The organism is Stutzerimonas stutzeri RCH2, from assembly GCF_000327065.1.
Lineage (GTDB): Bacteria > Pseudomonadota > Gammaproteobacteria > Pseudomonadales > Pseudomonadaceae > Stutzerimonas > Stutzerimonas stutzeri_AE.
Map to the genome: position 1 here is coordinate 509246 of NC_019936.1, position 57099 is coordinate 566344.

50 protein-coding genes, 1 pseudogene and 1 riboswitch (2 of these 52 only partly in view) are annotated in these 57099 nt (G+C 63.1%); of the genes and pseudogenes, 32 read left to right on the forward strand and 19 right to left on the reverse strand.

Features of this window, described 5'->3' with window-relative positions; translation table 11 throughout:
* The 4 genes from PSEST_RS22250 to PSEST_RS21630 all read left to right on the forward strand — a co-directional run.
* Positions 1-739, forward strand: partial view of a glycosyltransferase family 25 protein gene (locus tag PSEST_RS22250; RefSeq protein ID WP_015275453.1) — the end only. 1283 nt of this gene lie to the left of the window's left edge; only the last 739 of its 2022 coding nucleotides appear in the window; the start codon falls outside the window, past its left edge; the stop codon is at positions 737-739.
* The gene (locus PSEST_RS02270) at positions 739-1932 is read left to right on the forward strand and encodes an O-antigen ligase family protein (RefSeq protein WP_051035493.1); all 1194 of its coding nucleotides are present in this window, start codon (positions 739-741) and stop codon (positions 1930-1932) included. The genes PSEST_RS22250 and PSEST_RS02270 overlap by 1 nt, the downstream gene beginning before the upstream one ends.
* Before the next feature lie 606 nt (positions 1933-2538).
* A complete protein-coding gene (locus PSEST_RS02280; RefSeq protein WP_015275456.1) occupies positions 2539-3267 on the forward strand; it encodes a glycosyltransferase family 32 protein in 729 nt (242 codons plus the stop codon).
* Positions 3268-3650: 383 nt separating this feature from the next.
* Positions 3651-4352 carry a CatB-related O-acetyltransferase gene (locus tag PSEST_RS21630; protein WP_157372366.1) on the forward strand — a complete coding sequence of 234 codons (702 nt, stop codon included), beginning with the start codon at positions 3651-3653 and terminating at the stop codon, positions 4350-4352.
* Positions 4353-4423: 71 nt separating this feature from the next.
* Here the strand turns inward: PSEST_RS21630 and PSEST_RS02285 are convergent, their stop codons facing one another.
* Positions 4424-5056, reverse strand: coding sequence for a lipopolysaccharide kinase InaA family protein (locus PSEST_RS02285; RefSeq protein WP_015275458.1), 633 nt, complete (start codon positions 5054-5056; stop codon positions 4424-4426).
* Between the two features lie 34 nt (positions 5057-5090).
* Between PSEST_RS02285 and msbA the strand changes: the two genes are divergently transcribed.
* The 4 genes from msbA to hldE all read left to right on the forward strand — a co-directional run bounded on the left by msbA (position 5091) and on the right by hldE (position 10704).
* Positions 5091-6908 carry a lipid A export permease/ATP-binding protein MsbA gene (msbA, locus tag PSEST_RS02290; protein ID WP_015275459.1) on the forward strand — a complete coding sequence of 606 codons (1818 nt, stop codon included), beginning with the start codon at positions 5091-5093 and terminating at the stop codon, positions 6906-6908.
* Entirely contained in the window at positions 6908-7804 is an 897-nt protein-coding gene (locus tag PSEST_RS02295) for a GNAT family N-acetyltransferase (RefSeq protein ID WP_015275460.1), read from the forward strand. Before msbA ends, PSEST_RS02295 begins: the two co-directional genes overlap by 1 nt.
* A gap of 3 nt (positions 7805-7807) precedes the next feature.
* Entirely contained in the window at positions 7808-9202 is a 1395-nt protein-coding gene (locus PSEST_RS02300) for a PIG-L deacetylase family protein (RefSeq protein ID WP_015275461.1), read from the forward strand.
* A gap of 80 nt (positions 9203-9282) precedes the next feature.
* The gene (gene hldE / locus PSEST_RS02305; RefSeq protein WP_015275462.1) at positions 9283-10704 is read left to right on the forward strand and encodes a bifunctional D-glycero-beta-D-manno-heptose-7-phosphate kinase/D-glycero-beta-D-manno-heptose 1-phosphate adenylyltransferase HldE; all 1422 of its coding nucleotides are present in this window, start codon (positions 9283-9285) and stop codon (positions 10702-10704) included.
* Positions 10705-10738: 34 nt separating this feature from the next.
* Here the strand turns inward: hldE and PSEST_RS02310 are convergent, their stop codons facing one another.
* The 4 genes and pseudogenes from PSEST_RS02310 to PSEST_RS02325 form a co-directional block, all read right to left on the reverse strand.
* A complete protein-coding gene (locus PSEST_RS02310) occupies positions 10739-11626 on the reverse strand; it encodes a hypothetical protein (protein ID WP_015275463.1) in 888 nt (295 codons plus the stop codon).
* Positions 11627-11711: 85 nt separating this feature from the next.
* Positions 11712-12521, reverse strand: a complete 810-nt coding sequence (locus PSEST_RS02315; protein ID WP_015275464.1) for an aldo/keto reductase — start codon at positions 12519-12521, stop codon at positions 11712-11714.
* Positions 12518-13693 (reverse strand): NAD(P)/FAD-dependent oxidoreductase, encoded by a 1176-nt coding sequence (locus PSEST_RS02320; protein ID WP_015275465.1) that lies wholly within the window; start codon positions 13691-13693, stop codon positions 12518-12520. The genes PSEST_RS02315 and PSEST_RS02320 overlap by 4 nt, the downstream gene beginning before the upstream one ends.
* Positions 13694-13753: 60 nt before the next feature.
* Positions 13754-14084, reverse strand: a pseudogene (locus PSEST_RS02325) (DMT family transporter).
* A gap of 112 nt (positions 14085-14196) precedes the next feature.
* Between PSEST_RS02325 and waaA the strand changes: the two are divergent.
* Positions 14197-15465, forward strand: a complete 1269-nt coding sequence (gene waaA / locus PSEST_RS02330; RefSeq protein ID WP_015275467.1) for a lipid IV(A) 3-deoxy-D-manno-octulosonic acid transferase — start codon at positions 14197-14199, stop codon at positions 15463-15465.
* A 196-nt stretch (positions 15466-15661) separates the two neighbouring features.
* On the opposite strand, the gene PSEST_RS02335 is transcribed toward waaA, so the two are convergent.
* Positions 15662-17116 carry a TolC family outer membrane protein gene (locus tag PSEST_RS02335; RefSeq protein ID WP_015275468.1) on the reverse strand — a complete coding sequence of 485 codons (1455 nt, stop codon included), beginning with the start codon at positions 17114-17116 and terminating at the stop codon, positions 15662-15664.
* A 175-nt stretch (positions 17117-17291) separates the two neighbouring features.
* Positions 17292-17398, forward strand: a riboswitch (TPP riboswitch).
* 100 nt (positions 17399-17498) lie between these two features.
* On the opposite strand from PSEST_RS02335, the gene thiC reads away from it, so the two are divergent.
* A complete protein-coding gene (gene thiC, locus PSEST_RS02340; RefSeq protein WP_003285206.1) occupies positions 17499-19379 on the forward strand; it encodes a phosphomethylpyrimidine synthase ThiC in 1881 nt (626 codons plus the stop codon).
* Between the two features lie 57 nt (positions 19380-19436).
* Here thiC and PSEST_RS02345 read toward each other — a convergent pair whose 3' ends face one another.
* Positions 19437-20174, reverse strand: a complete 738-nt coding sequence (locus tag PSEST_RS02345) for an RsiV family protein (RefSeq protein ID WP_015275469.1) — start codon at positions 20172-20174, stop codon at positions 19437-19439.
* Between the two features lie 217 nt (positions 20175-20391).
* Here PSEST_RS02345 and PSEST_RS02350 point away from each other — a divergent pair, with 217 nt between their 5' ends.
* From PSEST_RS02350 to PSEST_RS02390, 9 genes are all read left to right on the forward strand, one after another.
* Positions 20392-21009: an NUDIX domain-containing protein gene (locus PSEST_RS02350; RefSeq protein ID WP_015275470.1), complete on the forward strand. Its 618-nt coding sequence runs from the start codon at positions 20392-20394 to the stop codon at positions 21007-21009.
* Positions 21006-21452: a DUF1249 domain-containing protein gene (locus tag PSEST_RS02355; RefSeq protein WP_015275471.1), complete on the forward strand. Its 447-nt coding sequence runs from the start codon at positions 21006-21008 to the stop codon at positions 21450-21452. The genes PSEST_RS02350 and PSEST_RS02355 overlap by 4 nt, the downstream gene beginning before the upstream one ends.
* 153 nt (positions 21453-21605) lie before the next feature.
* Positions 21606-22421, forward strand: coding sequence for a 3',5'-cyclic-AMP phosphodiesterase (gene cpdA / locus PSEST_RS02360; RefSeq protein ID WP_015275472.1), 816 nt, complete (start codon positions 21606-21608; stop codon positions 22419-22421).
* Positions 22422-22587: 166 nt separating this feature from the next.
* A complete protein-coding gene (locus tag PSEST_RS02365) occupies positions 22588-23193 on the forward strand; it encodes a YqiA/YcfP family alpha/beta fold hydrolase (RefSeq protein ID WP_015275473.1) in 606 nt (201 codons plus the stop codon).
* 156 nt (positions 23194-23349) lie between these two features.
* Positions 23350-25236: a DNA topoisomerase IV subunit B gene (gene parE / locus PSEST_RS02370; RefSeq protein WP_041756425.1), complete on the forward strand. Its 1887-nt coding sequence runs from the start codon at positions 23350-23352 to the stop codon at positions 25234-25236.
* Positions 25233-26216 (forward strand): esterase-like activity of phytase family protein, encoded by a 984-nt coding sequence (locus tag PSEST_RS02375; protein WP_015275475.1) that lies wholly within the window; start codon positions 25233-25235, stop codon positions 26214-26216. The genes parE and PSEST_RS02375 overlap by 4 nt, the downstream gene beginning before the upstream one ends.
* Entirely contained in the window at positions 26213-26740 is a 528-nt protein-coding gene (locus tag PSEST_RS02380; protein ID WP_015275476.1) for a retropepsin-like aspartic protease family protein, read from the forward strand. The genes PSEST_RS02375 and PSEST_RS02380 overlap by 4 nt, the downstream gene beginning before the upstream one ends.
* Positions 26737-28989 (forward strand): DNA topoisomerase IV subunit A, encoded by a 2253-nt coding sequence (gene parC / locus PSEST_RS02385; protein WP_015275477.1) that lies wholly within the window; start codon positions 26737-26739, stop codon positions 28987-28989. Before PSEST_RS02380 ends, parC begins: the two co-directional genes overlap by 4 nt.
* 183 nt (positions 28990-29172) lie before the next feature.
* Positions 29173-29880 (forward strand): PqiC family protein, encoded by a 708-nt coding sequence (locus tag PSEST_RS02390; protein ID WP_015275478.1) that lies wholly within the window; start codon positions 29173-29175, stop codon positions 29878-29880.
* A 104-nt stretch (positions 29881-29984) separates the two neighbouring features.
* Here PSEST_RS02390 and PSEST_RS02395 read toward each other — a convergent pair whose 3' ends face one another.
* The gene (locus PSEST_RS02395) at positions 29985-31517 is read right to left on the reverse strand and encodes an AhpA/YtjB family protein (RefSeq protein ID WP_015275479.1); all 1533 of its coding nucleotides are present in this window, start codon (positions 31515-31517) and stop codon (positions 29985-29987) included.
* 201 nt (positions 31518-31718) lie between these two features.
* Between PSEST_RS02395 and serB the strand changes: the two genes are divergently transcribed.
* Positions 31719-32933: a phosphoserine phosphatase SerB gene (serB, locus tag PSEST_RS02400; protein WP_015275480.1), complete on the forward strand. Its 1215-nt coding sequence runs from the start codon at positions 31719-31721 to the stop codon at positions 32931-32933.
* A gap of 108 nt (positions 32934-33041) precedes the next feature.
* Here the strand turns inward: serB and PSEST_RS02405 are convergent, their stop codons facing one another.
* The 6 genes from PSEST_RS02405 to PSEST_RS02430 all read right to left on the reverse strand — a co-directional run bounded on the left by PSEST_RS02405 (position 33042) and on the right by PSEST_RS02430 (position 41666).
* Entirely contained in the window at positions 33042-34115 is a 1074-nt protein-coding gene (locus PSEST_RS02405) for an NAD(P)-dependent alcohol dehydrogenase (RefSeq protein ID WP_015275481.1), read from the reverse strand.
* Between the two features lie 139 nt (positions 34116-34254).
* A complete protein-coding gene (locus PSEST_RS02410) occupies positions 34255-36321 on the reverse strand; it encodes an EAL domain-containing protein (protein ID WP_015275482.1) in 2067 nt (688 codons plus the stop codon).
* Between the two features lie 61 nt (positions 36322-36382).
* Positions 36383-38224, reverse strand: coding sequence for a hypothetical protein (locus PSEST_RS02415; RefSeq protein ID WP_015275483.1), 1842 nt, complete (start codon positions 38222-38224; stop codon positions 36383-36385).
* Positions 38225-38377: 153 nt separating this feature from the next.
* Positions 38378-39277, reverse strand: coding sequence for an archaetidylserine decarboxylase (asd, locus tag PSEST_RS02420; RefSeq protein WP_015275484.1), 900 nt, complete (start codon positions 39275-39277; stop codon positions 38378-38380).
* Between the two features lie 11 nt (positions 39278-39288).
* On the reverse strand, positions 39289-40104 hold the full coding sequence (locus PSEST_RS02425; RefSeq protein WP_015275485.1) for a rhodanese-like domain-containing protein: 816 nt from the start codon (positions 40102-40104) through the stop codon (positions 39289-39291).
* A 47-nt stretch (positions 40105-40151) separates the two neighbouring features.
* Positions 40152-41666, reverse strand: a complete 1515-nt coding sequence (locus PSEST_RS02430; RefSeq protein ID WP_015275486.1) for an HDOD domain-containing protein — start codon at positions 41664-41666, stop codon at positions 40152-40154.
* A gap of 164 nt (positions 41667-41830) precedes the next feature.
* Here PSEST_RS02430 and motA point away from each other — a divergent pair, with 164 nt between their 5' ends.
* Together motA and motB are read left to right on the forward strand one after the other, a co-directional pair.
* Complete coding sequence (gene motA, locus PSEST_RS02435; protein ID WP_015275487.1) at positions 41831-42682, forward strand: flagellar motor stator protein MotA; 852 nt, start codon at positions 41831-41833, stop codon at positions 42680-42682.
* A 9-nt stretch (positions 42683-42691) separates the two neighbouring features.
* Positions 42692-43672: a flagellar motor protein MotB gene (gene motB / locus PSEST_RS02440; protein WP_015275488.1), complete on the forward strand. Its 981-nt coding sequence runs from the start codon at positions 42692-42694 to the stop codon at positions 43670-43672.
* 9 nt (positions 43673-43681) lie between these two features.
* Here the strand turns inward: motB and rsgA are convergent, their stop codons facing one another.
* Positions 43682-44713, reverse strand: coding sequence for a small ribosomal subunit biogenesis GTPase RsgA (rsgA, locus tag PSEST_RS02445; protein ID WP_015275489.1), 1032 nt, complete (start codon positions 44711-44713; stop codon positions 43682-43684).
* A gap of 123 nt (positions 44714-44836) precedes the next feature.
* Between rsgA and PSEST_RS02450 the strand changes: the two genes are divergently transcribed.
* Positions 44837-45643 carry a class I SAM-dependent methyltransferase gene (locus tag PSEST_RS02450; RefSeq protein ID WP_015275490.1) on the forward strand — a complete coding sequence of 269 codons (807 nt, stop codon included), beginning with the start codon at positions 44837-44839 and terminating at the stop codon, positions 45641-45643.
* Positions 45644-45671: 28 nt separating this feature from the next.
* Positions 45672-46214, forward strand: coding sequence for an oligoribonuclease (gene orn, locus PSEST_RS02455; RefSeq protein WP_015275491.1), 543 nt, complete (start codon positions 45672-45674; stop codon positions 46212-46214).
* 186 nt (positions 46215-46400) lie between these two features.
* On the opposite strand, the gene PSEST_RS02460 is transcribed toward orn, so the two are convergent.
* From PSEST_RS02460 to PSEST_RS02470, 3 genes are all read right to left on the reverse strand, one after another.
* Positions 46401-47042, reverse strand: a complete 642-nt coding sequence (locus PSEST_RS02460; protein ID WP_015275492.1) for an oxidoreductase — start codon at positions 47040-47042, stop codon at positions 46401-46403.
* 19 nt (positions 47043-47061) lie between these two features.
* Entirely contained in the window at positions 47062-48735 is a 1674-nt protein-coding gene (locus tag PSEST_RS02465; protein ID WP_015275493.1) for a C13 family peptidase, read from the reverse strand.
* Positions 48736-48812: 77 nt separating this feature from the next.
* A complete protein-coding gene (locus PSEST_RS02470) occupies positions 48813-49268 on the reverse strand; it encodes a MaoC family dehydratase (RefSeq protein ID WP_015275494.1) in 456 nt (151 codons plus the stop codon).
* 225 nt (positions 49269-49493) lie between these two features.
* On the opposite strand from PSEST_RS02470, the gene PSEST_RS02475 reads away from it, so the two are divergent.
* The 3 genes from PSEST_RS02475 to PSEST_RS02485 are packed head-to-tail and all read left to right on the forward strand — an operon-like array spanning position 49494 to position 51167.
* Entirely contained in the window at positions 49494-49856 is a 363-nt protein-coding gene (locus PSEST_RS02475) for a CidA/LrgA family protein (protein ID WP_015275495.1), read from the forward strand.
* Positions 49853-50572: an LrgB family protein gene (locus PSEST_RS02480; protein ID WP_015275496.1), complete on the forward strand. Its 720-nt coding sequence runs from the start codon at positions 49853-49855 to the stop codon at positions 50570-50572. Before PSEST_RS02475 ends, PSEST_RS02480 begins: the two co-directional genes overlap by 4 nt.
* 10 nt (positions 50573-50582) lie before the next feature.
* Positions 50583-51167, forward strand: coding sequence for an LON peptidase substrate-binding domain-containing protein (locus PSEST_RS02485; protein WP_015275497.1), 585 nt, complete (start codon positions 50583-50585; stop codon positions 51165-51167).
* 27 nt (positions 51168-51194) lie between these two features.
* Here the strand turns inward: PSEST_RS02485 and PSEST_RS02490 are convergent, their stop codons facing one another.
* Entirely contained in the window at positions 51195-52514 is a 1320-nt protein-coding gene (locus PSEST_RS02490; protein ID WP_015275498.1) for a bifunctional DedA family/phosphatase PAP2 family protein, read from the reverse strand.
* A 216-nt stretch (positions 52515-52730) separates the two neighbouring features.
* On the opposite strand from PSEST_RS02490, the gene PSEST_RS02495 reads away from it, so the two are divergent.
* The 5 genes in view from PSEST_RS02495 to mrdA are tightly spaced (at most 15 nt apart) and all read left to right on the forward strand, a layout consistent with a single transcriptional unit that may run on beyond the window.
* Positions 52731-53996: a glutamate-5-semialdehyde dehydrogenase gene (locus tag PSEST_RS02495; protein ID WP_015275499.1), complete on the forward strand. Its 1266-nt coding sequence runs from the start codon at positions 52731-52733 to the stop codon at positions 53994-53996.
* On the forward strand, positions 53996-54655 hold the full coding sequence (gene nadD, locus PSEST_RS02500; protein WP_015275500.1) for a nicotinate-nucleotide adenylyltransferase: 660 nt from the start codon (positions 53996-53998) through the stop codon (positions 54653-54655). The genes PSEST_RS02495 and nadD overlap by 1 nt, the downstream gene beginning before the upstream one ends.
* A 15-nt stretch (positions 54656-54670) precedes the next feature.
* Positions 54671-55030 carry a ribosome silencing factor gene (rsfS, locus tag PSEST_RS02505; protein ID WP_015275501.1) on the forward strand — a complete coding sequence of 120 codons (360 nt, stop codon included), beginning with the start codon at positions 54671-54673 and terminating at the stop codon, positions 55028-55030.
* A 3-nt stretch (positions 55031-55033) separates the two neighbouring features.
* Positions 55034-55501 (forward strand): 23S rRNA (pseudouridine(1915)-N(3))-methyltransferase RlmH, encoded by a 468-nt coding sequence (rlmH, locus tag PSEST_RS02510; RefSeq protein WP_014818954.1) that lies wholly within the window; start codon positions 55034-55036, stop codon positions 55499-55501.
* 9 nt (positions 55502-55510) lie between these two features.
* Positions 55511-57099, forward strand: partial view of a penicillin-binding protein 2 gene (gene mrdA, locus PSEST_RS02515; protein WP_015275502.1) — the 5' portion only. It continues 301 nt past the right edge of the window; 1589 of the gene's 1890 nt are visible here — the first part of the coding sequence; its start codon is at positions 55511-55513; the stop codon falls past the right edge of the window.

A 57099-nucleotide genomic window follows, 5' to 3' on the forward strand; every position in this document is an offset into this window, starting at 1 on the left:
AAGTGGCATGGAAGGAAGCTGTTTTGAGCGCGCTTATGTGATCAACCTCGATCACCGGCAGGATCGCTGGCTTCAAACGGTGAAGAGCCTCCAAGCCGTGGGTATTGTGGCGGAGCGTTTTCCGGCCGTCGATGTTGCCAGATTGAAAGCCGAGGGGGATCAGCCCTCGCAGGCACTGCGTGAGTTTTTGGCACGAGTGGACGGCGCCAGTGATGCGGCTGAGCACAAACTGATGGCCACTTGGGCCTGCATGCGCAGCCACTTGGCTGTGATTCGTACGGCCAAGGCGCGTGGCCTGGATTCCGTGCTGATTCTCGAAGATGACTGCGATTTCGAGCCCTATTCGCATGCAGTATTGAAAGGTGTGGCTAAGCAGTTGTGCGGGCGCTCTTGGCAGATGTTGTATCTGGGGGGGACGCTTAAGAAAGGTAGCCAGTGTGTCGAGTTATCGGAGAACTTGATGAGCGTCAGTCGGGTCCGGCTGGCGCATGCCTATATGGTTCATCGCTCCCTCTATGATCGAATTCTGGAGGAAGCGCCTGCATCCGGGCTTCCGATGGACTGGTACTATTCCGAGCGTTTACAGGCGGATGTAAAGGTCTGCATGATCAAACCGGACCTTGCCTATCAGCGCCTGTTCGATATCAGTGATATCGAACAGGTGGAGCGCCGTCCCAAGTTGAAAACCCGAAGAGCGATCAAACGCTGGTTTGCCACACTCCGCTATGGTCGTGACTGATGTCGGGTTCTAAGCAGATTTCTTTCTCCGAACAGGAGCACTCTGTGTTGCCTGCCTGCCTGCCTGCCTGGCTGGCGCTGGGCTTCGCTTGGTTTCTATTGGGCATGATGTTTCTGCCGAGCAGCAAGTTGTATCACCAGGGCTTGATTCTGCTGTTCTGGCTGCCAGGCATGGCGGCCTGGCTGCCGGGTATCCGGGCGCGTTTGCACTGGGATCGCTGGCTGCTTGCCGGATTGTTGGCCTGCGTTGTCTGGGCCTTACTGTCCGTCAGTTGGGGGGGAGACTCGAAGCGTTTCAAAGAGATGTTCTATGTATTGCTGACCGCTCAGGCCTTCGTGGTGCTGGCAGGCTTGTATCGCGAACATATCTGGCGGCTTCTGGTTTGCTTGGCAATGATCGGCAGCCTCGGAGCACTGTGGTCGATCATTGATTTCTATCTGCTGCAGGGGCGTCCCCTAGGGAATCGACTGGTTGGCTCAGGCTTGCTCGACCATCCTATATTGGCCGCCCATCTCATGGGGGCGCTGAGTGTCCTTCTACTCGGCCTCCGCTCCCGTTTGCCGGAGGCCTTGCCGCGCTGGACCTGGTGGGTGGCTTGCCTGGCATATTTTGCATTCATAGTGCTGACACGCAGCAAGGGGCCGTTGTTGGCACTAATTGTGGCCTGCCTGATTATTCCCATCTGTGCCCCGAGCCGGGGGCGTATTCTGCTTGCCTTGCTGCTCCTAGGTGGCGCGATCATGGCGGTATGCCTATCGTCCGAAATTCTCCTTCGCGGAGGCCTTTCCTATCGTCCCGATCTGTTGCTTGGCGCCTGGGAACGGTTTCTCCTGCACCCTTGGCTAGGGCTGGGTGTGGGGGCTAGCTATGAGCTGGAGGTGGCTGCAATTGGCGCAACCTTCGAGCATGCTCACAATTTTTTTGCGCATCTTGCATTGCAGTTGGGGCTGCCGGGGCTAGTGCTGTGGCTATCGACTTTGCTGGTGGTGCTTTGGCGCGGATGGTCGAGCAGGGCGTCCGCCGCCGGCCTCGCACTCTGCGGTCTGCTTGGCTTTTCCGTGGTTGCGCTGATGACGGATGGCATCGGTCCCTGGGTAAAGCCGCGGGAAGAGTGGTTCACAGTCTGGTTGCCAATCTTTCTATGCCTCGCGCTTTTTGCGGGCAGGGCAGATGAGCGGAGCAGCCCTACATGATCAGGCTGTGCTATCCGCGTGGCAGCGACAATGTCGGTGACGAGCTGAATGCATGGCTCTGGCCTGCGTTGCTGGGTGACACTCGTAGTGACACAGATATCGAGCTGCTTGGTATAGGTACTCCGCTGAACGAGCCATTTTGTCGGCATTTGCACGCTGAGCTAAGCATTGCCGTACTGAGTGCGGGGACGGGCTATGGTGCGCCTCCGCAGTTGGATAGGCACATGATAGTCTACGCCCTGCGCAGAGCTCGCACGTTTGCAGCTCTAGAGCTTCTATGACCCCCGGTTATGCAGAGCACCAGTCCACAGGACTCAAGCAGATCATGAGCGGCTTGAAGGCAGCATGCGTTTCTAATGGATTTGGCAAGGTCAAATTGCGTCCAACTACACCCCCTAGCTGGCAGGCTGCAGGCGATACGGAGCGTCTGGCTATGGCCTCGCGCGTGTTGGCTGGTCGTGCTGGACAGCTGAGTGATGATCGGATCTTCCGGCATCGCGTGGCACAGCCGCTAAGTGCGGTTAATGCCTTGTGTACGGACCGTGGTGTTGCCCCGCAGCAAGGCCTGACCGGATTTGCTGGGGCTTTCTTTCGTGGAGGGCTGCAATGATCCCACGCAAGCTGCACTACTGCTGGTTCGGGGGGCGGTCGATGCCGTTGCAAGCCCAGCTGTGCATGGCGTCCTGGGCTTATAGACTGCCGGATTACGAGGTGGTGCGTTGGGACGAGCAGCGTTTCGATTCTGCGTCACACCCATTCACAGCGGCGGCATATGCAGCAGGGCGCTATGCTTTTGTCTCCGACTACGTGCGCATGCATGCCCTGTTGCACGAGGGTGGCATCTATCTGGATGTCGACGTTGAGGTTTTGGCATCGCTCGATGGGTGCTTGGACGATGATTTCTTTATTGGCCTTGAGGATCGTCAGCGGTTCGCAACATCCCTCATAGGTGCTCGGGCGGGTCATTGGTTGCCGCGTGATATGTTGGCGTACTACGACAGAACCGCGTTCGAGGTCAATCGCCTGTCTAACCTAGTCAATGTCAACGAGGTCAGCCGGCTGCTGTTGGCGCGCGGCTTTAGCGGTAGGGGAGCCGAAGAGCTGCGTGCCGGAGAGCGTGTCTATGCCATCGGTGCCTTTGGCGCGGCGCGCCCCGAACTCGCATGTGCACCACGGGTTTTTGCCAAGCATCTGTTCGCCGGTACCTGGCGGAGCAACCGTGATAAGAGCTGGCTCAGTCTGGGCTGGCGTCGTTTGCGCAAGCTACCCGAGACTTTTTTCATATTGGCACGCCTTGGCTGTTATCGGCTGCTGAGTCGTTTGAAAAAGAGTTAACGTGGGCACTTCTTGCCGCCTACATGCCGCCCAGTTTTCGAATCAAGTAGCGCATTTTTCGTCCTTCTGCGCGATGCTTGTATGACCCAGTAAACGCATACGCCGGATCATGCTACATAGGCGCTAGATGTATGCCGGAAATAAGCACGAATTCTTTGGGCGTAACTGGATCGTCTCTTAATTGAGCGAGCACGCCCTTATAGTCCGTCCTGATTGCGTACCGGCAAGTCCGTACGAGCTTGATGTTTCAAGATTTCGGAATCACGGGTATGTGGATGCCCGTCTAAGGTTTTGCAATATTTAACTAAGACGGTGTGGGATAAAGGTTTAGTGCGTGGGGCTCTTGTGAGTGGCTCTTTTGGCTCAATAAAAAGGTGCGAATGGTGATTGATTTTGTCCGCAGTTACTACTGGAAGCGCTGGCTAAGACGGCGCGATGTAAAGCTAGCAGCCGGCCTTGCCTCTCTAACAGCTTCGGCTCAAGTTGTTGTTGAGGAGAATGTTCGTCTTGGTGATGTGGCGATAAAAGCGCGCGACTTACGAATAGGTGCTTATACATATATCAGAAGCGGATTGCTCCAATCCGTTTCAGAGATAGGTAGGTTTTGTTCGATTGGTCAGGAAGTTCAAATTGGGTTATCCTCAGACGCTCATCCGCTGTATTGGCTAACCACTCATCCGGTTCATGATATTGCTGCAGGCCTTAAGTATGACACCCAGAAGGCTCATGCTCGAATAGGCCATGACGTATGGATAGGAGCAGGCGTAAAGATTCTTAGCGGTGTAACGGTCGGGGATGGCGCTGTTATTGCTACAGGGGCAGTTGTTACTAGGCACGTAGCACCGTACGAAATTGTTGGTGGTAATCCAGCCAAACACATTAAGTGGCGGTTTGAAGATTCAATCCTGCGCGATGAAATTCATAAAAGTGCATGGTGGAACTTGCAATTCGAGCAGTTGAAAGCTATGCCATTTGATAATCCTCCTGAGTGTTTAAGATATATTTCCGCGCTGGGCGGGAAAGCTGGTGGTGGCGCTAGTTATAGCAGTTATCGCATAAGGAAGAGCGGGTGTGCTGCGCTCTAGGGTGCACTGTTTATTATATTTGATCTGCGATCGCAGGAAGTGGCAAGTAGACAGCTAAAATGTCTGAGCTGTTATTCAGGTCTTGGTTTGATTAATGGTTTCTTGGCATGGTTGCAGTAGAGTTGTTCTAGTTTTTGGATGGGGAAGTTGGTGATTTTGCGTCGACGGAGATAGTTTTCTAAATGGCGAAAATTGCGGCGAACATGCCAGCGAGTCAAAGGTAGAGTTTTCTGGCGCAAGTCAAGGAAGTCGATCAGGCCAAAATGATTTTCATCTATTTTTATTATATTGCCAAGATGCAAAGAGCGAAAATACAACCGTTTGGAATGGAGCTCTGCGATGAATCTGGATAGCTTCGGTAGTAGCTGCTCGAGCAGCCGGGGGTCGTCTCGCAGTATCTGCTCCAGCGACTGCCCGGCCAAGGGTAGATAGAGACAGGCGCTCAGACCCTTTGATCGGTCGAGCCAGAATTTATCGGTGACTTGCGGTGCGGCGATGTCGTGACGGTGCAGTAGCTCGGCATTGCGGGCGAAGCGTTGTGCAGGCGGTATCAGGCGGGCAAGAGGCGCCGCCTTGCGGGTATGGAATATCTTGAGGAAGCGGCCGTCGCTCAGGCGCACCACCTTCGGGCCGCGAGCATCGCGCTCCAGTACCTGTCCGCCTGCTATCCAGCGCTGTAACTCTTCTGCTGATACACTCCGCATCTCTTTTTCCTGGCTGTTCCATGAGGCTCGCTGCATGGCCAATTCTACCCAGCAATCCAGCATGAAGGTGTATTTGCGGTTGCTGCGCTACGTGGTTCCCTATTGGGGGCTATTCACCATCAGTCTTGTGGGTTTTCTGATTTTTGCTTCTACCCAGCCGATGCTGGGTTACATGCTCAAGTTTTTCGTCGACGGGTTGAACAACCCCGAGTCCAGCTTCTTTGGCCAGGTCCCCTACTTGCAGGAGCACAGCTGGCTCGCCGAGCTCAAGCTATTGCAGGCCGTCCCGCTGCTGATCGTCTTCATCGCGCTCATGCAGGGCATCGGTTCGTTCCTCGGCAATTTTTTTCTTGCAAAGGTCTCGCTAGGGCTGGTGCATGACCTGCGGCTGGCACTGTTCAACAACATGTTGACCCTCCCCAACCGCTACTTCGACAGCCACAACTCCGGCCATCTGATCTCGCGGATCACGTACAACGTGACCATGGTCACTGGAGCGGCGACCGATGCGATCAAGGTCGTGGTACGCGAGGGTATGACGGTGATTTTCCTGTTCGCCACGCTGCTGTGGATGAACTGGAAGCTCACTCTGGTGATGCTGGCAATACTGCCAGTGATCGGCTTTATGGTGTCGAGCGCCAGCAAGAAATTCCGCAAGCAGAGCAAGAAGATCCAGCTTGCAATGGGTGATGTGACGCATGTGGCGTCGGAAACCATTCAGGGCTACCGCGTGGTGCGTAGCTTCGGGGGCGAACCCTACGAGCGGAATCGCTTCCTGACAGCAAGTTCGGAGAACACCGCCAAGCAGCTGCGGATGGTCAAAACCAACGCTGTTTACACGCCGAGCTTGCAGCTGGTTATTTACAGCGCGATGGCGGTGCTGATGTTTCTGGTGTTGCTGCTGCGTGGTGATGCGTCTGCTGGCGATCTGGTCGCCTACATCACGCTGGCCGGATTGCTGCCAAAACCGATCCGTCAGCTCTCGGAAGTCAGCTCCACTATTCAGAAGGGTGTGGCCGGGGCTGAGAGTATCTTCGAACAGCTCGACGAGGAGCCGGAAATCGATCAGGGTACGCTTGAGCGCGAAGCCGTCAGCGGCCATCTTGAGGTACGTAACCTCGACTTCGTCTATCCGGGTACCGACAAGCAGGTGCTGCGCGACATCAGTTTCACCATCGAACCGGGGCAGATGGTGGCGCTGGTCGGGCGTTCCGGCAGCGGCAAGTCGACACTGGCGAATCTGATCCCCCGGTTCTATCACCATGAGGCCGGCCAGATACTGCTCGACGGTGCAGATGTCGAGTCCTACACGTTGCGCAATCTGCGTCGGCACATTGCGCTGGTGACTCAGCAGGTGACGCTGTTCAACGATACGGTGGCCAACAATATCGCTTACGGCGATCTGGCCGGCGCGCCGCTGGACGACATCCGCCGTGCGGCCCGTGATGCATACGCCGACGAGTTCATCGAGCAGATGCCGGAGGGTTATCAGACCCTGGTCGGCGAAAACGGCGTGCTGCTGTCAGGCGGTCAGCGCCAGCGTCTGGCCATCGCCCGTGCCTTGTTGAAAAACTCGCCTGTGCTGATTCTGGACGAAGCCACTTCGGCGCTGGATACCGAGTCCGAGCGGCACATCCAAGGGGCGCTGGATCACGTCATGCAGGGCCGTACCACGCTGGTCATCGCGCACCGCCTGAGCACCATCGAGAAGGCTGACCAGATTCTGGTGATGGAGCAGGGGCGCATCGTCGAGCGCGGTACCCACGCCGAGTTGTTGGCCGTGAACGGCGCCTACGCCAGGCTCCACGCGACGCAGTTCAAGGACGAAGTGCCCGAAGAGCAGGAATCCTGATGTTGCAGTTCCTGCAGAGCTGGCGCGAGCGTGGCTGGCGCGTTATCGACGCATCGACGTATGCCGAGGTCTGGCAGCGCTACGGTGGCAGCGTTGCGACTCACCCTGACGTCATTGAACGCCTGGCCCGACTCGCCGATATACCGGTGCGCTATCTGGCTTGGGAGCAGCAGGGCGAGTTGATCGCAGCGGTTCCCTGCTGGGGCCGGCATCTGGCGCTTTCCAAGGATGTGCTGAAAAAGACCGGCAAACGCGGCCTGTTCGATATGGGCAACGCGGAGATCATTCTGCCGGTTGCCGAGCGGGCCGATGTGCCGGTACGCCAGCGTATGCGCTACGTGTCCGAGCTGAATGCTGCTGCGATCAGCACGTTGCGCGAGCAGCCTGAGGGTCTGGCGCTGGCGCGCGAGCCGGAGGCGTATTCGAAGAAATTCCGCTACAACCAGCGTCGTGAGCAGCGTTTGCTGGAAGAGGCCGGCGGTGTACTGCGCCCGCTGCTCGATTTCGCGCCGACCGAGCAAGCGGCAATGTACGCCGATCTGTTCCAGCGCCGATGGGGTTTTGAGGCGCCCGGTAAGGCGCATCTTCATGAAGTGTTCGAACTTTTGCGCGAATTCATGACCGGCTCGGTGGTCCTGCTCGACGAGCAGCCCATTGCCGTCCAGGTGCTTTACCGGGTCGAGGCACCGAAGTGGGTGTCCATCGAGTACATCAATGGCGGTGTCGATCCGCAGCAGCGGGATTTCAGCCCCGGCAGCGTCCTCAGCTTCGTCAACACCCAGACGGCCTGGGCCGAGGCACGGGCGCTGGGCAAACCGCTGCGTTATTCCTTCGGCCGTGCGGACCGCGAATATAAGGACCGCTGGTGCAACCGAGTTCCGGTCTATCAGGTGTGATCCATGAGTGCACGCAAGCAGCAATTGCTTAAACGCCACCGCAAGCACAAGCGCATTGCGTTGCTCATCGCGCTGGTTGTGCTGCTGCTGATTGGCACGCTGGTCGCCTGGTGGCCGGTGCCGCTGCTGGTGGTTCTGGGCTGGATCGCCCATGAGGCATGGTTTGCCGATCATCTGTTCTACCGGCCGCAGGACGACTACCGCTACGCCTTTCCTGAAGATGCCAAGCGCTATCCGGTGCGCATCGAGGATGGCCGTCTGGTGCTGGCGGACGACTTCGAGGCTGCAGATACGCTGATTCTCGAGGTCAATCTGAAGGGCAGCTGGCTAGGGCGCTGGCGCGACCCACAGGTATGGATCGGTGAGGACCGTCAGGATTTCGAGCGCGGTGTCGCGGGTCGGCGTTACCTCAACCTTTCCGGTCAGCACGAGCTGCTCGTCCAGGGTAGGCTGAGCGTTCGCGGGCGTTTCTGCCAGCTCTCGAATGATGCGACCCTCTATGCGATGCGCAATCCGGACTACGCCGAGCGCCGCATTCTTATCATCGCCCCCCACGCCGACGATGCCGAGCTGGCCGCTTTTGGCCTGTACAGCCGAGCGCGCGACGTCGCCATCGTTACCCTGACTCAGGGGGAGATCGAGGCGAAGAACTACCAACGCCTGGATTTGGACCAGGCCGCTGCGGCGCGCTTGAAGGGTCGTCTGCGCAGCTGGGACAGCCTTGCGATCCCGCTCTGGGGCGGCGTGCCGCAATCGCAATGCGTGCAGCTCGGCTATTACTGCCTGCAGTTGCCGGCCATGGCTGAGGAGCCGGAACGCGCCTTCGGTTCGCGGGAATCGGACGAGCAGGACATCCGCAGCGTACGCCAGCACAATCCTCTGGCTCTACCGGCGGATGGGGACGGCGTGCCGAGCTGGGACAACCTGCAGGCTGACCTGCGCGCGCTGCTGACGCACTTTCGCCCCGAGGTGGTGGTGACGCCGCATCCTGAACTCGATCCGCACTCCGATCACGTCGCAGCCACGCGAGCCCTCTGTCAGGCGATGGAAGAGGGTGATTGGTTACCAGAAACGCTACTGCTCTATGCCAACCATCTACATGATAACGACCGCTGGCCGATGGGCCCGGCTGACGGCGGCGTGGCCTTGCCTCCCGCCATCGAGCCGCTGCCGGTCGATCATGTATGGAGCCCGACGCTGGATGCGGACACGCGGCTGAACAAGGCCATGGCACTGGCCATGCAGCATGACCTGCAAGGACCTTTGCCGTTTAAGAGGCGCCTGCGTCGACTGATCCAGGCGGCACTAGCCGGTCGCCGCTGGCCGGCGAGTGGCGACGACGAGTTCTTCCGCAAGGCCGTGCGCCGCCACGAGCTGTTCTGGGTGCGCAAGTTGTAGCAGTCTTGCCGCGCTGGTCAGGCCGGGGTTGTCCACAGTGTTATTATCCCGCCGTTTTTCTCTTCCTCGCTGGAGCCCCCATGAAGCTGTCCATGCCCCGTTTTGACCAAGCCGCCGTTCTGGTGGTCGGTGACGTCATGCTCGATCGTTACTGGCATGGCGGCACGTCGCGGATCTCGCCTGAGGCGCCGGTGCCGGTGGTCAAGGTCGAGCAGATCGAGGATCGTCCCGGCGGCGCGGCCAACGTGGCGCTGAACATCGCGGCACTGGGTGCGCCGGCGGCACTGGTGGGGGTGACCGGTGAAGACGAGGCGCGCCAGAGCCTGGCCGACAGCCTAGCCGCGGCGGGTGTGAACGCGCATTTCCAGTGCATTGATGACCAGCCCACCATCGTCAAGCTGCGGGTGATGAGTCGTCATCAGCAATTGCTGCGCATGGATTTCGAGGAGCCGTTCAACACCGATCCGGCCGCGCTGCTGGCGGAGGTGGAAGGGCAGCTGACCGGCGTCAAGGTGCTGGTGCTGTCGGACTACGGCAAGGGCGCTTTGAAGAACCATCAGGCGCTTATCCAGGCCGCACGGCGCCGTGGCATTCCGGTCCTCGCCGACCCCAAGGGTAAGGACTTTGAAATCTACCGCGGCGCCACCTTGATCACGCCGAACCTAGGCGAGTTCGAGGCGATCGTCGGGCATTGTGCCGATGAGGCCGAACTTGTCGCCAAGGGCGCCGAGCTGATGAGTCGGCTCGATCTGGATGCGCTGCTGGTCACCCGCGGCGAGCACGGCATGACCCTTCTGCGCCCTGATCACGCGCCGCTGCACCTGCCGGCCCGTGCCCGCGAGGTGTTCGATGTCACCGGTGCCGGCGACACCGTCATCTCGACCTTGGCCGCTGCGATCGCTGCAGGCGAGGAGCTGCCGCAGGCCGTGGCACTGGCCAACCTGGCCGCCGGTATCGTGGTCGGCAAGCTGGGCACCGCCTGCATCAGCGCACCCGAGTTGCGCCGCGCGGTACAGCGCGAAGAGGGCTCCGAGCGCGGTGTAATGACCGTCGAACAACTGCTCACTGCGGTCGAGGATGCCCGTGCCGAGGGCGAGAAGATCGTCTTCACCAATGGCTGTTTCGACATCCTGCACGCCGGCCATGTGACCTATCTGGAACAGGCCCGCGCCCAAGGCGACCGGCTGGTGGTGGCGGTGAACGATGATAGTTCGGTGAGCCGCCTCAAAGGCCCGGGTCGGCCGATCAACTCGGTGGATCGCCGCATGGCGGTGCTGGCCGGTCTGGAAGCGGTGGACTGGGTGGTGTGCTTCTCCGAGGACACGCCGGAAAACCTGCTGGCCCAGGTGCGCCCCGATGTGCTGGTCAAGGGCGGTGATTATGGCGTCGATCAGGTGGTCGGTGCCGAGTTGGTCAAGGCCTACGGCGGCGTGGTGAAGGTGCTGGGGCTGGTGGAAAACAGCTCCACTACCGCCATCGTCGAGAAGATCCGCAGCCGCTGAGCCATAGCGACCAGGTGCCGCGCGGTCGGGCTTCTCAGCGCGCCGCGGCGGCCGGCCTGGCTGCCCACCAGTCCTTCCAGCGTACCCGCTCGTCGCGCACCACCCAGCCCTCCTGTGGTGCAAAGCTCTCCGACAGCCACAAGCCTCGTGTATTGACGGGGCTGAACTGGCCATCACGTAACTGCAGCAGTTGCTCCTGCGGCTGTCCCTGGTGCAGCGGGATCAGGTAGAGGTCGGGCCTGCTTCGCTGCAGACGCGCCACCAGCTTGTCGGCCTCCAGGCGTTCGTCGACGTGGAACAGACTGAGCTGGCGAACCTCTTTCGGCAGTTCCATACGCATGTCGTAGACCAGCTGCAGCGATGCCGTCGGCAGGTGCACGTAGGCGCGCGGGCGTTCCATCAGCACCATGTTGCCGCACTGCACCGGCCGCGTGGCGCCGGATTGCGAGGCGAGCTTGAAATGCACTGCCTCGCGGTAGTGCAGGCTGGTCTGATAGGGCGTGGGCAACCAGGTGTCGCCGAAACGCCCGGCCAGCCAGCCTTCGGGGGTCTCCAGCAGGCATTCTTCGGCGATTTCCTGGATGGCGGTGAGCAGTGGCAGGTTCAGCTCATGTGCCGGGATATAGCCGGAAATCAGCTTGAGCACCACGTCGCCGCGGTCCAGGCGCTGCTGACGGACCAGCACCCAATATTCCCGGCCCTGCCAGCAGAGGGTCAGGCGGACCGAAACGCCCAGATTGGCCAGCTCGATGGCGAAGCGGGCCGGATCAGCCACCTCAACCGGGCGCCGGCGCGCGATGACTTCGGCGAAATTCAGCGGCCGACCCAGGCTCTGGTAGCTCAGGCTGTCATGGCCAGCCTCGACGTAGAGGGGCAGGGTCTTGAATGCGGCAGGGCTCTTGCGTACCAGAACACTAGGCATCCGGGCTCTCCTTACGGCGAACGGGGCCGCGGCGCGGCACCGGTGGCTGCTGCCGCGCAGCGATTGGAACGCTGCGCCTCCGTGATCAATTGCCCGTCAGGACGGCGGCAGCAGTGGCTACGTTAGACGTCAAATGCTGCGGATTGATAGTGCCGATGATCGCGCCGCTGACACCTGGGTGACCGAACAGCAGCTCGAAACTGCGACGGACCGGGTCGTCGCCTGGCTTGAGGCAGGCATGTCCGCTGGCCAAGGCCTTCTTGATCAGGATGCCCTTGCCGTGGGCTGCAGCGTAGTCGAGGACCGGCCGTTCGGCCTGCTCGTTGAGGTTGTAGGTCACCATCGCGCAGTCGCCCTGCTGCAGTGCCAGCAGCCCGCCATCGACCGTCTTGCCGGACAGGCCGTAGCCGAGGATCTTGCCCTCGCGCTTGAGTTCGGCCAGGGTCTGGTAGACCTCGGCGTGCTGCAGGATGTCCAGATCGTTGCCATCGGAATGCACCAGCACCAGCTCGATGCGATCGGTGCGCAGACGCTTGAGGCTGCGTTCGACCGAAAAGCGCGTGTGCGCGGCGGAAAAGTCGAAGCGCGACTGGCCGTTCTCGAACTCCTCTCCGACCTTGCTGACGATCACCCACTCCTCGCGCTGGCCGGTCAGCAGCGGACCGAGCCGCTCTTCGCTGACGCCGTAGGCTGGGGCGGTATCGATCAGGTTGATGCCCAGCTCGCGGGCCAGAGCCAGAAGCTGGCGAGCCTGGGCGTCGTCGGGAATGGCGAAGCCGCTGGGGTATTTCACGCCTTGGTCGCGGCCCAGCTTCACCGTGCCCAGACCCAGCGGCGAAATGCGCAGGCCGGTGCTGCCCAGCGGGCGGTGCAGTTCGTGCAGCGTCGTGCTCATGGCAGCAGGCCTTCCCAGAAAGGCCCGGTCAGCGGCGGACGTGGCAGTTCAGGTAGTGTGGGATGCTGGCCGGGGCGAATGCCGTCGCGGGCGAGGGCGGCTTCGACGCGGTCGGAAAAGTCCGGTGACAACGCCAGCTTGGTCGGCCAGCCGACCAGCAGACGGCCCTGCTCGGCGAGAAAGGCGTTATCCGGACGGGCGAGCGCCGATTGCGCCGGCTCGGCGCGGTCGATACGCAGCGTGGCCCAGTGCGCGGCAGACAGATCGATCCAGGGCACCAGTTCGGCCAGTTCCTTTTTCGCCGCGGCGATCTGGCTGGCTTCGTCCCGCGCCACGCCGTCGGCTTCGGCCAGGTCGCCACCGAGATACCAGACCCACTCGCCATCCGCCGCCGGATGGCTGGTAACGGTGATGCGCGGCTTGGTGCCGCCGCCCAGACAGTGAGCGTACAGTGGCTTGAGCGTCGGCGCCTTGACGATGACCATGTGCAGCGGGCGGCGCTGCATGGCCGGTTGCTGCAGGCCGAGCGACGCGAGCAGCTCGGCAATTCCGCCACCTGCGCTAAACACGATGCGCTGGGCGCGGATCTCGCGGCCGTCGACGCGCAGGCCGACCAGCTCGCCACCGTCATGCAGCGGCTCGATCTGCTGACCAGCCAGCAGGCTGTCGCCGGCCAGCTCAGCCAGGCGGGCGATCAGGCTGGGCACATCGAGCACCAGTTCACTGAGGCGGTAGACCTTGCCTTTGAATTCCGGATGCTGCAGCGCGGGCGGCAGCTCTTCGCCCTTGACCTGACCAACCCGCGAGCGCACCGCCTTGCTGGCGAAGAAGCTGGTGAGGTTGCCGGCCAGGGTGCCCGGCGACCACAGATAGTGGGCATCGGACAACAGACGCACGCCGCTGAGGTCCAGCTCGCCCGTGCCTTCGAGGGCTTCGCGCCAGCGCCGCGGCATGTCCGCAATCGCCTCGGAGGCGCCGGTAAGGGCACCGCTCAGCGCGTACTTGGTGCCGCCATGAATGATGCCCTGGGACTTCACGCTCTGCCCGCCGCCAAGCGTTCCCTTGTCCACCAGCAACGTGGCAAAACCTTGTCTGCGCAGGCGCGCGTTGAGCCAGAGGCCGGCGACGCCGCCGCCAACGATCAGGACGTCGGTGCTGAGGGGTTCAGGCATGTGCAGACCTCATACGGGGAAACGGACGCGCAGTATAACTGCATGCAGTTCGCGGGGTGCTCAGTGGCCGGTGCTGCCGGAGAACAGCTGAATGACCACCACGCCAGCGATGATCAGGGCCATACCGAGTACTGCCGGCAGGTCCAGATACCGGCGATAGCACTGCTGCAGCGATGCTGACCAGCACGATGCCGAGCCCGGCCCAGATGGCATAGGCGATGCCCACCGGTATGGTTTTCACCACGAGAGCCAGCATCCAGAACGACAGGCTGTAGCCTGTGACCACCAGCAGCAGTGGCAGCGGGCGACTGAAGCCGGCCAGCGCCTTCATCGAAGTGGTGGCGACCACTTCGGCGCAGATGGCGATGGCCAGGTAAACGTAGCCGGACATGGCGAGATCCTGATTATGGGCGGGCAACTTCGTTCGGTTCCGACCTCGCCAACAAGTTCGCGGGCAGGGCGGTTATGGCTCGCGAGCAGGCGGCTTGCTAAGCTCCGCGCCCATGAATCGCACCCTCTATACCCTGCTGTTCCACCTCGGCCTGCCGCTGGTGTTCCTGCGCCTGCTGTGGCGCGCCTGGCGCGCCCCGGCCTACTCCCGTCGTATCGGCGAGCGTTTCGCCTTCGGTTTGCCGCGGCTGCGTCCGGGTGGCATCTGGGTGCATGCGGTCTCGGTGGGCGAAAGCATCGCCGCGGCACCGATGATCCGCCAGCTGATGGCGCGCTATCCGCAGCTGCCGATCACCGTCACCTGCATGACCCCGACTGGCTCGGAGCGCATCCAGGCACTGTTCGGCGACAGCGTGCAGCATTGCTACCTGCCCTATGACCTGCCCTGGGCGGCGGCGCGCTTTCTTGACCGCCTGCGGCCGAAGCTAGCGGTGGTGATGGAGACCGAACTCTGGCCCAACCATATTCATCAGTGTGCCCGCCGCGGCATTCCCGTGGCGCTGGCCAATGCGCGGCTGTCCGAACGTTCGGCCCGTGGCTATGCACGCTTCGCCCGCCTGACCGCGCCGATGCTCGCCGAGCTGAGCCTGATTGCCGTGCAGACAGAGGCTGAGGCCGAGCGATTCCGTCAGCTCGGCGCGCGCCGAGAGTGCGTCGAGGTGACCGGCTCGATCAAGTTCGACCTGACCATCGACCCGGCACTGCTGGTGCGGGCCAGCGAATTGCGCCAGCAGTGGGCGGCGCAGGAACGGCCATTGTGGATCGCCGCCAGCACTCATGCCGGCGAGGACGAAATCATCCTGGCCGCGCATCGGCGTTTGCTGGAGCGGCTTCCGCAGGCGTTGCTGCTGCTGGTGCCGCGGCATCCGGAACGCTTCGCGTCGGTGTTCGAGCTGTGCCGCAAGGAAGGTTTCGTCGCAGTTAGAAGATCGAAGGGCGAGGCGGTCAGCGCCGTGACCCAGGTGCTGGTCGGCGACACCATGGGCGAGCTGCTGTTTCTCTATGCCCTGGCCGACATCGCCTTCGTCGGCGGCAGTCTGGTGCCCAATGGCGGGCATAACCTGCTGGAACCTGCTGCCCTGGGCAAGCCGGTGCTCAGTGGCCCGCATCTGTTCAACTTTCTCGAAATCTCCGCGCAACTGCGCGATGCCGGCGCTCTGAGTGAAGTGCGGGATGCCGACCAGCTGGCTGATGCCGTCGATGAGCTCTGGCGCGATCCGGCTGCCGCGCAGCGGATGCAGGACGCCGGCCTAGGGGTGCTCAAGGCCAATCAGGGCGCGTTGCAGCGTTTGCTGACAGGATTGGCGAGGCTGCTCGGCTAGCAGTGTGGCGTCTGGTCTGGAAGGCAGGCCGGCGCGACTGACGGCGCTGCCCGCAGTGCGTGGTCCTGATGGCTGAAACCCACCCTAGGCCCGGTCGCGTTGCAGCCTGGTATCGCTAGTACTTCGTTTCGCCTGGTGGCGGTGGGCTGCAGGTAGGCTTCAGCCCACCGAGCCACCGCTCAAGCGAGCCCCCGCTTCAATAATCCACACGCACCGGCTGGCCGATGGTCTGCGGCAGGTCCGGCGGCAGGAAGTCGGTGTCCGGGTTGTAGTCGGGCTTCAGGTACGCCGCCAATTGCTGCAAGTCGTCCGGGTTGAGTGTGCCGGCGGCCTGTTTCAGACGCAGGTTGTCGAGAATGTAGTCGTAGCGGGCGTTGTTGTAGTCGCGCACGGCGCCGTAGAGACGGCGCTGGGTGTCGAGTACGTCGACGATGTTGCGCGTGCCGACCTGATAGCCAATTTCCGTTGCCTCCAGCGCGCTCTGGTTGGAAATGATCGACTGCCGGCGGGCTTCGACCTGCTCGATATCGGTGTTCACCGCCCGATGCAGATTGCGTGTGGATTCGACCACCTGGCGGCGCAGACTTTCGCGTTGCTGCTCGCTCTGGCTGAGTTGGTAATAGGCCTCGCGACTCTGCGAGGTGGTCAGGCCGCCACTGTAGAGCGGGATGTTCAGCTGCAGGCCGATGCTGCGTTGTTCGACATCACCGGTGTAGCGCGGCATGTCGAAGCCCGGGATGTTCTGGGAATTGCTGAAACCCAGCGAGTCGTTGTCGCCCTTGCGATAGGACGCCACCGCATCGAGCGTCGGTGCATGGCCGGAGCGGCGCTGGCGCAGGGTTTCCTCGGCCGCGGTCACCGCGTAATTGACCGCCAGCAGGTTGAGGTTCTGCCGCGTCGCGGTATCGACCCAGGCCTTGGCCTCGTTTGGCGCTGGGGCCAGCACCGGCAGGGTGTGGCGGATGCCTTCGAGGGCGATGTACTCGCGGTTGGTCAGGGTGAACAGAGCCTGGAAGGCATCGTCAACCTGGCGCTGGGCGATGGAGCGGTTGGCCCGCGCGGTATCGAACCCGGCCTGGGCTTCGAGCACGTCCGTCTTGTCGGAGAGGCCGACCTCGAAGCGCTCGTTGGCCTGGTCGAGCTGGCGCTTGAATGCTGCTTCCTCGGCTTTTACCGCGGCCAGGTTGTCCTGCGCGCGCAGCACGGCGAAGTAGGACTGGGCGCTCTGCAGGATCAGGTCCTGCTCGGCGATGGAGTATTCGATTGCGGCCTGCTCGCTGACGGCTTGCGCGGCCTTGAGCTGGAACCAGCGATCGGCGCGGAAGATCGGCTGGCTCAGCGTCGCCTGATAGGCGGTGCCGCTGCGCGACAGCGATGTCGAACCTCGGCTGGTGTCGACGTCCGTTTCGGTGTCGCTCAGCTCTGCGCCGGCGCTGAGATTGGGCAGCAATCCAGCACGTGCCTGCGGCACGATTTCCTGGCGAGCGCGGAACTGCGCGCGAGCTGCAGCCAGGTCGGCATTGTTGTTGACGGCTTGCTGATAGACGCTGACCAGGTCGGTCTTGCTGGCGAGCGGGACGGTTTCCTGTGCCCAGGCTGCTCCGGCGGTGAGGGAGGCCACGGCGAGAGCCAGCGGGAGTCTGCGCAGCATGTTGGGTCCATCCTGAATAGAGCTGATGGGCAAGGCTAAGCGGCAGCTGTCAGGGGGTCAAGGCGCGTGTGCGAAGCAGGGTCGGATGGCGAATGTGGCTGGCCGAAATGACCGAACGGTCGACTACTTTCGCCCTCGGCATGGCGTTCCTACGGGGTCTTGATTAGACTCGATGGCGTTCTTGTCGGGGTGCCTTGAAGCGAAGGCTGAGATCGGAAAGTTCCGGATCCCGTTGAACCTGATCAGGTTAAGGCCTGCGTAGGGAACAAGATGTGCTCGCCAGTCGTTCGGCCAGCGCTCTCGGCGCCAGTCCCGGCGCACCCGACGCCCTTGCCATCCGTGTTTTCAGGTTCGCTCCGACAATTCTCTAGGAGCCAGCCTGATGCGTGTAGAACAACAGAACCTGAGTGAATCCGCCCAGGTCGACCAGCAGTCGATCCAACCCTTCCCGCGCTCGCAGAAAATCTATGTGCAGGGTTCGCGCCCGGATATCCGCGTGCCGATGCGCGAGATCAGCCTGGACGTGACGCCGACCGACTTCGGTGGTGAGATCAACGCCCCGGTCACCGTCTACGACACCTCCGGTCCCTACACTGACCCGAATGTGCAAATCGATGTACGCAAGGGCCTCGCCGACGTGCGCAGTGCCTGGATCGAGGAGCGCGGTGATACCGAGAAGCTGCCGGGGCTGACTTCCGAATTCGGCCAGCGTCGCCTCAACGATGCCGAGCTGACCGCCATGCGTTTTGCTCATGTGCGTCATCCGCGGCGGGCCAAGGCCGGGCACAACGTCAGCCAGATGCACTACGCGCGCAAGGGCATCATCACCCCCGAGATGGAGTACGTTGCCATCCGCGAGAACATGAAGCTGACCGAAGCTCGCGAGGCCGGACTGCTCAAGGATCAACACGCCGGGCATAGCTTCGGTGCCTCGATTCCGAAGGAGATCACGCCGGAATTCGTGCGTGACGAAGTGGCCCGCGGCCGCGCCATCATCCCGGCCAACATCAACCACACCGAGCTCGAGCCGATGATCATCGGCCGCAACTTCCTGGTGAAGATCAACGGCAATATCGGCAATTCGGCGCTGGGCTCCTCGATCGAAGAAGAGGTCGCCAAGCTGACCTGGGGCATCCGCTGGGGCTCGGACACGGTGATGGACCTGTCCACCGGCAAGCACATCCATGAGACCCGCGAGTGGATCATTCGCAACTCGCCGGTGCCGATCGGCACAGTGCCGATCTACCAGGCGCTGGAAAAGGTCAACGGCGTTGCCGAAGACCTGACCTGGGAGCTGTTCCGCGACACGTTGATCGAACAGGCCGAGCAGGGCGTCGACTACTTCACCATCCACGCCGGCGTACTGCTGCGCTACGTGCCGCTGACTGCCAAGCGCGTCACCGGCATCGTCTCGCGCGGTGGCTCGATCATGGCCAAGTGGTGCCTGGCGCATCACAAGGAGAATTTCCTCTACACCAACTTCGAGGAAATCTGCGAAATCATGAAGGCCTACGACGTCAGCTTCTCGCTGGGCGATGGCCTGCGTCCGGGCTCGATCGCCGATGCCAACGACGCCGCGCAGTTCGGCGAGCTGGAGACCCTCGGCGAGCTGACCAAGATCGCCTGGAAGCACGACGTGCAGTGCATGATCGAAGGTCCGGGTCACGTGCCGATGCACATGATCAAGGAGAACATGGACAAGCAGCTGGAATGCTGCGACGAAGCGCCGTTCTACACCCTCGGCCCGCTGACCACCGACATCGCGCCCGGTTACGACCACATCACCAGCGGCATCGGCGCGGCGATGATCGGCTGGTTCGGTTGCGCCATGCTCTGCTACGTCACGCCGAAGGAGCACCTCGGCCTGCCGAACAAGGATGACGTCAAGACCGGCATCATCACCTACAAGATCGCCGCGCACGCTGCTGATCTTGCCAAGGGGCATCCGGGTGCGCAGATCCGCGACAACGCGCTGTCCAAGGCGCGCTTCGAGTTCCGCTGGGAGGACCAGTTCAACCTCGGCCTCGACCCGGACACCGCGCGTGCCTTCCACGACGAGACGCTGCCGAAGGAATCGGCCAAGGTGGCGCACTTCTGCTCCATGTGCGGACCGAAGTTCTGTTCGATGAAGATCACTCAGGAAGTGCGTGAGTACGCTGCCGAGCACGGCCTGACCGACGAGCAGAAGGCCATCGAGGCCGGCTTCGCCGAGCAGTCCTCGCGTTTCAAGGACGAGGGTTCGGTGATCTACAAGCAGGTGTAACCAGCTGCCTGCAGGTGAGCCGAAGCGGGCCGGCAGATGCCGGCCCGCTTCGTATCCTCAGAGATATTCCGGCTTCAGAATGCCTTTGAGCTGTTCATGGGGAATGAACAGCTCGGGGTGACCGCTCGAGTACGGCGCAATGCTGTACACGTCATATTTGAGCAACACGCTGTCCTTGAGCAGCGCAACGTTCGCGGTTTGCTGGAACGGCCAGAACTCGAGGAATGCGGCATCCTGATCGTGTTCGTTCTCCACCAGCCAGCGCTGATGCGCCTGGCGCGCCGCCCGCCAGAAGTTGCCTTCCTGACCGGGGATCAGCAGATCTTCCAGGCGCAGCTCGCGGTGCTTCTTGCTGTCGTAGTTGATGAAGCCGCGACCGGGCATGCCGTGGGCGCCACCGACATACAGATAGCTGGAAAGCTCGACGACCAGAATGTTGCGGTGCTGGTCACGCAGCTTGGCCTGCAGATAACTGCTCCAGCCTGGTTCTGCCGTACGCAGAAAGCCTTGTTGATAGCTCTGCAAGGATTCGGGTAACCGATCATCCGGACCGTTGATCGTCATCCGACGCAGGCGCGCGTCGATCAGGCGGTTCAGTTCCGGCTCGTCGGCAAATGTCAGGCTATCGATGTTTACCAGCGGGCAGTTTTCTCCCTCGCAGCCCTTGGGCCGCTGTTCGGTAACGGTCTGGCGGACCTCCACCGGGCGTTCCGAAGCAAAGTGCTGGCAGCCGCCAAGCAGCATCGCAAGGCTGCTCAGTGCGATGAAATTGCGAATGTATGCGGTTGGAATCATGGTTCGTCCAGACATGGCAGTGCGCTTTCGATTGCCGGTCACACCCGAAGTTCGTGAGTTCCGGCTGGTTGGGCCCTCTTCGGTTACGGTGGTCTGCAAAGGGCTGCACCGGAGGCACTGCCGCGCTAGGCTTTGACGACAAAGCCGCTCACGATGTGACGGTTGCAGTCGTTCGCTGCCGTGTCCGGCGCGGATCAAACCGATATGAGTGGTGCCCATGAGCGAGACCTTCAAACCCGGCCCGGATGATGTCCAGATCCTCCGACGAGAGCAATGCTTCAGCGGCTTCTACCGGCTGGATCGTCTGCACCTGCGCCATCGCCAGTTCAACGGTGACATGGGCGCTGAGCTGAGTCGCGAGCTATTCGTCCGCCACGATGCGGTATGCGTGCTGCCCTATGATCCGCTACTCGATCGCGTGGTGCTGATCGAGCAGTTCCGGGTCGGTGCGCTGGGCAAGGTCGATAACCCCTGGCTGATCGAGCTGGTGGCAGGTCTGATCGACAAGGATGAGGCACCCGAAGAGGTTGCACGGCGCGAAGCTATCGAAGAGGCTGGGCTGCACCTGGGCGAGCTCTGGCCCGTCAGCCAGTATTTCCCGTCCCCTGGCGGCAGCGATGAGCGGGTGTATCTGTATGTCGGTCGCTGCGACAGCGAGGGTGCCGATGGGGTGTTCGGCCTGGCCGAGGAAGGCGAAGATATCCGCGTGCACGTCTGGTCGCTACCGGAGGCACTCCGCGCCGTCAATGATGGTCGTATCGACAATGCCGCCAGCATCATTGCCTTGCAGTGGCTGGCCTTGAATCGCGAGCAGGTGCGGGGGGCGTGGACATGAGAAAGACGCGCGAGCGTTACCGAGTCGACCTGCTCGAACTGCAGTCGGCCTGCGAGGCCAATTACCTACGCTTGATGCGGCTACTGCCAGGCATGCGCAGTGCTTGCGACGCACGGCGCATCGCGATCAGTCAGGGCGACATGTTGCTCGGTGTGCTGGTGCTGGAAGTGCTGGAGAGCTGCCCCTACACCACGACCTTGCAGGTCAGTCAGGAGCATTGCCTGACCTGGCTGCCCGTGCCGAAGATGGAAGTGCGCGTCTATCACGATGCACGCATGGCCGAGGTCATTCGTGCCGAGAATGCCCGGCGTTTTCGCGGGATCTATCATTATCCCAACGCACAGATGCACCAGCCGGACGAGAAGAACCAACTCAACCTCTTCCTCGGCGAATGGTTGGGCCACTGCCTGGCCTGCGGTCACGAGCTCGAACCGGTGCTCTGATTTTCCTTCGCCACCAATGGCGGACGGCGGTCCGCAACCGATCTCCTGGCAGGTATGCCGCACGGTTCTGTGACCCAGGCCCACTTCCGAGGTTTACCCTCCTAGCGGGCTCCTACCATAATTCCGTTGCGATTTAGCTCAAGGAGAAGGGCCTTGCCTGGTGCGACCCTGACTGCTGTTGAAGATTCGGTTCTGCTGGTGCAGCTCACCGATAGCCATCTGTTTGCCGAAGCGGACGGCAAGCTGCTGGGCATGAATACGTGCGACAGCCTGGAGCGTGTAATCGAGCTGGCCATCGACGAGCAGCCGCGCATCGATCTGGTCCTGGCCACCGGCGATCTGTCGCAGGATGGCTCGGTGGCGTCATACCAGCGGTTTCGTCGGCTTGCCGAGCGCATCGAAGCCCCGGCGCGCTGGTGTCCGGGCAATCACGACGAGCTGGCGGCGATGCGCGAGGCCAGTCGCGGCAGCGCGCTGATGGAGCCTGTGCTGGAGATCGGCGGCTGGCGCGTGGTGATGCTCGATACCCTGGTGGCGGGCTCGGTATACGGCATGCTGCGCAGCGACCAACTCGATCTGCTCGATCAGGCGCTCAGCGAGGCCCCGGCCCACCATCATCTGATCTGTCTGCATCATCATCCAGTGTCCATCGGCAGTCGCTGGATGGATACCATCGGGCTGCGCAACCCGGATGCGCTGTTCGAGGTGCTGGACCGTCATAGCAACGTGCGGGCATTGCTCTGGGGGCACATCCATCAGGAGTTCGATCACTGGCGCAACGACTTGCGTTTGCTGGCGTCGCCTTCCACCGGCGTGCAGTTCACACCGCAGAGCGAGGATTTCCAGGTCGACAGCGCAGCGCCAGGCTATCGCTGGTTGCGGCTGTACGCTGATGGGCGATTGGACACCGAGGTTTCCCGGGTCAGCGGTATCGAATTCGAAATCGATTACAGTGTGAAGGGTTATTGAAGGCTTGCGGCTCCTGAGCTCGCGCGGTGGACCATGGCGTCGGACGCAGCGAACCGTTTCTGCTTGTTTCCTATCCATCTACTGCCTTGCGCATGCGCGTTGCCGGTCTGCTTGCAGATGACAGCGCGTGCCTTGTAGCCTTGCGGTTTTTCTACAGGCTGTATCGATGTCCAGTGATTCGCCTTCGATCCTTTATATACACGGCCTCAACAGCTCACCGCTTTCGCAGAAGGCGAGCCAACTGTCCGCTGCGTTGGAAAAACTGGGTTTGGCCGAGCGGCTGCGGGTTCCTGCGCTGCACCATCATCCTCGGCAGGCCATCGCCCAGCTTGAGGCATGCATCAGCGAGCTCGGGCGGCCGCTGCTGGTCGGCAGCTCGCTTGGCGGCTACTATGCGACGCACCTCGCCGAGCGGCATGGCCTGAAGGCCTTGCTGATCAACCCGGCCGTGACTCCGCATCGTCGCTTCGACGGTTACCTCGGGCCGCAGACGAACCTGTACAGCGGGGAGGTCTGGGAGCTGACCGAGGATCATGTCGCCGCGTTGGCTGAACTGGAGACCGCGCCACCGCAGGATGCCGAGCGTTATCAGGTCTGGTTGCAGACTGCCGACGAAACGCTGGATTACCGTGACGCTGCACAGTTCTATCGTGGCTGTGCGCTGCGTATTCAGGCCGGTGGTGACCATGGTTTTCAAGGCTTCAGCGAGCGCTTGCCGGCGCTGCTGGCCTTTGCCGGCGTCGCGCCGCAAATATGGCTGGAGCAGCTCTGACGGGCATGCGATTCGGAGCAACGCTGCCTGATCATGCGGCTAGCCGTCCGGGCGGTTTCACCCATGCGGCCCCGTCGTTTCATTCCGGTCGGTGTGCTGTTTTTTTCACAGTCCGCAAGGGCCAATTGTTCAGAACATAAGGACAGTGCCAGACAGATGTCTTATACCGCAGAAGCCATCGAGGTTCTTTCCGGCCTCGATCCGGTGCGCAAGCGCCCGGGCATGTACACCGACACCTCGCGGCCCAATCACCTGGCCCAGGAAGTCATCGACAACAGCGTCGACGAGGCCCTCGCCGGGCATGCCCGTTCGGTCCAGGTGATCCTGCATCAAGACAATTCGCTGGAAGTGATCGACGATGGCCGCGGCATGCCGGTCGACATCCATCCGGAAGAGGGCGTGCCGGGGGTCGAACTGATCCTCACCAAGCTGCATGCGGGTGGCAAGTTCTCCAACAAGAATTACCAGTTCTCCGGCGGCCTGCATGGCGTCGGTATTTCGGTGGTCAATGCCTTGTCCACGCGGGTCGAAGTGACGGTCAAGCGTGATGGCAGCGAGTACCGTATGAGCTTTGCCGACGGCTTCAAGGCAACCGATCTGGAAGTCATTGGCAGCGTTGGCAAACGCAATACCGGCACCAGTGTGCGTTTCTGGGCCGACCCGAAATACTTCGACTCCCCCAAGTTTTCCATCAGCCGGCTCAAGCATGTGCTCAAGGCCAAGGCCGTGCTCTGCCCGGGGCTGAGCGTCAGCTTCGAAGACAAGGGCAGCGGCGAGAAAGTCGAGTGGCACTATGAGGATGGCTTGCGCTCGTACCTGGTCGACTCGGTCAGCGATTACCTGCGTCTGCCCGATGAGCCCTTTGTCGGCACGCTGGCCGGCAACACCGAGGCGGTGGACTGGGCGCTGCTGTGGCTGCCGGAGGGCGGCGAAAGCGTTCAGGAAAGCTACGTCAACCTGATCCCGACGGCCCAGGGTGGCACCCACGTCAACGGCTTGCGCCAGGGCCTGCTGGACGCCATGCGCGAGTTCTGCGAGTTCCGCAACCTGCTGCCGCGTGGGCTGAAGCTGGCGCCGGAAGACATCTGGGAGCGCATTGCATTCGTTCTCTCGATGAAGATGCAGGAGCCGCAGTTCTCCGGTCAGACCAAAGAGCGCCTGTCGTCGCGCGAAGCCGCCGCGTTTGTTTCCGGTGTGGTCAAAGACGCCTTCAGCCTGTGGCTCAATGCGCACCCGGAGCTGGGCATGCAACTGGCCGAGCTGGCGATCAACAATGCCGGGCGCCGGCTCAAGGCCGGCAAGAAGGTCGAGCGCAAGAAGATCACCCAGGGCCCGGCTCTGCCCGGCAAGCTGGCCGACTGCGCAGGGCAGGACCCGATGCGTGCCGAGTTGTTCCTCGTCGAAGGTGACTCGGCAGGCGGCTCGGCTAAGCAGGCGCGGGACAAGGAATTCCAGGCGATCATGCCGTTGCGCGGCAAGATCCTGAATACCTGGGAAGTCGACGGCGGCGAAGTGCTTGCCAGTCAGGAGGTGCATGACATCGCCGTGGCGATTGGCGTCGACCCCGGCGCTGCCGACCTGGGCCAGCTGCGTTACGGCAAGATCTGCATCCTCGCAGACGCCGACTCCGACGGTCTGCATATCGCCACGCTGCTGTGTGCCTTGTTCGTTCAGCATTTCCGCCCGTTGGTGGAAGCCGGGCACGTCTATGTCGCCATGCCACCGCTGTATCGCATCGACCTGGGCAAGGACATTTTCTATGCGCTGGATGAGGCCGAGCGTGACGGCATCCTCGAGCGTCTGGTCGCCGAGAAGCGCCGCGGCAAGCCCCAGGTGACGCGATTCAAGGGCCTCGGTGAGATGAACCCGCCGCAGCTGCGCGAGACCACCATGGACCCCAATACCCGCCGTCTGGTGCAACTGACGCTGGACGACTTCGAAGGAACGCGCGAGATCATGGATATGTTGCTGGCCAAGAAGCGCGCCGGCGACCGCAAGAGCTGGCTCGAGTCCAAGGGCAACCTGGCGGAGGTGCTGGTTTGATCCGCCGCTGGCTGACCTTGCTCAGTCTGGTTTCGGCACCGCTCTGGGCCAATGAGCCGGCAGCAGAGCTGAAGTTGCTCAGCGAGCATCCGGTAGAGGGAATGGCAGGCGGCAACCTTTCCGGGATGGCCTGGTGCGGCGATGCCCTGTGGGCCGTTTCCGATCGCGTGGACGATGCCTTGTTTCGCCTGGATACCAGTGTCTCGCCCTGGCAGGCAGAGCCCGAGCGCTTCGAGGTTGGTCCGCCGCCGGACAGTGGCTTGCCCTGGGGCATGCGTATGCGCGCCTGGGTCAGTGGTCATGTGCGTGGCGGTCATCTGGACTTCGAGGGCTTGAGCTGCGACAGCGCTGGCAACCGTTACGTGGTCAGCGAGGCCGATGCCGCGGTGCTGCGGGTTAGCCCGGCAGGTACGGCGGAGTGGTTGCGGTTGCCCGATTCGCTGGTCCGCCAGGCGCGGGCGAGCGGCATGCTCTGGCATTTCAATGCGCTATTCGAAGGCATCGCCGTCGACCCAAAGGCCGAACGCATGTGGCTGGCGGCCGAGCGAGAGCGCCGCGGCCTGCTGGTGCTGCATCGCAAGCAGAGCAGCTGGCAATGCACCGGTGGCTGCGTACTCATGGCCCAGGGTGGCAATCAGCAGCCGCCCGCCGCGCTGGGCGATACGCCGTTGCCGCGCAGTTTCTCGGCACTGGCGTTCTTCGGCGACAAACTGTTCGTGCTGGAGCCCTCTGCCTATCGCGTGTGCCGACGCAGTCCGGCGAACGGAGCGGTCGAGCGCTGCTGGTCTTTCGCTGGCGAAGCGTTGACCGACGAGCGCCGCTACGGCGAGCCCTATGGCAATGCTGAAGCACTCTGGGTCGATGCCGAAGGGGCGTGGATCGGCGTTGATAACAATGGCAAGGCGCGTGGCGATGGCGAGAAACGTCCGATCGTCTGGCGCTTCGCTGCGCCGGAGGGCGGCTGGATGGCCCGGCCGTGAGCCAGACAGCCGGGCGTCGTGCCGGGCGCGTGATGCTGGTGCTGGCCTGGGGCGCTGGGCTGTTCCTGGCCACTCGCTTCTTCGCGGCTTGGGAAGAAGGCCGAATCAACCCCAACCGCGAACCTGTGTCGCTGGTGCAGGGTGAGCAGGTAGAAGTACAGCTGGCCGGCAATGCCCAAGGGCATTTCGTCGCCAGCGGACGTATCAATGGTGAGCCGGTGACCTTTCTGCTCGATACCGGCGCCACCGATGTCGCCATCCCCGCTGAGCTGGCCGAGCGTCTGGGCTTGCAACGTGGCGCAGCGGTAATGCTGCACACCGCCAATGGCCAGACCACCGGCTATCGAACCGTGCTGTCGAGCCTGGATCTCGGTGACATTCGCCTGCACGACGTGCGTGCCCTCGTCGCCCCCGGCTTTCGCAGCGAACAGGTGCTGCTCGGCATGAGTGCCCTGAAACAACTTGAATTCACCCAGCGCGCCGGCACCCTGGTGCTGCGCCAGCATGTAACGGATCGACCATGAGCGAATCCCTCGACCTGAGCCTGGACGGCGTGGAGCGTCGCTCCCTTGCCGATTTCACCGAGCAGGCGTACCTCAACTACTCCATGTACGTGATCATGGATCGCGCACTGCCGCATATCGGCGACGGCCTGAAGCCCGTGCAGCGACGGATCATCTATGCCATGAGCGAGCTCGGCCTGAACGCCGACGCCAAGCACAAGAAGTCCGCGCGTACCGTGGGTGACGTGCTCGGTAAATTCCACCCGCATGGTGACAGCGCCTGTTACGAAGCCATGGTGCTGATGGCTCAGCCGTTCAGCTATCGCTACACGCTGGTCGATGGCCAGGGTAACTGGGGCGCCCCGGACGATCCCAAGTCCTTCGCCGCGATGCGATACACCGAGGCGCGGCTGTCGCGTTACTCCGAGGTGCTGCTCAGCGAGTTGGGGCAGGGCACGGTGGAGTGGGTACCGAACTTCGATGGCACCCTCGACGAGCCGGCGACCCTACCGGCGCGGCTGCCCAACCTGCTGCTCAACGGTACCACCGGTATCGCCGTGGGCATGGCCACGGACGTACCGCCGCATAACCTGCGGGAAGTGGCAGCCGCCTGCGTGCGTTTGCTCGATGAGCCTAGTGCGAGCGTGGAGCAGCTCTGCGAGCACGTGCGGGGTCCGGACTTTCCGACCGAGGCGGAGATCATCACCCCGCGCGCCGACCTGCTGAAGATTTACGAGACCGGCCGTGGCTCGGTACGCATGCGTGCGGTCTACCGGGTCGAAGACGGCGACATCGTGGTCACCGCGCTGCCGCATCAGGTGTCCGGTTCGAAAGTGCTCGAGCAGATCGCCGGGCAGATGCAGGCCAAGAAGTTGCCGATGGTGGCTGACCTGCGCGATGAATCCGATCATGAGAACCCATGCCGCATCGTCATCATCCCGCGCTCCAACCGAGTCGATGTGGAAGGGCTGATGCAGCACCTGTTCGCCACTACCGATCTGGAGTCCAGCTACCGGGTCAACGCCAACGTCATCGGTCTCGACGGTCGTCCGCAGGTGAAGAACCTGCGTACCCTGCTCAGCGAGTGGCTGACCTACCGCATCGGCACCGTGCGGCGCCGTTTGCAGTTCCGCCTGGACAAGGTCGAGAAGCGCCTGCACCTGTTGGAAGGTTTGTTGGTGGCCTTCCTCAATCTCGACGAGGTGATTCATATCATCCGTACCGAGGATCAGCCCAAGCCGGTGCTGATGGCGCGCTTCGAGTTATCCGAGCTGCAGGCCGACTACATCCTCGACACGCGCCTGCGCCAACTGGCGCGCCTGGAAGAGATGAAGATCCGCGGCGAGCAGGACGAGCTGGCCAAGGAGCGCGAGAAGCTGCTGGCGCTGCTGGGCAGCGAGGCCAAGCTGAAAAAGCTGGTACGCAAGGAGCTGCTGGCAGACGCAGAAACCTATGGCGACGCGCGTCGCTCGCCGATTGTCGAGCGTGCCGAGGCGCGGGCGTTGTCGGAGAACGAGCTGCTCCCTTCCGAGCCAGTGACCGTGGTGATTTCCGAGAAGGGCTGGGCGCGTTGTGCCAAGGGCCACGATATCGACGCCACGGGGCTTTCCTACAAAGCCGGCGACGGTTTCAAGACCGCAGCGGCGGGGCGCTCGAATCAGTACGCGGTGTTCATCGATTCTACCGGGCGCAGCTACTCGCTGGCGGCGCACTCCCTGCCGTCCGCGCGCGGCCAGGGCGAGCCGCTCACTGGCCGACTGGCACCGCCGCCGGGGGCGAGCTTCGAATGCGTGTTGCTGCCCGAAGATGATGCGCTCTACGTGATCGCTTCGGATGCCGGCTACGGGTTCGTCGTCAAGGGTGAGGATCTGCAGGCCAAGAACAAGGCCGGCAAGGCTCTGCTCTCGCTACCCAAGGGTGCCAAGGTCGTTGCGCCTCGACCGCTGGCCAGTCGCGATGACGACTGGTTGGCCGCTGTGACCACCGAGGGTCGCCTGCTGGTGTTCCCGGTCCGTGACTTGCCGCAGCTGGGCAAGGGCAAGGGCAACAAGATCATCGGTATCCCCGGCGAGCGCGTCGCCAGTCGTGAGGAGTACCTGATCGACCTCGCCCTGTTGCCGGCTGGCGCCACTCTGGTGTTGCAGGCGGGCAAACGCACACTGTCGCTCAAGGCCGAGGATCTGGAACATTACAAAGGCGAGCGTGGCAGGCGCGGTAACAAGCTGCCGCGGGGCTTCCAGCGCGTCGAGGGCCTGCTGGTCGAAGTGTGACAATGTGCATTGGCGCTGGAATCGAAGGCCGCTTTCACGGAAGATAGCGGCCTTTCCAGCCTGTGGCATTTGGCCCGGTGCTTTCTTTCGCGTCGGCGGAGTCGATTGTTTGGTGCGCTTTGAGCGCAAGGCTTCGTTGGCTTACGAGTCAAGAGCGGCCTGAACTTTGGTGTTATGACGGTAATGAAGAACTTGCTGCGTGTTCCGACTGTTTTGTTGCTCGCCAGCATTGGCCTGACCGGCTGTGTTGGCCTGCAGCCGGCTCCGATGTATCGGCTGGACAGCGGTACGACCGAGATGCCGGAGCGCACCGACGGTGCCGCCGTGTTGTTGGCGCCGGTTACCCTGGCCGACTATCTGCAGCGCGACGCGCTGCTCCAGCGCCTGGCCGATGGCAGCTTGGCTGCCAACGATCAGCAGGCGCGTTGGGCGGGCAGCCTGCAGGCCGACATCGAGCAGCTGCTGCTACGCCAACTGGCCTGGCGCCTGGATACGCAAAGCCTGGTGCTCGGTCCGGCAGATGATGGGTTTGCACCGGAAGTGCAGATCGAGCTGTCCATCACCCGTCTCGATTCGGGGCCTGCATACCCGGCGGTGCTGGAGGCACAGTGGCGTCTGCGAGACAAGGAGGGCAAGCATCTGGGCAGCCGTCTGGTGCGTCTGCAGGAAGAGCATCAGGGTGGTGCGTCCGACCAGGTAAGAGCGCAGAGCGTACTGCTGCAGCGCTTGAGCGAGATGGTCGCTGGCGCCGTCGAACCCGCGTTGGTCGCCAAGAATCCACCGAAGCCCGCGCCGGTCAAGCCGCGGGTGAACCGATCAGCCGAGGCCCCTGCACCGCGCATTCCCGCGGCGGAGCCGATCCGGACCGACATGGAAGTGTTCCGCTTCTGAGCTGGACAGCGACGCATCTTCAATAAAAAAAGCCCGATCAGTCAGTCTGGTCGGGCTTTTTGCTTTCTGCTGACTCCCCGCGCTGGTCGCGGTCTCGAGGCCTGTCAGAGCGCGCGGCTGCGCAGCTCGTGCATGCGTGCGAGCTGGCGCTCGAGCAGCGAGGGATAGGGGTCGAGCAGGCGCTCGACGCAGCAGGCGCCTTCGGGACTGGCAATTGGGCGAATGCGCGCGCGCTGTTGGATAAGTCGATCATCGCTGATGCTGCGTTCGACCAGCAGCAGGTTGCGGCTATGCAGCGACATTTCCAGGGCAGCCTGCGCTGGCTCGCTGAGCAGCAGATCGCCCTGGCTCAGGTCGAACAGGTTGTCACCCTGGGTCAGGCCAAGCTGCAGTTGCAGGCTAATGCCGATGTCTGCGACGTCGATCTGCAGAGCATGGCCGAGGGCCCGCATCAACTCGCCGCAGCAGATCGCGTGGGTCAGGTAATTCTGCTCGTCGTCCTGACTGTGGAACAGCATCAGGCTGCTGCCATCATTGAGGGTGTGCAGTTCGGCCTGGTAAAGCGTGGCGGCCTGCTGCAGGCAGTCGCGATAGCGCTGCAGCAGCTCGGTCAGGCGAGGCCGCGGCAGGCGGCGCAGTTGCTCCTGTCCGCCGAGCTGGATAGCCAGGACTGCGCTGCGAGTCGGTTGCGCTGGTTTTGGTGCCGGTACAGCACTGCTCGACAGGGGCGAGGTGTCGAATGCAACCTCGTCGTCGAGCATTTCCAGATCGTCATCATCCGGGTTTGCCGAAAAGCGGGGCGGGCGCTGCGGCTGCTCGTCCAGCTCGATATCGAAGCGATCCGGCTGTTTCGCGAAGGATGGCTCGCTGCTGCCGCGATCGTCATCCTGTTCGAAATAGTCGTCTTCGAGAGCGTCGCTCAGATCCAGCTCCGGTTCAGGCTTCTCCGGCACCAGGCGAGCCTGCAGTTGCCGTGCAAGATCACCAATCTCGTCCTGGCGTCCAGCACCCGGGGCGGGGTCGTCCGGGTCGCGGAGCCACAGACGCAACTGCATCAGCGGCGTCGCCAGCTGCCGGCCCAGGCGCAGGCTGAGGATCAGCGTCAACGCCAGCAGAATCAGGCTGAGCAAGCCCATGCTTTGCAGGCTGATGGTCATCGGTTGCTGGAACTGCTGCATGTCGAGGCTGACGCGCAGGTGCCCGGCAATCACCTCCTGAAAGCTGATCGGAGTCGAATACAGGCCGGAGTCGTCACCGAGCAGGCCTTGTTGAGGACGCGTGCCGGATTCGGCAAGCACGCGGTTATCGACGCTATAGATTGCCGCATGGGCGACCAGCGGGTTCTTTACCAGATTACTGAGCAGCACGTTGAGGCTGAGAATGTCGTTGGCCACCAGCAGGTCGGTGGCCGAGGCGGCCGTCTGGGTGATCAGGCTCTGGCCGAGAGCGTCGGCCTGTTGCTCCATGGCGTGCTTGAACTGCATGCCGATCACCCACGCGTAGATGACCAGCGCCAGCGCCACCAGTAGCAGCGTGTGGGCGGCAATACGCAATACCAGCGGCACACGGTGCTGGCGCGCTGCGCGATAGAGCATCAGGAAGAAATTGTCTGGCTTTACGGATGCGGGCCGGTTCACAGAGCGCGGCTCTTCTCGTCGGGAAATTGCCGAGCAGTATACGTAAAGCGCAGGAGGCGCTGAAGGTCTGCGCCTGCAAGCTGACGAATTGCGTTGAAACCGGCACTAACCTGCCTGATTGTGCTGGCGCACCGCCTGCCCAGTGTTCGGGTCAGCTGAGGTAGAATGCCGGCCTTCATTGCCTGTCATGGGAGCTGCGCCTTGCGCGAAATTGTCCTGATCAATATCACCGGTGAAGACCGCCCGGGCCTGACCGCGGCCATTACCGGCGTGCTCGCCCAGGGTGGCGTGAACATCCTCGACATCGGCCAGGCAGTGATCCATGACACCCTGTCGTTCGGCATCCTCATCGAGATTCCGGATAACGAGCGCGCCTCGTCGGTGCTAAAGGACGTGCTGTTCATGGGCTACAAGCACGATCAGCAGGTGCGCTTCACGCCTGTCGCAGAGGCCGACTATCAGCATTGGGTGGCCGGGCAGGGCAAGCCTCGGCACATTGTCACGCTGCTGACGCGCAAGGTCACTGCCGAGCAGCTGCAGCGGGTAAGTTCGATCACCGCCAAATACGGCCTCAATATCGACCATATCGATCGGCTGTCCGGACGCATGCCGCTGGACATGCCGGAAGAACTGGGCAAGGGCTGCATCGAGTTCTCGGTGCGCGGCGAGCCGGCTGATACTGCGGCCCTGCGCGCCGAGTTCCTCAGTGTGGCGCAAGAGCTCAACGTCGATATCGCCTTCCAGCGCGATTCGGTCTACCGGCGCAACCGTCGTCTGGCCGTATTCGACATGGACTCGACCCTGATCGAGGCCGAGGTCATCGACGAGCTGGCCAAGGCGGCCGGGGTTGGCGAGCAGGTTTCCGAGATCACCGAGCGTGCGATGCGTGGCGAACTGGATTTCCGTGCCAGCTTCAAGGAGCGTCTGGCGTTGCTGGAGGGACTGTCGGAGGACGTGCTCGCCGATATCGGTGCCAGCCTGCGCCTGACCGAGGGCGCCGAAGTACTGTTCGCCGAGCTCAAGCGTCTGGGTTACAAGACGGCGATTCTGTCCGGCGGCTTCAGCTACTTCGCCAAGCAGCTGCAGGCAAAGCTCGGCATCGATTACGTGTTCGCCAACGAACTGCAGATCGAGAACGGCAAGGTCACCGGCGTGGCGGTGGAGCCAATCGTCGATGCGCAGCGCAAGGCTGACCTGCTGCGCCAGCTGGCCGAGCAGGAAGGTTTGTGTCTGGAGCAGACCATTGCTGTAGGGGATGGCGCCAACGACCTGCCGATGCTCGGCCTGGCCGGGCTGGGCGTCGCCTTCCGCGCCAAGCCGCTGGTCAAGCAGTCGGCCAAGCAGGCGATTTCCACCCTCGGCCTGGACGGCATCCTCTATCTGCTGGGCTTTCGAGACCGCGAAGGCTCGGAGTAAAAGCGGGCGCAGGCTTCAAGCGAAAAGCGCCAAGAGCAACGAAGCCCTGAGTCGATGCCGATTCAGGGCTTTCTATTTGTCGTCCGCTGCTTGTGGGATTTCCTTGCCTCAGGGTTTGATCGCCACTTTCAGCACACCGTCGCGCTGATTGGCAAACAGGTCGTAGGCGTCGGTGATGTTGTCCAGCGCATATTTATGCGTCACCAGCAGGCCCAGATCGACGCGTCCGGACGCGACCACATTGAGCAGCCGCCGCATACGCTCCTTGCCGCCCGGACACAGCGAGGTGACGATCTTGTTGTCACCCAGGCCGGCATGGAAGGCGCCTAGCGGAATGGTCAGATCGCTGGAGTAGACGCCCAGGCTGGACAAGGTGCCGCCCGGCTTGAGCACGCGCAGGGCGCTCTCGAAGGTCGATTGCAGGCCCAGCGCTTCGATCGAAGCGTCGGCACCGCGTCCGCTGGTCAGCTTGAGCACCTCGTCCACTACATCGACGTTGCGGAAATTGAGCGTCACATCGGCGCCCATCTTGCGCGCGATATCCAGGCGCGCATCGACACCGTCGACGGCGATGATGGTACTGGCGCCGCGCAGCTTGGCCCCGGCGGTGGCGCACAGACCGATAGGCCCCTGGGCGAAGATCACCACGATGTCGCCGATCTTGATGTTGGCGGCCTCGGCGCCGGCGAAGCCGGTGGACATGATGTCGGGGCACATCAGCACCTGCTCGTCGGTCAGACCGTCCGGCACCGGTGCCAGGTTGGCCTGGGCATCGGGCACCAGCACGTACTCGGCCTGGGTGCCGTCGATGGTGTTGCCGAAGCGCCAGCCGCCCATGGGCTTGTAGCCGTGGCACGAGCAGCCGCCATCCTGCGAGGGAAGGCCGTCCTGGCAGGCGTAGGAGGTGAAACTCGGGCAGATCGCGCCGGCGATCACCCGCTGGCCTTCCTGATAGCCCTTGACGTTGCTGCCCAGTTTTTCGATGACGCCCACCGGTTCATGACCGATGGTCAGCCCAGCGGCTACTGGATATTCCCCTTTGAGGATGTGCACATCGGTGCCACAGATGGTGGTCGTGGTGATGCGCAGCAGGGCGTCGTTGGGTCCGATTTCGGGGATGGGCTTGTCCTGCAGCTCGATACGGCCCGGTTCTACGAACACGGCGGCTTTCATCATGGCCATGGTGGGACTCCTTTTGGATTCGAAGGCGTCCAAACACTCTAGCCCAGCGGCACGTCCGGCGGATGACCGCGGTCAAGCCGCGCTCGATTGGGCGGGGCGCACATGCCGGGGGCTGAACCATGTCAGCCCCGCATCGGAGTTACTCTTCGTCGGAGGAGAAGTCGTAGTCCATCGACTGGCTAGGGCCTTGCAGGTAGTGGCCCTGGATGTAGCTGACGCCGGCTTGCCAAAGCGTGGCGAGCACGGTGGCGCTTTCGACGAAGGGTACGATGCTCTGCTTCTGCTGCTCGTGCAGATCGGCAAGCAGCGTCTTCAGCGCTTCCTGGTTTTCCTGGCGGGTGAGGTCCTGGGTGTAGGAACCGTCGACCTTGATGAAGCCGGCGTCGAGGTGCTTGAGCGTATTGAACGGGTTGAGCACGCAGCCGAACTGGGCCAGTCCGATATGGCAGCCGAGCCCCCTCAGTCCCTGAGCCAACGCCTTGGCAGGCTTCAGATAAGCCACGGCATCGGCTTCACCGAACTCGAACACCAGTGAGTCGCCTGGAAGACGCGATGCTTTCAATACCACGCCAAGCCATGGCAGCAGGCTGGGGTCCTGCAGACTGGCGGCGCAAAGGTGCAGGAACAGCCGCGTGCGATGCCCTTTGGCGCGATGCTCGGCCAACAGCTTGATGGAATTGAGGATTACCCAGCGATCAATCTTGGCGGACAGCCCGACATCGGCAGCGGTGCTGAGAAACTCGTTCGGCGGAACCTCTGCTCCCTGCGGGTCGAGCAGGCGCAGGAGAACTTCGTAATGCTCGAAGCTGTCGCCACGCAGGCTGATGATCGGCTGGAACAGCAAACGAAAACTGTTGTTTTCCAGCGCTTGCCTGAGCATCGCGGCGATGTCGCCACGGTTGGCTGCAGCGGCCAGCTCGTCTGCCGGATCGTAGATCTTCAGCGCATTGCCGTCGCTCAGTTCGTCAGCGCAGCGATGGGCGCGCTCGATCGCGTCCTGCGCCTTGGCGGTTTTTTCGTCCAGCCCGGCGACGCCGATGCTCAAGGTTGTCTGCACCGTACGCCCGCCAACATCGAGCAGATGGCCTTCGACCTTGCTCAGCAACTTGCGCAGCTCCGGCTCGGCCAGCTGCGGAATGACCCCCGGCTGCAGTACGGTAAAGACGTCGTCGGCGAAGCGAGCCAGCTGGGTTTCGGCGGGGAAGTGGCCGCGTAGCAGAATGGCCAGCTGGTTGAGCAGCTGGTCGGAATCGGTCAGGCCTATTTCGGCCTGCAATGCAGCGAAGCGATCGATCCGGATATAGGCGAGGCTGGCGGTCTGGCCGGCATTGACGGCGCGCTCGACGGCGGCATCCATCACCTCGAGAAAACTGTTGCGGTTGAGCAGGCCGGTGACCGGGTCCTGGCTGCTGATCTCGCGCAGTTTCTGCAGTTCGGCGCTGTCGTTCTCGGCGCGGATGACCACCTGAATGCAGGGTTCGCCGTCATACGCCGCTGGCGAGAAATGCATGCGCGTCTTGAGCGTTTCACCATCGGCACGAACGCCGCCGCAGGCGAGTTCGGCACTGCCTTCGAGGGTCTGGTAGTTCTTCAGGAATGCCTTGAAGGTGCTCTGATCGCTGCCGCTGATCAGGTCGATCATCGGCATGCCTTCGAGGTCTTCCACGTCGGCGTAGCCGAACAGCTCCAGGTAGGCGCGGTTGGCGTAGATATGCATACCGTCATGGACGTAGGCGATGGCGTCCACGGAGCTGTCGAGCAGCAATTGGCAGCGTTTTTCCGCTTCGCGCAGGGCGACCTCGGCCGAGCGGCGCGCGCGGCGCTCCTCGAGGTTGGCCAGCTCACGATTGGCCACCAGCAGCAGCCATTCATCCTCACCTTGCGGCAGCGCATCCTGCGCACCGAGCATGAGTGCATCGGTGATCGCTTCGGCATCGTTGCCAGCGGTCAGCTGGATGATCGGGATGTCCTTGGCCTGCCGGCGGATGGCGGCTATCGCTTCGCTGGGGTCGAGATTTTCGCTCTGCGGTGCGTTGATCAGCAGGTCCCAGGTCTGTTTCAGGGCTTCAGCCAGATCGTCGCTGGAGGTGAGACGATGCACTCGGGTCGCCTGTCCGGCATTGCGGAAGAGACTGACCAGTCGCTCGGCTTCGTTCTGCGAGTCTTCGAGGATCAGCAGACGGATGGTTTTCTTTTGCAGGGCCATGGCAACAGCTTAAGTGCGCGCCGAGAGGGCGCGGGCAGGCAAGAATGCGAGAGTCGGCAATCTACAGCGACTTCCAGAGTGAGTCAAAATCTTCATCCCCGCTCGTCGTGTGGCCTTTCCAGCCTGTGACGGGGGTCTCTCGCCCTGAAGAGGCCTGTCCGATGGTGCGGTATTCGAACTGGTTGTAGTTGCCCGTGCTGGCCCGGCGGCGGTCCAGTACGGCGCGCTGTTCCTCACCGTTACGGTTGATCTGCACCTTGTGACCTTCCTGGAACGGCAGGCGCGGGGCGATCAGCATCGCCGGCTGGGATATCGCTGCGATCTCCGGCAACAGCAGGGCCCGGAGGTATTCGCTGCCCTGATCCACCTTGCGCAGCAGGCGCAGGCCGCATGGCTGGGCGTGGGGAGCGATCAGCTGGACGCCCATCTGGGTGCTGCCGCCGCGGACCTGACGAATCCAGCGCACCACGGCAATGCTCCAGCTCTGCGCGGCGCCTTCGCGCAACCCCAGTAGCTCGCCGGCCTGTAACTGGCTCGGTACTTCCCCCTCCCAGGCCAGGCAGTAGCCGCCGGGGCTGTGGTCCACGAGCTGGATTTGGTAGATGGGATAGCTCTCGGTTGTGGTAGAGCGCTGAGATGCTGCGCTAGCGGCTGCCTTTGCGCGGGTTGCAGGCGCTGGGCGAGGAAGGTCGGGTCTGACGAACTCGATGTGGTCATGCATCGGCAGCAGCTCGGCGCTACTGCTTTGCGCATCGAAAGCATTGGCCCAGACGTCCGCCGCGCCATTGTGCAGCTTGAAGACTGCGCAATTGGAGCTGTGCGGCAGCTCGAGCACCTCGTTGAACGGCCGTTGACCGGCAAGCTCGTAGTGCAGTGCAGTCATGCCGATACACAGGGTCATCGTGCCTTGAGCCGGAATGCGCTGGAAGGTGCGCTCGGAAATGGCACCCCAGGCCGAGCTCAGATGGCGCAGCAGGTCGTCATCCAGCCCGGTTGCCGCGGGAAGACGCGTCAGCTGACGGTTGTCGGCGGCCAGTCGCAGATGCTCGTCGATGACCTCGACCAGCATCGAGGTATCGATACCGAGCAGGTTCTGCTGATCGCGGTCGGGAAACAGTGACCGGTAGCGCGGCGCTCCATCGACTACTGGCGAGAACAGGAACAGGCTGCTCGGCACGCTGGCAACCTGAACACTGGCCATTGCGCTCCACGCCTCTAGCGCAGCAGCGAGTTTGACGATGCTCTGCTGGCGCATCTGGTTGCAGCGGGCACAGCCGAGCAGCAGCGAAGCCAGGTAGATCTGCTCCGCGCTCAGTCCCTGGGCATGGCGCGCCAGCGGATCGCGGATGAGAAGGCGCTCGGTTCCCTGCTCGACTGCCAGCTGGTAAAGCTGATGCAGTTCGAGCCACAGGCCGGGAGCGGCCGGACCATAGAGTTGCGTGGAGCGGATCAGTAGAGCGCCCAAGCTGTGTATGGCGCGCTGCAGGGCAACCGAAAGCAGCTGCTGGCGGTCCCGCTCGGGTTGCGCGACCACGCGCACGACGATCAGCTTGTAACCGACGGCAAGGTGGTTCTGCAGCGCCTGGCAGAGCCCCGCAACCTTGCGTGGTCGCTCACTGAGGACGATAGGCTGGTTGACGTAGTGCTTTTCCAGCTGTGTGCAGACGAAATGAACGTCCGGCCGCAGCAGCTCGAGCAACTGCAGGCGCGTTTCCGAGGCGATGCGTAACTGGTTGAGCTCGATCAGCGCCTGATAGAGCTGTCGCGCGGTTTCGCCGATGTTGGCCTTGGGCAACCCGGCAAGCCAGCCTGCCACCCCGCGAACGCTGGCGTCGCAGAAGGACAGGCTCTGCCGAGTCGGTGCGGGTGCGCGCAACAGCAGATGGTGGCTCTGTCTATCCAAAACGGGAGGGCTCCGCGGCGGCTCAGGGCATAGGTAAATGTGAACTCTATCAATATCTGCCGCGCAGGGCAGGACTAAATGATGGCTCAGTGATATTACCCGACATTCGGCACCCGTCGACTACCGAATTGTCGCGCCAGCCCGCTGGCTGGGTTAGCTCAGCTCCGTTGGTTCGATCAGCGCGCTGGTCGAAATGGCCTCGGCCTGTCCCAGCGCTTCGCCCATGCAGACCGGGCTCAGCGGGCCCAGCTGTTCGGCCCAGCGCACCTGGTCCGGGCCGAACAGCAGAATGACGGTGGAGCCCAGCTTGAAGCGGCCCATCTCCGCACCCTTCTCCAAGTGAATGGGCGCGCGCGCCGCTTCGTCGTAGCGGACGGTCTTCAAGGTGCGCTTGGGCGGCGTGACCAGGCCGGCCCAGACGGTTTCGATACTGGCGACGATCATGGCGCCGACCAGCACCATGGCCATGGGGCCATGCTCGGTGTCGAACAGGCAGACCACCCGTTCGTTGCGTGCGAACAGTTCCGGTACGCCCTGGGCGGTGACGGTATTGACCGAGAAGATCCGCCCCGGCACATAGACCATTTCGCGCAGCGTTCCGCTGACCGGCATATGTACGCGGTGGTAATCCTTGGGCGAAAGATAGACGGTGGCAAAAGCGCCGCCCATGAAAGGCGCAGCGCGCTCGTGATCACCGCCGAGCAGTTCCATGGCGCTGAAGCTGTGACCCTTGGCCTGGAAGATACGGCCCTGCTCGATTTGTCCGAGCTGACTGATGGCACCGTCGCAAGGGTTGAGAATCGCACCGGGGGTCGTGTCCAGCGGGCGGGCGCCGTCCTTCAGCGCGCGGGTGAAGAAGGCGTTGAAGTGCTCGTATGCGGTGGGCTCTTCGGTTTGCGCTTCGCGCATGTCGACCTGGAAATGGCGCACGAACCACTTGATGAAGGTGTTCTTCACCCAGGGCAAGCGGCATTCGGCCAGGCATCCGGCCAGGCGCGAGATGAGGTGATGCGGCAGCACGTATTGGCTGATGACGAACAAGCGATCTTTCATGTTTGACCTTTTCATTGCTGCACCGGGGTGTCAGGCAGATTGCCCCATTCGGACCAAGAGCCGGCATAGCCTTTGACGCGGGGATAGCCCAGGGCCTTGGCCAGCAAATAGGTGAGGCCAGAGCGGTGGTGTGTCTGGCAGTGGGTGATGATTTCCTTCTCCGCAACGATACCAAGCGCCTGCAGCTGTTCGGCGATGTCTTCACGGATGCGTAGTGCGCGGGCGGGATCCATGGCGGCAGTCCACTCGAAGTTGATCGCGCCCGGAATATGCCCGCCACGTGCGGCGAAGAGTTTCTCGCCGCGGTATTCCGCCGGTGAGCGCGCATCCCAGATCACCAGATCCTCGGCGCCGAGACGGCTTTCGATATAGGTGCGGGTTGCGGTGGGGGCATCGTCCAGCGCCAGGCTCGGTGAGCCGGATGCCGCTGCGGGCACTTCCTGAGTCAGCGGGCGCGCTTCCTCCAGCCAGGCGCGCAGCCCGCCGTTGAGGTAGTGATAGCGATGATGGCCAATGACGTCGAGTAGCCAGATGAAACGTCCCGCCCAGCCGCCGCCTTCGTCGTCGTACACCACGTAGACGGCATCGGCCCGATGGCCCAGTGCGCCGAACAGTCGCTCCAATTGAGCCTGCGGCGGAAGCAGGCCGGGTGCCGGTGGCTGGCCGAGCTGAGTCTGTTTGGGATCGACGAAGCGAGCGCCAGGCAGATGGCCTTCGGCGTAACGCGAAGCACTGGTCAGGTCGACCAGGATCAGCTCGGGCGCATCGAGGCGCGGGGCGAGGTCGGCGGGCTCGATCACCAGCGGCAGGTTGGAAAAGGCGGACACGGCAGGCCTCGACTAGTCGTAGAAGAGGCGAAGTCTAGCGAAAAAGCTCAGGCCCCGCGCCTGCTGAAAAGGCTCAATGCGCGCTCGATGCACTGGGATGTTTTAGCGAATGTTTGCAGCGTCGCATCGGCAATGGCTGCGCCGTTCTGGTCGGCAACGATCAGCATCAACACGCGGCCGTCGATGCCCAGCGAGCGCAACAGCAGGTGCTCTCCGGCGAACAGGGCCTTCAGCGTGCCCGGCAGCAACGCGGAGAACTGCGCCATATTGGCTGGCTGAAGGCGCAGTTGTGCGGGCTTCTCCAGCAGTCGGCGCAGTATCTGGCTTTGTTCCGCGGCCAGGGTCAGTCGCGCGGCATCGCCCGGCAGACCGACACATTGCTGGGCGACGAGACGATTCTGCTTGCGATCGACCAGCATGATCAGCGAACGCTGCAGGCCGGCGCAGGTCAGCGCCTGGCTGGCACTGGCGGTCAGTTGCAGTACGTTGCTGAATGGAGTTGGCTCACTGAGCAGCCGACGACAGTGCTCACGCCATTCGGCGAGTTCGGCTTGGTTGGGAGCGGGAGCCGGGCGCAGTGTCTGGAAACGGCTTCCGGTTGGCCACAGCAACCCCTGGGCCGGATGCCAGAGATCGGTTCGGCCGAACTCGCGCGCGTTGATCACGGCCTGCTGGTGCACCATCTGCTGCAGTTCGCCCAGCGGAACCTGCAGATACAAGCCGGCCAGCCGCTGCCAGCGCAAACTGTGCACGCCTCCCCAGCTGTGATGCGATGACAGCGCCAGGCCATTGGCCAGGACGATGGTGTTGCTCGGCAGGGTCACCCAGCGGCGCAGATCCGGGTCGGCATCGAGCATCTGCTGCTGATGCAGGGGGTGCTCGTTGTCGCGGGCGATATGCAGCGCCTTGATCAGCATGCGTCGATCACCGCCGAGCAGACGGTAGCCCTGGACGACCCAATCCGGCAGGCGCCAGTGCTCGGCGAGTTTGAGGAACAACTCCAGCAGCGGCACTCCGAGCAGTTCGCGCTCGACACGGCTGGCCGGCTCGCCCTTGACCAGTACCCGCTGCTCCCAGCTATCGAGCAGGTGCGGAAAGGCCCCGACCAGCGCCCAGGCGGGGGCGAGGAACAGCAGGCTGCCCCAGTGGATGTCCTGCCAGAGTCTTGCCAGTCGCGCGGCGAACAAACCGTTGGCCTGCTGACTGGCGTGGCGGCTGATCAGCACCAGTTGGCGCAGCGGCTGCGGCATCGCATCGGCTTCCATCGCGGGAATGCGCGCCAGCAGGACTTCCGCGCGTTGCAGGCCAATGCGGCTGAGCGCCACTTCCAGGCTCTCGGCAGGCTGCCCATCACCAATGCCGCGGTTAGCTTCCTGTATGAAGCGCAGCGCCAGCACCGGGCTGTCCTGAATCAGTTCGGCAATCTGCCGCATCGACTTGCTGCTGTCGCGCAGCGCCAGGCGCACCTTGCCATGAACGGCGGCGAATGCTGGCAGCGGAGCATCATCGAGAAGCTTGATCCAGGCGGGTATGGTGCGGGGTAACTGTGGTGTGGTGGTCATGACCGAACTGGCTTTTCATCGGGATGGCCTTTAGTCTGGCGCAAAAGTTCCGATAACCAGAACAATTCTTCCAACATTCCTTCTGCAAGGCCGTCTGGCGGCGATTCAGGGCGGTTTCTGCCTGCGGTCCGGACAGCTCGTAACCAGGTTTCAGACGTACCTCTATGGTCAAAATCATCGGCATCATCGTCGTGTTCGCCAGCGTGCTGGGCGGGTTCGTTCTCTCTGGCGGCAAGATCGGCGCGCTCATCCATCCATTCGAGGTGATGATCATCGGCGGTGCGGCGCTGGGTGGCTTTCTGCAGGCCAACCCCGCCAGTACCACCATGCTGGTGTTCAAGAAGTCGCTGAAGATGTTCAGCACACGCTTCACCCATGCCTATTACCTGGAAGTGCTCAGCCTGCTCTACTCGATTCTCAACAAGAGTCGCCGTGAAGGCATGATGGCGATCGAGGCCGATCTGGAAGATCCGGCCGCGAGCCCGCTGTTCAGCAAGTACCCTGGCTTCCTGCAGGACGAGCGGATGACCGCCTTCACCTGTGATTACCTGCGCATCATGTCGTCGGGCAACATGGCGCCCCACGAACTCGAAGGCCTGTTCGACATGGAACTGAACAGCCTGAAAGAAGAACTCGAACATCCCTCCCATGCCGTCGCCAAGGTGGCGGACGGCCTGCCTGCGATGGGTATCGTCGCGGCGGTACTGGGCATCGTGATCACCATGTCGATCCTCGCCGAGGCGGATAACGCGATGATTGGTTACAAGGTCGGTTCGGCGCTGGTCGGTACGTTCCTCGGTATTCTTGCCTCCTATGGCTTCTTCGGGCCGCTGGCCGCGGCCCTGGAGCACGACGCCAAGGAAGAGCTGAACGTTTACGAGGCGATCAAGGCAACGCTGGTCGCTTCGGCATCCGGCATGCCGCCGACCCTGGCCGTCGAGTTCGGGCGCAAGGTTCTTTATCCGGCGCACCGCCCGAGCTTCGCCGAGCTCGAGCAAGCCATGCGCGGCAGCTAAAGGTTCGCCATGGACAACACTCAACCGATCATCGTCAAGCGGGTCAAGAAGGTCGCTGGCGGTCATCACGGCGGCGCCTGGAAGATCGCGTTTGCCGACTTCGCTACGGCCATGATGGCGTTCTTTCTGGTGATGTGGCTGATGAGCTCGGCCACGCCGGAGCAGAAGAAACTTATCTCCGGCTACTTTCAGGATCCGATCGGCTTCACCGAGAGCGCCAGTCCGCATGTGATCGATCTGGGCGGTACGCCGACGCCGTCGCCGGATCGCACCCTCAACCCGGAACTGGAACCGGCCCAGAGCGAAGCGCAGATCGACAGCAGCCAGGTGGAAACCTTCGCCGAGCAGCTGGAGCGCGAACGCCTCGAGCTGCTGCTGCAGGAGCTGCAGAACAAGGTTGACGAGAATCCCGAGCTGCAGAAGTTCAAGGACCAGATCCTCTTCGAGATCACCCAGGACGGTCTGCGCATCCAGATCATGGATGCCGAGAACCGCCCGATGTTCGCCCTTGGCAGTGCGCAGCTGCAGCCCTACTTCGAAGACATCCTGCTGGCGCTGGTCGATACCATTGCTGCGGTGCCGAACAAGATCAGCATCAGCGGTCACACCGATGCCAAGCCGTATTCGGGGCGCGGTGATTTCGGCAACTGGGAGCTTTCATCGGGCCGCGCCAACGCCGCGCGCCGCACGCTGGTAACCGGCGGCTATCCGGAAGAGCAGATCGCAAGAGTGGTGGGTTACGCCTCGTCGGCGCTGTTCGATCGCAACGACCCGTTCAATCCGGTCAACCGTCGTATCGACATCCTGGTGCTGACCAAGAAGGCGCAGCGCTCGATCGAAGGCGAACAATCTGACGCGGCCGAAGGTGCGGTGCCAGCGCAAGGCGCAGCACCTGCGGTACAGGAACCCCTACAGGCGCCCCAGCTGCGCGAGCGACTGAACATCTTCGAAGACGGCGTGCTGCAGTTCAGTCAGCCCGGCGCTCGCTGAGCACCAGACTCAGTAGTCTGGCTCGGGCAGGCTGCTGAGGATGTGTCGGTAACTGCTCATACGTTGCGGCTGGATGCGCCCGTCTTCCAGCGCCTGGAGCAGCGCGCAGCCGGGTTCGCGGTCATGTTTGCAGTCGCGGAAACGGCAGTGCCCGAGCAAGTCCTGGAATTCGATGAAGCCCGCTTCGACGTCGGCCCGGCTGACATGGCCCAGACCGAATTCGCGGATCCCGGGGGAGTCGATCAGCTCGCCGCCGCCGGGGAAATGGAACAGACGCGCGGTGGTGGTGGTATGGGTGCCCTTGCCGGTCATCTCCGACAGCGCTCCGACGCGGGTGTCGACGCCCGGTAACAGGCTGTTGACCAGCGAAGATTTGCCGACGCCGGATTGTCCGACGAAAACGCTGACATGCCCGTCGAGTCGCTCCTTGAGCGCATCCATCCCGCCGCCACCGTGGGCCGAGACCTCCAGCAGCGGGTAGTTCAGCTGGCGATAGACCTCCAGCAGGCGATTCAGCGCGGCCTCGTTCTGATCGTCGATCAGGTCGACCTTGTTCAACAGCAGCAACGGCGTGATGCCGGCGTGTTCCGCTGCGACCAGATAGCGGTCGATCAGATTGGCGTGTGGCTCGGGAAGCGGCGCGAAGACGATGACGATCAGATCGACGTTCGCCGCGACCGGCTTGAGCTGGCCGCGGGTGTCCGGGCGGCAGAGTTCCGAATGCCGCGGCAGCTGCGCGACGATGACGCCGATGCCCTGATTGCCGGGGCGCCAGACCACGCGATCACCCGTGACCAGTGCCGGCAGGTTGGCGCGCAGGTGGCAGCGGAACACCTGGCCGCTCTGCTCACCTTCCAGCGCCTCGACCTCGACCTGCACGCCGAAATGCGCAATGACGAGCCCGGTCTGCTCCGGGCCGAGATCGCCGCCTTCGAGCTCTTCGAGCGCGCGGCTTTCACGGCGGGCTGCACGGGCGGCGCGCTCTTCCTGAATCTTCTCGATGCGCCAGTTCTGCCGGCGGTTGAGTTGGCGTTTGGCCATGAATTAGGTTGTCTCTGAGGTTGGTGAGCGAGTCTAGCACGCTGCAACCCGCGCACTTCGGCCTGTATGGCGTCGAAGTCGGAGGGTTAGACTGCTGTTCTGTCACCTGTTCGATTGTCGGTCATGCCTGTTTCTGTCATTACTCGCCTGCCCATCCTGCGTGCGCTGCTGGCTCAGCTACTGGCGCTGCTGATCGTCTGGCTTTTGCTGCTTGGCCTGGTCGGCGTGGCCGACATGCGCCCGAGTCTCGTCGTCGTCGCGCTGGCGCAGGGTTGCCTGGCTGCGCTGATCGGAGCCCGGCTCGGGCTGTCGGCCTGGTGGCTGGCGATCAACCTGATGTTCGTTCCGGGCCTCGTGCTGCTGCGTGATTTCGACGTGCCGGCTTGGTTGCCGCTGGGCGCGTTCATCTTGCTGTTGCTGTTGAACTGGAATGCTTTCACCGAGCGCGTACCGCTCTATCTGACTGGCCGCGAAGCCGAGCGCCAGTTGCGCAACCGGCTGAGCGAGCTGCCGGCAGATTTTCGCTATATCGACCTGGGCAGCGGCTTGGCTGGCAGCTTGTCGCGCCTGGCGCGGGACTTTCCGGCGGCGCAGTTCATTGGCGTGGAAACCGCGCCGCTGACCTTCGCACTGTCCTGGCTGCGCTGCCTGCCGCGGCGCAACTGCCATATTCGCCTGCTCAGCCTGTGGCGGGTCGATCTCGCCGAGTACGATGTGGTCTATTGCTTCCTCTCGCCGACGCCCATGCTTGCCTTGTGGGCAAAGGCCCGCGCCGAGATGCGTCCCGGTGCGTTGCTGATCAGCAACAGCTTCGCGGTGCCGGGAATCGAGCCGGTCGAGGTGCGCGAACTGAACGACTGGCGCGGTTCGCGCTTGCTGATCTGGTACCCAGGCAGCACGGCACCTGACGGCGCCGATACGAGCGGCTAAACTGCGCCGCACAGCCAAGGAGCCCGCCATGCAGAACCCGCAGAACCTGATCTGGATCGACCTGGAAATGACTGGTCTGGACCCGGACAACGACGTCATCATCGAGATGGCGACCATCGTTACCGACAGTCAGCTCAACGTGCTGGCCGAAGGGCCGGTGATCGCGGTGCACCAGAGCGATGAAACGCTGGCGCGCATGGATGAGTGGAACACCCGCCAGCATGGCGGCTCGGGTCTGACCCAGCGCGTGCGCGAGAGCAAGATTTCCACCGCCGAAGCCGAGCAGGCGACGCTGGCCTTCCTCGAGCAGTGGGTGCCCAAGGGCAAGTCGCCGATCTGCGGCAACAGCATCTGCCAGGACCGGCGCTTTCTCTATCGACAGATGCCGAAGCTGGAAGCCTATTTCCACTACCGCAACCTGGACGTGTCGACGCTCAAGGAGCTGGCGGCGCGCTGGGCGCCGCAGATAATGGAAGGCTTCAAGAAGAGCGGCACACACCTGGCGCTCGACGACATCCGTGATTCGATCGCCGAGCTGCGCCATTACCGCGAGCATTTCATCAAGGTCTGAAAGGGGCATTAACGCCTGACGCGCTTGCGGTTCGTAGGGTGGATCACGCTTCACCGATCCACCGGCGAGGCCAGGTGGATATAGAAAGCGACATCCACCCTACGTCACTGATGATGATCGTGAGAGCGATGCCGCAGCGTCGTCCAAGCAGTGGTCAATCGGCGCCTTTTGGCGAGGCGCCGACAGTCATTTCCCCAGCTTGCGCAACTCGTCCGATTCGACGATGCGCACCCCGTCGCCTTCTTCCAGCGCCAGCCGCCACAACGCCCGGGCCAGCGTGCAGGTCTCGATGCCGTGGTATTTGCCTGGCAGCAACTGCGACAGAGGCGCGGCGATGCGTTCGCTCAGCCTCGGCTCCAGACGCGGCCCGATCAGCTGCGAGGGGCGGGCGATGGTCAGCTGCGGCCAGTCCTGCTGCTGCAGTGCCGCTTCCATCTCGCCTTTGACCTTGAGGTAGAAGATCGAGCTGTCCGGATTGGCTCCCAGCGAGCTGATCACCAGCAGGTGGCGCGCGCCCATCTCCTTCGCCCGGCGGGCAAACGCCAGCACCAGATCATGATCGATGGCGCGAAACGCCTCCTGGCCACCAGCCTGCTTGAGCGTGCTACCCAGGCAGCAGAAGGCCGTGTCGATCGCGCCGCTCAGCGTCGGCAGCAACGCCAGCAGCTCTCCGACCGGGTTTTCCAGGCGCTGATGGGCCGCCAGCGGTCTGCGCGTGGGTGCCAGCACGCGCTCGACGGTGGGCTCGTTGAGTAGTCGATCGAGCAGGTGCTCGCCAGTGAGTCCGGTGGCGCCGGCAAGCAAAATGCGCTGGGGCGTCAAATACATGGTCTTGCTCCTGTGGCGATCATTGGGTGGCACGCTGCTGCCGCAGCTCCTGCCAGCGTTGGACGACCGGTTTCGGTGCCCACAATTGCGGTTCCGATGCCTGATAGTCGTCGGCCTGCTCGCGTTCGGCAACCTTTGCCGCCGCCAGCGTGAAGGCCTGCACGATATCGTCGGTCTCCAGCAGCGCTTCGGCAAACAGCGCGCGGCCGAAATAGGTGAAATCGCTCTGCTCGGAGCAGCCGAAGGAAACCCGGTCGGCGCGCGCGGCGGTCATGATCAGCGTGTGATCGTTTTTCAATGGCTCAATGAAACCGCCGGAATAGCAGGCAGAGACCACTAGGATGGTCTTGCGCCCGGCCAGCGGCGCGAGCAGTTGCGCCAGGTCGGCTGCAGGCAGATCGTCGAGGGAAAGGCGCGGCTGACTCAGTACCAGTTCATGGTCGGCCGAACCATGGCTGGTGAGGTAGAGAAAGATCAGGTCCTCCTCGCCGCTGCGTTCGGCCAGCGCGCGGATCGCCCGGGCCAGGTTTTCCCGGGTCGCCAGCGGGCGGTCGGCCAGATGGTCACGATGGTTGACCAGGCTGAGCTGCCCGTGAGCGGCGTAACGCTCGGCGAGTAGTCGCTGCACGTAGTCGGCCTCGCGCATGAACACGCTCTGGCGACCGTCGCCGGCAACCGTGAGCGTATAAAGCTCCTGCGCCGGGCTGGATGGCGGTAGCGCCTCGATGGCCTGCCCCAGCAGCGTGCCCTGGTTCAGCAGGGCAAGTTCGAGCGGGTCTGGCAGTGCACGCCCCTGCTCGTCGCGGATACGTCTGTCGTTGCGCCAAATGCCGCGAAGCTCACTGCCATCGGCCTGGGTCAGCACACCATCGCCGTGGAAGCGGCCCAGGCGGAAACCGCCGGTATAGAAGCTGCCGTCGGAGCGATCGAGGCGACCCTGGCCGTGGTAACGCCAGCTGCGGAACTGACCGCTGTAGCGGCTGCCGTCGTCAGCGACATGCGTGCCAGTGCCACTCAGCTCGCCCTGGACGAAGGTGCCGCTCCAGACATTGCCCGCGCTGTCTTCGTAGTGGCCCTGGCCGTGAAACTGGTCGTTCTCGAACTGCCCGCTGTAGCGCTGGCCCTGCGTGGTCACGAAACTGCCTTCGCCGTTCAGGCTGCCGGCGCTGAAGTGGCCGCTGAGCTGGCCATCGGCGTCCTTGCGTGTGCCGGGGCCATCGGGCTGGCCTTTGCGGAACTGGCCGTGATGACTGAAGCCGTCGGCATATTCCAGGCTGCCCTGGCCATGGTAGAGGTTGTCGCGGAACTCACCTTCGTAGACCGTGCCGTCCTGGCTGAAACGTCCGTGGCCATGCATGCGGCCATCTTGGAATTCGCCTTCGTAGACGCCGCCCTCTGCATAACTGAAGCGGCCGAGGCCGTCGAACAGGCCGTGCTTGAACTCGCCCTCGTAGCGGTCGCCGGTCGCACCGTGCCAAGTCCCCAGGCCGTGCCACTGACCGTCCTTGAACTGGCCGAGGTAATAGCTGCCGTTCGGGTAGTCGATGCGACCTCCGCCTTGCAGCCGCCCGTCGACGATATCGCCGCGATAGCGGCCGCCATCCGGCAGCACCGCATTGGCCGGCGTGAGAGGTTCACCTTCACCGCAGGCGGTGAGCAGGGTGAGCAGAACGAAGGGGAGAAAACGCAGCATGCGGACATCCGCTCAGGCGAGACGGCCGCAGTATGCCGCAAACCTGGCGGGCTGCGACAACTGCGCAGGTGCGGTGCTCAGAGGATGCACAGGGCAAGGGTTTCGGCGATGTAGGCCGGCTTGTCCGAGCCTTCGATCTCCATCACCGCGCGTGCCTTGAGCAACCACTGCCCCGGATTCTTTTCGTGAGCATCGATCAGCGTCAGCCCCAGGCGTACCCGCGAGCCGACGCGCACCGGCTGGATGAAGCGCAGGCTGTCCAGGCCGTAGTTGACGCCCATTTTTGTACCCTCCGGAACGACCAGCAGGTCACCGGAGAGCATCGGCAGCAGCGATAGCGAGAGGAAGCCGTGGGCGATGGTGCCGCCGAAGGGCGTCTGCGCGGCTTTCTCGGTGTCGATGTGGATGAACTGGTGGTCGCCGGTGCAGTCGGCGAACTGGTTGACGCGCTCCTGATCGATGGTCAGCCACTCGGAGTGGCCAAGTTCCTTGCCGATGTAATCCTTGAGCTGTGCGACGGGTACCTGTGGCATGTGTCCTCCTGGTTGTTCTTGTACGGCTGCGGGGAATGCAGCTTGACTAGAGGGATGCGCCGCACCGGAAGCGATCGATGGGCGCGGGCGGCATTGCCGGTCTAGATCAGCACGCGCGTGGTTGTCGGCAAACCAGCATCGGCCCTGCGAATGGCCCGTCATAGCGCAGCGCGGGCGCCTGCGGGCGTTGGCCCTTATACTGTCGCAATTTTGCGGGAGGCTCCCATGCTGCTCAGAGGTCTGACCTGGCTGGTCGCATTCCAGTTGCTCGGCACCGTGCTCAACGTGCTGTTGCTGCCCATGCTGCCGGGGCCGATCATCGGCCTGGTGCTGTTGTTTGCCGGGCTGCTGGCGCGCGGAAGGGCGAGTGAATCGCTGCAGCTGGCGGCCAGCAGCCTGTTGCGCTATCTGCCGCTCTTGCTGGTGCCGCCGGCGGTGGGGGTGATGGCTTATACCGAGGCGATTCTCGAGGATTTCTGGGCCATCGTCGGTGTGCTGGTGATTTCGCTGCTGGTTTCGCTGATCTTCACTGGCTGGCTGATGCAGGCATTGATTCGTCGCAAGCAGCGCCGCAAGGAGGCCGCATGATGGAATTGAACTGGTATGCCGCCTGGCAGGCGCTGATCCATCATCCGCTGTTCGGTGTGGGTATTACCCTGGCTGTCTTCCAGCTGGCGTATGCGGCGTATGAGAAGACCCGCTGGGTATTCCTGCAGCCGGTGCTGGTGTCGATGACGTTGATCGTCGGCATCCTTCTGCTGTGTGGCATCGACTATGACGAATACCGCATCAGTGCGCAGTGGCTGACGCTGCTGCTCGGGCCGGCCACCGTTGCGCTGGCCGTGCCGCTGTACCTGAACCTGCGGCGGATTCGCGAGCTGTTCGGGCCCATCGTGATCACCCTGCTGGTCGCCGGCGTGTTTGCCACGGCGCTGGGAATGGCGCTGGCCTGGGCGTTTGGCGCCGATCGGATGATCCTGATGACCCTGGCGCCCAAGTCGGTGACCTCGCCGATTGCCATGCTGGTGGCCGAGCAGATCGGCGGCGTGGTGGCGCTGGCTGCGGTGTTCGTGATGATCACTGGCGTGCTCGGTGCGATTCTCGGTCCGGAACTGTTGCGCCGCTTTGGCGTTCAGCATCCTGCAGCCCGTGGCATTGCGCTGGGGCTGACTGCCCACGCCGTGGGCACCGCGCAGGCGCTGCAGGAAAGCGACGAATGCGGTGCCTTCGCGGCATTGGCCATGAGCCTGATGGGGGTGATGACCGCGGTGCTGCTGCCGCTGGTGGTAGCCCTGTTGCTGTGATGGAGTCCGCATGAGATTGCCGTTGTTTCCGCTGGATACCGTACTGTTCCCCGGTTGCGTCCTCGATCTGCAGATTTTCGAGGCGCGCTATCTCGACATGGTCAGCCAGTGCCTCAAGGCCGGGCATGGCTTTGGTGTAGTGCATATCCTCGCGGGCGGCGAGGTAGGCGCCGCGCCGACATCCTTTGCTCGGGTGGGTTGCGAGGCGCTGATTCGTGACTGGCAGCAGCTGCCCAACGGCTTGCTGGGCATTCGCGTGGAGGGTGGAAGGCGATTCGACGTCCAGTCATCCGAGGTGCTGCGCGACCAGCTGACGGTCGCCGAGGTGGCCTGGCGCAGCGCCCCCGATCCGCAGCCACTGGCCGAGCACCACGCCGATCTGATCGTGCTGCTCGCGGCGCTCGGCCAGCATCCGATGGTGAAAACCCTGGGATTGGGTGGTGCAGTGAGCGATCAGGCCGCCTTGGCCAGTCAGCTGGCCTATCTGCTGCCGTTCGAGGCCGGGCAGAAGATCGAGCTGCTCGGGCTCGACGAGCCGGAACAGCAGCTCGAGCAGATTCAGAGCCTGCTCGAGCTGCTGCAGGATGGCGCCTAGTTCGGCGCTTTCGCAGCGTCCAGCGCTCTACTGATACCGATACATCTGCATCGCCGTCGGCAGCGCCCAGATGCTGAATGCGCCGAGCAGCCCCAGGCACGCCGGCAGGATCAGCCACCAGACCTTGGGTGCCATCGCCGCTAGCGGACTGCGCCACTGCGCCAGGGACAAGCTGGCTGCGCAGATGCTCGCGGCGAGCAGCGCGCCGGCGGTGACATCCGTGGTCCAGTGCACTCCCAAATAGACCCTTGAGAGTGCGATCGCCGTTGCGGGCAGGCTGGCCAGCACCAGCCAGGCGAGTCGCAGGCGCGGTGGCTGGCCGCGACCAGCGAGCACCCCGAGGGTCAGAAAGAAGGCGAACGCCGCTGAGCTGTGTCCGCTGGGAAAGCTGTAGCTGCTCAGCGGCTCCATCAGCACCTCGGGGCGGACCCGGGCAAAGGTGGCCTTCAGTGCGCCGTTGGCGACTGCTGTTCCGAGCAATGTGCAAACGGCGAACAGCGCAGCGCGCCACTGGCGTGCGAGCAGGAGCAACACGCACAGCAATACTGCGGCCCACAGTTGGGTGTGGAAGTCTCCGGTGCGGGTGATCACCACCATGACACGGTCGAAAGTGGCGCTGCGTTCCCCCTGGATTACCGCCAGCAGGCCTTCGTCGAGTTCCTTCAGGTGCGGCCAGCCGAAAAACAGCCCGAGAAGGATGACGACGCTCAGCCCAGCCGACACCGCACTGACCCAGCGCAACTGGCGCAGGCTGCCATAGGCGGTCGCGCCAATCAGGATCAGCAATGCGCCGACAACTACAGCCGCCTCGCTCCAGAAACCGTCTTGCAGGGGCAGGCGCATTGCCGCTCCGGCACTCCAGCCAGGCAGCAGGTAAGCCATCGACCAGCCCGCGGCGGCGCACAGGCTGACCAGCAGGAAGCGCCCGAATGGCATGTCAAGCATGCCGGCCGTCATTGGCAGCATGGGCCGCAGCGGGCCGATGAAGCGGCCCACCAGCAGGCTGGCGACGCCGTAACGCTGAAAATAATGCTCCGCGCGCAACAGCCACTCCGGGTGATCGCGCAAACCGCGCAAGCTGCGAATGCCCTGGTGATAGCGCCGGCCGAGCGCGTAGGACAGCAGGTCGCCGATGAGCCCGCCGATAAATCCGAGCAGCAGGGTCTGCCCCAGGGTCAATACGCCGCTGCCGGCCAGCACGGCGATGGCGAAGACCATGACGGTGCCTGGAACGATCAGGCCGACTACTGCCAGGCATTCCATGCAGGCGACGATGACCAGTGCCAGGCCCAGCCATTGCGGATTGGCGGCCAGCCATTGGGTAAGGGTGTCGAGCCATTGGCTCATGGGTAATTCCTTGCGTCGTGAACGCCTTTCGACCTGATGATAGAGCGCTGGGTTTCGTGCCGCGAGGATACTGCGCCATGCTGGCGGCCGCGCAGTGCTGTCCTGCGCGGGCAGCGCAGTACGGCATTCGAGCGCCTTTCGCCCGGCGCTGCTGTGCGTGGGCGTCCGGGGTAGCTATAATCAGCCGCTTTCCCTTCAGTCAGGCCAGCTAGATCCATGACCGAGTCCGTACTCGATTACATGACCCGCCTGGGCCGCGCCGCGCGCGAGGCCTCGCGAGTGCTTGCGCGCGCCAGTACGGCGCAGAAGAACCGCGCCCTGCAGGCCGCCGCCGCAGCGCTCGATGCTGCCCGCGACGAACTGGTGCGGGCCAATGAGCTGGACCTGGCCGGTGGTCGTGCCAATGGTCTGGATGCCGCCATGCTCGACCGCCTGGCGCTGACGCCCAAGGTGATCGACGGCATGATCGAAGGGCTGCGCCAGGTCGCTACCTTGCCGGATCCGATCGGGGCGATTCGCGACATGCGCTACATGCCGTCCGGCATTCAGGTCGGCAAGATGCGGGTGCCACTGGGGGTGGTCGGCATCATCTACGAATCGCGGCCCAACGTGACCATTGATGCCGCCAGCCTGTGTCTGAAGTCGGGCAACGCGACCATCCTGCGTGGCGGATCGGAAGCCATTCATTCCAACCAGGCGATTGCCCGCTGCATCCAGCTCGGCCTGGCCGAGGCCGGTCTGCCGGCCGCCGCCGTGCAGGTCGTGGAAACCACGGACCGTGCCGCGGTCGGCGCGCTGATCAGCATGCCGGAGTTCGTCGATGTGATCGTGCCGCGCGGCGGCAAGGGCCTGATCGAGCGTATCAGCCGCGACGCCCGGGTGCCGGTGATCAAGCATCTGGACGGCATCTGTCATGTCTATATCGACGTGGCAGCAGACGTCGACAAGGCCATCCGCATCGCCGACAACGCCAAGACCCAGCGCTTTGCGCCGTGCAACACCATGGAAACGCTGCTGGTGCATCCGGGCATTGCCGAGCAGGTGCTGCCGCCGCTAGCAGCGATCTATCGCGAGAAGAGCGTGGAGCTACGGGGCTGCCCGCGTACGCGCGCCCTGCTTGGCAGCGATGTGCTGGAGGCGAGCGAAGAGGACTGGTCCACCGAGTACAACGCGCCGATCCTGTCGATTCGCCTGGTCGACTCGCTGGATGCGGCCATCGAACACATCAATCGCTACGGCTCGCAGCATACCGATGCGATCGTTACCGAGAATTTCACTGATGCCCGGCGTTTCCTCACCGAGGTGGATTCTGCGTCGGTGATGATCAACGCCTCGACGCGTTTCGCCGACGGCTTCGAGTACGGCCTGGGTGCCGAGATCGGCATTTCCACCGACAAGCTCCATGCCCGTGGTCCTGTCGGCCTGGAGGGACTGACAAGCGAGAAGTACGTCGTCTTCGGCGACGGTCACGTCCGTACCTGATGAGCCAAGGCAGCGGCGCCCGGCGCATCGGTATTCTCGGCGGCACCTTCGATCCGGTACACATCGGGCACTTGCGCGGTGCGCTGGAAGTGGCCGAAATGTTCGGTCTCGACGAGCTGCGGCTGATACCCAACGCGCGGCCGCCGCACCGTGACACCCCCAATTGCTCGGCGCAGGATCGCCTGGCGATGGTGCGCCTGGCGGTGCTGGATCTGCCGCCGCTATGCGTGGACGCGCGTGAGCTGGAGCGGGAAAAGCCGTCCTATACCATCGACACGCTGATATCGCTGCGCGCCGAACTGGGCGAGCAAGACCAGTTGTTGCTGGTGGTGGGCTGGGACGCCTTCTGCGGGCTGCCCACCTGGCATCGCTGGGAGGAGCTGCTCGATTACTGCCATATCCTCGTACTGCAGCGGCCGGACGCCGGCAGCGAGGCGCCGCAGGTACTGCGCGATCTGCTTGCCGCGCGCAGCGTGTCCGATCCCCAGGCGCTTAGCGGGGGCAGCGGGCAGATTGCCTTCGTCTGGCAGACACCGTTGGAGGTGTCCGCCACACAGATTCGCCAATTGCTGGCCAGTGGCAAGTCGGTCCGATTCCTGGTTCCCGATGCCGTACTGGCTTATATCAACGCGCACGGACTGTACCGGGCGTCGAACTGAGGTTGTTTTCACGTTATGCAAACTGAAGAGTTGGTCCAGCTGGCGGTTGCCGCCCTGGAAGATCTGAAAGGCCAGGACATCACCACCATCGATGTGCGTGGCAAGACCAGCGTCACCGATTACATGATCATCGCCAGTGGCAGTTCCAGCCGGCACGTAAAGTCGCTCGTCGAAAACGTGCTGGAGAAGGTCAAGGAGCAGGGCGTTCGCCCGATTGGCAGCGAAGGCCTGGAGGGGGGCGAGTGGGCACTGCTCGATCTGGACGATGTGGTCGTCCATGTGATGCAGGTGCCGACCCGTCAGTTCTACGACCTGGAACGTCTGTGGCAGGGCGCCGAACAGAGCCGCGCGCAGCACACTCACGACGCGGAGTGATCCGTGCGTATCAAGCTGATCGCGGTCGGCTCGAAGATGCCGCGCTGGGTCGAAGACGGTTGGCAGGAATACGCCAAGCGTCTGCCGTCCGAGCTGCCGCTGGAGCTGCACGAGATTGCGCTCAACACCCGCGGCAAGAACGCCGATGTGGCGCGGTTGATTCGCCAGGAAGGCGAAGCCATGCTGGGCAAGGTCCAGCCGGGCGAGCGCATCGTCACGCTCGAAGTACACGGCAAGCCGTGGAGCACCGAGCAGCTGGCCGCGGAAATCGAGCGCTGGCGGCTCGACGCGCGCAACGTCAATCTCATGGTTGGCGGCCCTGAAGGGCTGGCGCCTGAGGTCTGTGCGCGCAGCGAGCAGCGCTGGTCGCTGTCACCGTTGACCCTGCCGCATCCGCTGGTGCGAATCCTGATCGGCGAACAGATCTACCGCGCCTGGACGCTGTTGTCCGGTCATCCTTACCACAAGTAGTTCGCGAAGATGCCGCAACCGATTCAGCTCAAGGACCACGAGAAGGACGCCGTACTGGTGCGCCGTCGCGTCGTCGTGGGTCTTGCAGTCGTGTTGCTGCTGATCGGCGTGCTGGTAGCGCGGATGTACTACTTGCAGGTGGTGCAGTTCGAATACCACTCGACGCTATCGGAGAATAATCGCGTCCATGTGCAGCCGATCCCGCCCAACCGCGGGTTGATCTTCGATCGGCAGGGGCGCGTCATCGCCGACAACCGGCCGAGCTTCAGCCTGACGGTTACCCGCGAGCGTGCTGGCGACTGGAGGACCGTGCTCGATGCGGTGGTCGAGGTACTTGAGCTCAGCGAAGAAGAGCGCGGTCTGTTCGAGAAGCGTGTGCTGCAGGGGCGGCGGCCATTCGAGCCGGTGCCGATCATGTACGAACTGTCCGAAGAGCAGATCGCGCGCATCGCGGTGAACCAGTTTCGCCTGCCCGGCGTCGAGGTGGTGGCGCAGCTGGTCCGGCACTACCCGCAGGGCGCGCACTTCGCCCACTCGGTGGGCTACGTCGGGCGGATCAACGAGCAGGAAGTCAAGCAGCTCGACCCGGTCAACTATGCCGGTACGCACCACATCGGCAAGACCGGCATCGAGAAGTTCTACGAGGATGAGCTGCACGGGCAGGTCGGCTACGAGGAAGTCGAGACCAACGCCCGTGGCCGCGTGCTGCGTGTGCTCAAGCGAACCGACCCGATCCCGGGCAAGGACATCACCCTGTCGCTCGACCTCGATCTGCAGGAAGCCGCCGAGGATGCCCTGGGTGGGCGTCGCGGCGCGATCGTCGCGCTGTTGCCGGATACCGGGGAAGTGGTGGCAATGGTCAGCCAGCCAAGCTTCAACCCCAACCTGTTCGTCACCGGTATCAGCTTCAAGGACTACGGCGAGCTGCGTGATTCCATTGATCGGCCGCTGTACAACCGCGTGCTACGTGGGCTGTACCCGCCGGGTTCGACGATCAAGCCGATGATGGCCGTCGCCGGGCTCGACGCAGGCGTGGTCACGCCGACCACCCGGGTTTTCGATCCGGGCTTCTTCCAGCTGCCCAACGTGCAGCACAAATACCGCAACTGGAACCGCAGTGGCGATGGCTGGGTAGATCTGGATCTCGCCATCGCCCGTTCCAATGACACTTACTTCTACGACATGGCCCACAAACTGGGCGTCGATCGCATGCATGACTACATGACCCGCTTCGGCCTGGGGCAGCGTGTCTCGCTGGACATGCACGAGGAAACCGCTGGGCTGATGCCGTCGCGCGACTGGAAACGGGCGCGCTACCGCCAGCCCTGGTACCCCGGCGAAACCGTCATCCTCGGCATCGGTCAGGGCTACATGCAGGCCACGCCGTTGCAGCTGGCCCAAGCCACTGCGCTGATGGCGACGCGCGGCAAATGGATCCGCCCGCACCTGGCGCGCAGCATTGGTGGCGAGCTGCCGGTGGACCCCGATCCGCTGCCGGACATCCAGTTGCGCGACCCGCGCCACTGGGAGCACGCCATCCATGGCATGGAGCAGGTGCTGCATGGCGCCCGCGGCACGGCGCGCAAGGTCGGTGACAC

Coding starts and splice junctions, on each gene's coding strand:
- PSEST_RS02345 (WP_015275469.1), bottom strand. CDS start 20,174: ATGATTCCAACCGCATACATTCGCAATTTCATCGCACTGAGCAGCCTT.
- PSEST_RS02460 (WP_015275492.1), bottom strand. CDS start 47,042: ATGTATTTGACGCCCCAGCGCATTTTGCTTGCCGGCGCCACCGGACTC.
- PSEST_RS02315 (WP_015275464.1), bottom strand. CDS start 12,521: ATGAGCACGACGCTGCACGAACTGCACCGCCCGCTGGGCAGCACCGGC.
- asd (WP_015275484.1), bottom strand. CDS start 39,277: ATGAAAGATCGCTTGTTCGTCATCAGCCAATACGTGCTGCCGCATCAC.
- rsfS (WP_015275501.1), top strand. CDS start 54,671: ATGCAAACTGAAGAGTTGGTCCAGCTGGCGGTTGCCGCCCTGGAAGAT.
- PSEST_RS02470 (WP_015275494.1), bottom strand. CDS start 49,268: ATGCCACAGGTACCCGTCGCACAGCTCAAGGATTACATCGGCAAGGAA.
- orn (WP_015275491.1), top strand. CDS start 45,672: ATGCAGAACCCGCAGAACCTGATCTGGATCGACCTGGAAATGACTGGT.
- PSEST_RS02280 (WP_015275456.1), top strand. CDS start 2,539: ATGATCCCACGCAAGCTGCACTACTGCTGGTTCGGGGGGCGGTCGATG.
- PSEST_RS02310 (WP_015275463.1), bottom strand. CDS start 11,626: ATGCCTAGTGTTCTGGTACGCAAGAGCCCTGCCGCATTCAAGACCCTG.
- PSEST_RS02495 (WP_015275499.1), top strand. CDS start 52,731: ATGACCGAGTCCGTACTCGATTACATGACCCGCCTGGGCCGCGCCGCG.
- PSEST_RS02490 (WP_015275498.1), bottom strand. CDS start 52,514: ATGAGCCAATGGCTCGACACCCTTACCCAATGGCTGGCCGCCAATCCG.
- motB (WP_015275488.1), top strand. CDS start 42,692: ATGGACAACACTCAACCGATCATCGTCAAGCGGGTCAAGAAGGTCGCT.
- parE (WP_041756425.1), top strand. CDS start 23,350: ATGTCTTATACCGCAGAAGCCATCGAGGTTCTTTCCGGCCTCGATCCG.
- PSEST_RS02335 (WP_015275468.1), bottom strand. CDS start 17,116: ATGCTGCGCAGACTCCCGCTGGCTCTCGCCGTGGCCTCCCTCACCGCC.
- rsgA (WP_015275489.1), bottom strand. CDS start 44,713: ATGGCCAAACGCCAACTCAACCGCCGGCAGAACTGGCGCATCGAGAAG.
- PSEST_RS02295 (WP_015275460.1), top strand. CDS start 6,908: ATGTTGCAGTTCCTGCAGAGCTGGCGCGAGCGTGGCTGGCGCGTTATC.
- PSEST_RS02485 (WP_015275497.1), top strand. CDS start 50,583: ATGAGATTGCCGTTGTTTCCGCTGGATACCGTACTGTTCCCCGGTTGC.
- PSEST_RS02465 (WP_015275493.1), bottom strand. CDS start 48,735: ATGCTGCGTTTTCTCCCCTTCGTTCTGCTCACCCTGCTCACCGCCTGC.
- PSEST_RS02390 (WP_015275478.1), top strand. CDS start 29,173: ATGAAGAACTTGCTGCGTGTTCCGACTGTTTTGTTGCTCGCCAGCATT.
- msbA (WP_015275459.1), top strand. CDS start 5,091: ATGGCCAATTCTACCCAGCAATCCAGCATGAAGGTGTATTTGCGGTTG.
- PSEST_RS02270 (WP_051035493.1), top strand. CDS start 739: ATGTCGGGTTCTAAGCAGATTTCTTTCTCCGAACAGGAGCACTCTGTG.
- PSEST_RS02475 (WP_015275495.1), top strand. CDS start 49,494: ATGCTGCTCAGAGGTCTGACCTGGCTGGTCGCATTCCAGTTGCTCGGC.
- PSEST_RS02355 (WP_015275471.1), top strand. CDS start 21,006: ATGAGAAAGACGCGCGAGCGTTACCGAGTCGACCTGCTCGAACTGCAG.
- PSEST_RS02480 (WP_015275496.1), top strand. CDS start 49,853: ATGATGGAATTGAACTGGTATGCCGCCTGGCAGGCGCTGATCCATCAT.
- motA (WP_015275487.1), top strand. CDS start 41,831: ATGGTCAAAATCATCGGCATCATCGTCGTGTTCGCCAGCGTGCTGGGC.
- PSEST_RS02450 (WP_015275490.1), top strand. CDS start 44,837: ATGCCTGTTTCTGTCATTACTCGCCTGCCCATCCTGCGTGCGCTGCTG.
- PSEST_RS02430 (WP_015275486.1), bottom strand. CDS start 41,666: ATGACCACCACACCACAGTTACCCCGCACCATACCCGCCTGGATCAAG.
- parC (WP_015275477.1), top strand. CDS start 26,737: ATGAGCGAATCCCTCGACCTGAGCCTGGACGGCGTGGAGCGTCGCTCC.
- PSEST_RS02350 (WP_015275470.1), top strand. CDS start 20,392: ATGAGCGAGACCTTCAAACCCGGCCCGGATGATGTCCAGATCCTCCGA.
- PSEST_RS02365 (WP_015275473.1), top strand. CDS start 22,588: ATGTCCAGTGATTCGCCTTCGATCCTTTATATACACGGCCTCAACAGC.
- PSEST_RS02320 (WP_015275465.1), bottom strand. CDS start 13,693: ATGCCTGAACCCCTCAGCACCGACGTCCTGATCGTTGGCGGCGGCGTC.
- waaA (WP_015275467.1), top strand. CDS start 14,197: ATGAATCGCACCCTCTATACCCTGCTGTTCCACCTCGGCCTGCCGCTG.
- hldE (WP_015275462.1), top strand. CDS start 9,283: ATGAAGCTGTCCATGCCCCGTTTTGACCAAGCCGCCGTTCTGGTGGTC.
- PSEST_RS02285 (WP_015275458.1), bottom strand. CDS start 5,056: ATGCGGAGTGTATCAGCAGAAGAGTTACAGCGCTGGATAGCAGGCGGA.
- PSEST_RS02300 (WP_015275461.1), top strand. CDS start 7,808: ATGAGTGCACGCAAGCAGCAATTGCTTAAACGCCACCGCAAGCACAAG.
- PSEST_RS02405 (WP_015275481.1), bottom strand. CDS start 34,115: ATGGCCATGATGAAAGCCGCCGTGTTCGTAGAACCGGGCCGTATCGAG.
- PSEST_RS02410 (WP_015275482.1), bottom strand. CDS start 36,321: ATGGCCCTGCAAAAGAAAACCATCCGTCTGCTGATCCTCGAAGACTCG.
- nadD (WP_015275500.1), top strand. CDS start 53,996: ATGAGCCAAGGCAGCGGCGCCCGGCGCATCGGTATTCTCGGCGGCACC.
- thiC (WP_003285206.1), top strand. CDS start 17,499: ATGCGTGTAGAACAACAGAACCTGAGTGAATCCGCCCAGGTCGACCAG.